Origin of the sequence: Haloferax sp. DFSO52 (assembly GCF_048158745.1) — an archaeon.
Lineage (GTDB): Archaea > Halobacteriota > Halobacteria > Halobacteriales > Haloferacaceae > Haloferax.
Map to the genome: position 1 here is coordinate 1 of NZ_JBLOPB010000003.1, position 57671 is coordinate 57671.

Genomic DNA, 57671 nt, shown 5'->3' on the forward strand with positions numbered 1-57671 from the left:
CCTCCGCCGCGCGGATAGCATGATCGTCACCGGTGGGGAGAACGTCTACCCACGCGGCGTCGAGCGAGTCATCAACAACCACAGTGAGGTCAAAGAGTGTGCCGTCTTCCCGATTCCTGACGACCACTGGGGAGAGCGCGTCTGTGCAGCAGTCGTCCGCAAGAATGGTTCAGACCTCACCGAAGACGAACTCATCGCATTCTGCAAAGCATCGGACGACATCTCTGATTTCGAGGCACCGAAGCAAGTCTTCTTCCGCGACTCGCTTCCGAAGACGCCGACGAAGTCCGTCCGTCGTCCAGATCTCACCAGCGAGTATCTCGATGCACCCTTCCCACAATAAGCGAACCAGCGCCGTGTTAGAGAGCTAAACGAAGGCTCAATCCCCATTTTCAGTGTTGACTATCTCCGTCTTCGGCGAGTTGCTACTGAGTGCCGTCTGCTGAGTTGACGTTCGGAAGACGGAGGCGCTGTTCGCCGTGGAGGCTCGGCTTCGAAAAATGAGCGGTTCGTGTCGCTTCAGCGGCCGGTCTTCGATAGAAGCTCTGTCCACCCGGTCTGTCGGTCTTCGTCAGCGTACGAGAGCTGGTCGTCCGAGAACCAGTCTGCGAGGTCAACGAGGTCGATTGGGTACTCGGGGCGGTCGAACGTCTCGGTCAACTCACCGTACGGCACGGTTGCGTCGATAGCGAGACCACCCTCGAAGTTCGTGTTCGATTGTTTGACCTCACCTCGCGCACCGGCGCGTTCACTCGGCTGGAACGTCTGTCCTGCGCCACCCGGGACTGGATTGAGGAAGTCCGTCTGTGGGTTCGTCCGCGTGGTGATGGCCCACATCACGTCGTCCATCGAGTAGATGTCGATGTCGGTGTCCACGGCGATGGCGATGCGCATCCCACGTGACGTGCCGAGAGCACTCACCATGAAGTTCCGGTGGTAGCCTTCGTCGACGGGGTTCGACTTATCGACCTGGAAGACCGCGCCACCCCAATCGGTCATCGCGTAAGGGATGTGCACGTCGTGGATGATTCCGGGTTCGATTCGGTCGACAGTCTCGTAGAGAGCGCCCTCACGAACCGTCGTCTGAATGTTGTTCTCTTCGGCACTGTGGACGATGATTGGCTGGATGAGCGGTTTGTCTTCGAACTTCCGGTGCGTCACGGCTTCGACGTGGATCGTCGGAGCGCGGTACGCCCGCCCCATGTAGCCGGCCCACTCGGGGTGGAATGGGTGTTTGCCCTGTTCTTCGGTCTCCTCTGACTCGTCGGTCTCCCAACGGCGGTCTTTCGGCTTCAGGTAGCCCTCGATGGCATATTCAGCGTTCGCGATGCTGTATGCACCTTCGACCGTCTCAGCTTCGACGACTTCGATGGGCGCTTGTTGGATTCCGCCGGCAACACCCAGTTCGTCACACCCCTTCGGGAGCACGACGTAGTCGAATCCGGACCCTGCAGCGAGCGTCGCTGCTGGAGGGATACCGAAGTTCATCGTGATGGGTATCTTCGGGTCGTCACTGTCGTCGTAGTGGTCGGACATTACCATCCAGACGTGTCCACCGGGGGCTGCCTGGAACGTCCCCACGTCACCCCATCGGAAGTTCATCCTGTTGTAGCCGATGTGACTCCCGCCGTCGAACCAGTCGCCGTAGAGGATGCTCACGCCGGAGCCGGTCGTGAGTTCATCTTCTTCTTCGGTGTGCCGAATGGGGACGACGATTTCGTCGACCTCGATGTCCTCGGTGACGACGACTTCCTGTACCGGCGCTTCGTCTGCTGAGACTTCTTTTGGTGGAATCGGGTCGTTGATCGCCTCGGCGATGCGTTCGGTCCGGTGACGGCGATTTTCGAATCCAAAGAGGTCGTCGATACGAGATCGGTTTGCGAAGAGATTGACGGCAAACCGGGCGTGGTCCCACCCGTTGAGATTCTCGAACAACATCGTTGGTCCCCCGTCGAGTTTCTTCTGGATACCAGCTATTTCGAGGTCTGGATCAACTGGTGTCTCAGTCCGCATGAGCTCACCTCGCTCGTGAAGATCGTCGAGCGTCGTTCGGAGGCTGTAGACGTTGATTTCTCCAGGCCGAACTTCCTTTTCGGTACCTGTAGATAACGGTTGATAGGCGGCCATGTACCTTGCTTTGGAGAGATACATGATAAAGATGCGTGTCTCTTTCTACCAAACAGACCTCGTGGTGTTTTCTGGTCCACGCAGGCAGGTGAATTCTCCCACGGCCAGCCTCTAAACTTCCACTCCCACCAACCCTCATCGTCCCGTCGAAAACAACCAATCCTTCCACACGAGTACTCTTCTGGCTTGACTGGGACAGAATGTTTATAATAAATGTTACCGAGTGACACTGTGTATGACACACACCGGAGCGACGACAGTCGTCGAGACGCTCGTCCGGGCGGGGGTCGACCGAATGTTCGGGCTCGTCGGAACGACCGTCCTCGAGATCGTAGACGAAGTAGACCAACACGAGGAAATCGAGTACATTACGACGCGACACGAACAGGTCGCGGCTGGGATGGCGACCGGCTACGCACTCGCAACACGGAAACCGACTGTCTCGATTTCACACGTCGGCCCGGGAGCAGCGAATCAGGTAATCGGGGTCGCCGCTGCCTACCGCGACAACGTCCCCGTCGTCTCGATAACGGGAAACGAGGCGAGTACACGGCTGGGTAACGACGTCAATCACGAATGGGACGTCATGGACGTCTTCGACTCGTTCACGAAATATAGCACCCAGGTAGAACCCCACGATGTCTTCCGTCGGACTCGCCACGCAGTACTCCAGTCGATTACTGGGATACCCGGCCCGACCCACATCGACGTTCCCCGAGATATCGCAGAGTCTCACCGAGAACCGCCGCCGAATCGAGAGTACGACCGCCTCGAAGTCGCCAGCGGCCAAGGGGTGGCGTCACGAACGCCTTCCTGTCCACCAGCCGAATCGGTCGCTCGTGCTGTGAAACTCTTGGCCGAGGCAGAGCGGCCCATCATCATCGCTGGCAACGAGTGCCGATGGTTCGAAACCGAGGGACCACTGCAAGCGTTTGCAGAAGCGTTCGACATCCCTGTCGTCACCACCCAAAGCTCACGTGGTGCGCTGTCGGAGGCACACCCGCGGTCACTTGGCTACGTCGCCAACTCGGGACTTGAACCGACGAACGCGGCCGTGAAGGACGCAGATTACGTCCTCGCGGTTGGAACTCGTCTGTCCGACCAGACGACAGCAGACTGGTCGATTATCGACGACGAGGCGACGCTCGTCCACGCGACGATACGCGCCAGCGAACTCGACCGCTTCTACTCTGCAGACGTGTCGATGCTCTCGGACCCCGCGTCGACACTCACTGCGCTCCTCGACCACGCACGCGACGAACTCGACAGAAGGTGGACTGACGTTGCTGACGAACTTCGCGCTGCGTACGAGACTGCTCGGACGCAAAAACTGGAACCCAAAGACCACGCTGGACCGGGCGTCGACCCGCGTGTCGTCGTCCAGTCGGTTGTGAAGCACGCTGACGACGACTTCGCCTTCACGACTGGTGGTGGCACACACAACACCTACCCACGGTTGCTCCCCGTTCGAGATATGAACGGGAAGTTCGTGACCGCAAACTTCACCGGGATGAGTCAGGGTCTACCACTGGCGCTGGGGGCCCAACTCGGAATGCCCGACCGACAGGTCATCACGTTCGAGGGAGACGGCGGGTTTGCCATGGTTCTCCAGGACCTCGAAACAGCTGTGCGCGAGGACATCCCGGTGAAGATTATCATCTTGAACAACGACGCGTTCATGTCACACGCGATTCGTCAGCAAGACCGGTACGGACGGTACACGGGGACGAAGTACGGCAACCCACCATTCGACCACGTCGCAGAAGAGTTCGGGATGCGTGGATTCACTGTGAACGAAGACGAGAACGTCGACGAAGTGGTCCGAGACTTCCTCGCCGTCGACGGGCCGGCACTCCTCGACGTTCACGTCGACCCAACTATCGACGCCTGAACAATCGAGTCCACTGATTTTCGAGTGACAGCGACGGTTCGTTCTCCGTAGTACGTTGTTTGAAGGAGGAGAATCCGAGTCGTAACTCGGACTCCGGTCTACCAAAGAATGTGCTCCGCTCGCTGCGTTGGTCGGTGAAAAAAGAATGCCAATTTGGAGTGGCGCTGTTAGAGTGAACTCATCGCTTCCGTATCGTCACTCCACGGGAACAGCAGTTTTTCAGTCTTCTCGAGTGCGACGCGGAGGCCGTACCCGAGGAAGAGAAGCGTGAGGATGAGTGCGAGGACTGGTGCAGTGTCCGCAGACTGCGTGCTCCACTCGGCGATGAGGCCACCGTACCCGAACTCGATGAAGGTCTGCGCGAGGATGACCCCACGGAGTGCGTGGATGAGGCCCATCCGGAGGCCTGCGAAGATGAACGGAAGCGTCGCGGGGAGAACGATACTCTGGAAGGTCTGGACCTTCCCGGCGTCGAAGGAGTGACCAACGTCCATGAAGTCTGTGTCGACACCTTTGGCACCCGCGTACGTGTTGAGGAGGATAAACCAGATACACGAGATGAAGATAATCGCCAATCGGAAGTTGAAGTCGATGCCGAAGAGGATGACGAACAGTGGCAGCATGGATGCCGTCGCGGTGACGAACAGTGCACTCACCCACGGTGAGAGCGACTCTTCGACGACTTTGTTTCGCCCCATTACGAGGCCAACTGGGATGGCGATGACAACTGCGAGACCAAAGCCGATCAGCATCTCTTTGAGTGTGACCAGTAGTGCAGTAATCATATCCCCTTCTAGCGCGAGTTCGATGTACACCGGAATGACGTCCGAGATGGGAGCGAAGAGGATGTTCCCCAATATTCGCCCAGTTATCTCCCAGAGCAGAACGACGGTGACGAGCGTGACGAGACGGACGACCCACTTTTGCTGCCGCTCAGAGAGTCGGTAGAACACGTTCAGGTTGGATCTTGTCGACATCGATTACCCACTCCTGCTTCCCTGTTCGTAGTACCAGGGAGCGATTTGCTTCGACATTCCGAGTACGATTCGTTGCAGGACGACACCCATCAGCGCGACTGCGATGATGACCGCCAGTTGCTGTGAGGTGCTCAGCTTTGCGCCTGCAGATTGGAGCAGCGACCCGATGTTTACGATCCGGAGGAACAGTTCAGCGACGATAACCCCGCGGACTGCCCGACCGATTCCGAGCCGGTATCCGGAGAAGATGAACGGGAGCGCCGCGGGAAAGATGACCTTTCGTTGGGTCATCAGCCAGGGCGCGTCGAACGACTTGGCGACGCTCATATACTCCTCGCGGGTCGTCTTGACTCCCTCGAACACGCTGATTAGGATCTCGAAGAAGCAGAAGATGAAGACGAAGAACACCCGTGCTTCGAAGTCGAGACCGAACCAGACGACGACCAGTGGGAGGTACGCGATGACTGGTGTCGTGTAGATGGCGTCGATGTACGGATTGACTGCCCAGCGGACGTACTTCGATTGTGCCAGAGCGAACCCCAGCGGCGTGGCTGTGACGATTGCGAGTACGTATCCGACGAGCAGCGCGTACATGCTCCCCATAATCGCGTTGGGTAACGCCATCGACGTCGTCAGTTCGATAAATCTCGAAAGGACGTCTGACGGTGGTGCGAGAATAATCCCACCGAGGGCGTCTGACGCGAACTCCCAGAGGAGTAGCCCGACTAAGAGCGACAAGACGTTGATGAGGCGTCCTTGAGTTAGGTACGAGTTCGCCCTGAGGCGGTCGCTGAAGCGGTTCACCAACTGTCCTGTTGATTCAAGTGACATTCTTGTGTTTTATCATTATGTGATTGATGTGGATAATAATTCAGGGTGGCAACGTCGAAGTTCTACAGCCAGCGTTCCGCGTCGCGGTTTGCAGCTGCTTCGTCCCAGTAGTCGTGTACGAGGATTTCTTCGAAGTCGACCTGGTCGTACTGTTCTTGTGTGAGAACGCCACCGGCGACCAGTGCCTGGGCGTATTTTTCGAAGTCGCTGTTGTCGTAGCCTTCTGGCTCGTACTGCCAGGCGTTGATAGTCTCGGCGTTGAACTGCCACGACTCGCGTGCGTCCTCTTCTTCGAGCGGACTCGCCAGCAACTGTTGGGTGTGGTCGTACAGCCACTCGAAGTTTTTCGTCGCCAACTCGTTGGCTTCCAACAGGACTTGCATGTAGTTCTCGACGTGTGCCTGGCCCTCCTCTGATTCGAGGAATTTCCTGGTTACTGTGATCGATTGCGAGATGAACTTCGGGTAGTACTCCTTGAGGTCGAACAGTACCTTGATTGGTGCGTTCTCGTTTTCCAGCCGCTGGACCTGGTCGATGTGGATAATCGTCGCGTCGATGTTTCCAGAGGCGACCGCAGCGGTCCGGGTGCCAGAGCCACCAATCGTCTGGATACCTGCTTCCTCGACGTCGGTTGCCAGTCCCTCCTGTGCTAAGATACCTGCCACCTGAACGTGTGAAAGACCACCGAGTCCTGCAACACCGATGGTGTAGTCTCCGTTGACGAGTTCTTCGAGAGAGTCTGCCTCGATGTCGTTTCGAATGACGAACTGGTAGTCTGTACCGGTTACCTTCGGACCGAGAGTGACGATGTCGTTACCAGCCAGATGTGCCTGGATAACGTTCCCGAAGCTCAGTGCGTAGTAATCGACTTCACCCCCGATCATTGCTTGCATCGGCAGTGAGGAGTCCCGGAACGTTCGGTAGCTTCCTGTGAGGTTTTCGTCACTCACTTCCGGCAGCATGGTTCGGAGTGCCGTCAGACTCGGAATCTGATTCAGTTCCGTTTCGACGATACCCATCGTGGCATCGTATGTGACAGGTGCTGGTGTGGACGTGTCGTTGTTTCCGCCACTGTCACCACCACTGTCTCCGCCACTGTCACCACCACTGTCTCCGCCGCTTCCGCCACTATCGTTGGATCCTGAACAGCCAGCAAGTGCACCAGCACCTGCTACTCCACCGATACCTTTCAGTACTGTACGCCGGTCATAATGGTTATTGTCAACTCTCCGCATACCTCCCGTTCCTCAACGATAGATTATAAAGTTATTGGTGATTTGTTGGATACCGCACAGATAACGGCCTCAGATGGCCGAAAAATGCTATTCGACCAAGCTTTTTGAGTGGGGAAGGTGTCGGGAGAAGCACCAATTCCTCGAATCTCGGGCGTTTTTGGTGTCTATTTCGGTGACTGGGGTGAGCACCGACTTTGTGCGGCATTTAGTAACAGGAGGATACACGGGCGTGACGTGAACATCACGAGTCCGCGAGAGCGATACTGTTGTTCTCGCCGGTGGGTTTATGCTATCGTCACCTGATTCGTAACCGTATGCGTACGCTGGAACTATCCGAAGAATTCGACAGAGAGTGGCGAATGCTCGTCGACGGGTCGCTGGTCCCTGCGAGTGATGGGGGGACGCTTTCGGTCCGAAATCCCGCGACTGGTGGTGTGTTCACAGACGCACCAGACGGGACGGCAGAGGACGTCGATACTGCGGTTGCCGGGGCAAACCGGGCGGCAGACTCCCTCGCTGAGATGACACCCCGGGAACGCGGTGACCTTCTTCACGGACTCGTGGACGTACTCGAAGCCCACGCCACAGAACTCGCAGAACTCGAAGTCGTCGAGAACGGCAAACCGATTTCTCAGGCTCGAGGCGACGTTAACAGTGCCATCGAACGAGTTCGGTACTATGCCGGTGGTGCCGACAAATTCCTCGGTGATGCGGTGTTGGACTCTTCAAAAGAGATTCAGCGGAAGATATTCGAACCACTCGGTGTCGTCGGTATCATCATTCCATGGAACTGGCCACTCGTCAACAGTATCGACTTCGCTGCCATCGCAATCGCCACGGGCAACGCGGCGGTCATCAAGGCGGCCCCCGAGACGCCGCTGTCCGCACTCCGTGCCGGAGAACTCTTCGCAGAACACCTCCCCGACGGGTCGTTCAACGTCATCAGTGGGCGAGACGAGGCCGGTGTCGCCCTCGTCGAACACCCCGATGTCGACAAGATCGCGTTCGTCGGGAACGACAAGACCGGAGAGATCATCTTGCGCTCGCTCGCCGACAGCCTCACGCCCGCGATGATGGAACTCGGTGGAAAGAATGCTGCAGTGGTGTTCCCCGACGCCGACCTCGACCGCGCCGTCGATGGAGTGGTCTGCAGCTCGTTCAAAAACAACGGAGAGGCCTGCTCTGGGAGTGAACGACTCCTCGTTCACGAAGATATCTACGACGACTTTATCCCGCAGGTCAGTGCGAAAGTCGAGGCTATCAGCGTCGGTGAAGGCACAGACGAAGACACGCAAGTCGGGCCGCTCATCAGCGAGCGCCACCGAGATATGGTCGCATCGAAGATCGACGCGGCACTCGAGGATGGCGCAACGCTCCTTGCGCAAGCCGAGTTGCCGGATGAGGATAGCCTCGAAGGTGGGTACTGGTTCCCACCGACGCTTCTCGGGAACGTCGATGCCGACAGCGACATCATGCAAGAGGAAGTGTTCGGTCCCGTCCTCGGTGTGATGCCGTTCGGTGACGAGTCTGAAGCACTAGAGCTCATCAACGACACTGAATACGGCCTCTCGACGTACATCTGGACGTCAAACTTACAGCGTGCCCACCGACTGGCAGTGGAAGTCGAGGTTGGAAAAGTATCGATCAACAATCCATCTGGTGGCAGACTCGGTGTTCCACACGGTGGCCAGAAGCGAACCGGATTCGGACGGAAGAACGACTTCGCAGAGACGATGCGAGAGTTCACGCAGGCGAAAGGCATCCTCATCGACCTGACCGACAGCGACCTCTCACTCTAGCGCGGTGAGCTGACTGTCTGGGTTTCGTTTCCGGTGGTCACACGCCACATCAGTATTGAACCACCGTGCTGGTGAACATCCGAACACCGTGCTGGTGAACCACGTGGTTTGGTATCAACCATCATTTTATGTGTGAGTATTTCCAAGCGAGTCACCATGCATACGAAGCGACTAGTCTCTCTCGAAGGGGCCGAAGTCGATCTCGACGTAGAAGACCGGATGTACATCGACGGTGATTTCGTCACGAGTGACGAGACGTTTGCTGCCGCCGACCCGGCGACTGGAACACACCTCGCGGACGTCCCAATCGCCACGAGTCACCAAATCGACCGGGCGGTCAAAGCAGCTTCACGCGCGAGTGAGGAGTGGGCGGCGTACTCGCCAGTCGAACGAGGCAAACGGATGGAAACGTTTGCGGACGTGCTCTCGGAGGCGAGCGAGAATCTGACCAAACTCGACGTCGCCGACACTGGGAGTTCCATCAACCGAATGCAGTACGACACCGAAAAAGGGGCAGAACTCATTCGCTATTTCGCCGGTCTCATCACGGAACTCAAAGGAGACACGATTCCGACCGAAGGCGACACGTTCGACTTCACGCAGCGCGAACCGTTCGGTGCCGTCGCTGCCATCTCGCCGTTCAACCATCCGGCGATGTTCGTCGGGAAGAAACTCGCTCCGGCACTCGCGGGGGGAAACGGCATCGTCATGAAGCCCTCGGAGGTGACGTCGCTGTCGGCACTGTACATCGGACACCTCGTCGAAGAGTCGGGCGTCTTCCCAACGGGCCTCATCAACTTCGTGACCGGTGAGGCTGGAGTCGGCCAAGAACTCGTCGAACACCCCGGTATCGACCTCATCAACATGAACGGAAGCGTCCGGGTGGGGAAACTCGTCATGCAGAGCGCAGCGAAGAACATGACCGACATCATCCTCGAACTGGGTGGGAAGAACCCGACAATCCTCTTTCCCGATGTCGATGTCGAGAAAGCCGCACAGGGTGCGGTCAACGCGATGAGTCTCCCGTGGCAGGGGCAATCGTGTGGGAGTGGGTCCCGATTGCTCGTCCACGAGTCCATCCGTGACGAAGTCGTGGAGTACGTCTGTGAGGGGTTCGAGGCGACTGATCCGGGTGATCCGTTCGACGAATCGACTAAGATGGGGTCTATCGTCTCTGAGCAACAGTACGAGAAGGTCCTTCGGTTCATCGAACAGGCGAAACAAGAGGGTGCGACGCTCCTCACCGGCGGGAACGCAATTCAGCCCTACGAGAGCGGGTATTTTGTGGAACCGACCGTCTTCGAAGTCACTCCCGATATGACCATCGCCAACGAGGAAATCTTCGGCCCTGTCCTGTCGGTGTTGACGTGGAGCGACTACGACGAGATGATCGAGATAGCGAACGGCGTGGACTATGGTCTCACTGCAAGCGTGTGGACAGACTCACTGCAGGACGCCCACCGGGCAGTGAACGACATCGAAGCAGGATACGTCTGGGTCAACCAGCACGGCGGCCACTTCACCGGTGCACCGTTCGGTGGGTACAAAGAGAGTGGTATCGGGAAGAAAGACAGCCTAGAAGGACTCCTCAGCCACACGCGTCTGAAGAACGTCAACATAAACTTCGAGCCCACGGGGAAGAACTGGCACAGTCTCGGCTAACTGGTGACCGTGTACTGCGATTGTTCTGGAGTACCGTGGCTGATTGTTATGTAAAAACTGAGACGACTAATTCGACCCTTCGTTACTGTAGGCCGAGGTCGTCGATGAGTGCGTCGAGTTCGTCACGAGCATTTTCGAACACGTCGAGCCCGTGGGTCATCAGTGCGACGTCGAAATCGTAGTCGGCGAGGATGATGACGTTCTCTCGTGCGGCAGCATCGTCCGCGTTGAGACCGGGTTTGATCGGTGCGAACTCACCAGACCACTCACCAGGTGCGGAGGCGAAACTGTTCTTGTGGACGAACGTGTCTCCGACGATGAGCGTGTCACTCTCCTCGACTAAGAACGACATATTACCCGGCGTATGTCCGGGGACGAGAATGCATCGGACCCCCCATCGGACGTCCCCATCTTCGAGTTCGACATCGACTGGGTAGCCTTTTTCTCGAAGGATGTCTGCTTCGACAGCGGGGACTGCCACCTTCGCGTCGAACGCATCGAGGAGTGGTTCGAGTGCGTCGAAGTGGTCAGGGTCGGTGTGTTCGACGACGATGACGTCGAGACCCCCTCGTTCCTGTAGATGTGCGATTAGTGGGTCGACACCTGCTGCGAATCCCGTTGCGAACAGGACTGTGTCGTCCCCTTCGTAGATTTGGACGGACACCGGCTCGTTCGTCCGTGGCCGGGGTGGTTGTGGATTGTTGGGTCGTAGGGTCTCGAACGAGTATACTTTCTCTGAAGTCACGATTCTCCGGTCACTGGGCTTCAGTAAAACTATTTCGGAGGTTGTGTTCTTCCGCTATCAACTTGCGAGGTGGAACTCCCGTTACGATGCGTTCCCAAGCAACGGTTGTCCACGCGCGTCGTCGATACGTCGAATCTGGTCGTCAGTGATGTCGAGTTCGACGGCTTCGGCGTTCTCGCTGAGTTGCTCGCGAGTTCTGGCACCTGATACTGGAAGCATGCCACCGGGGAATGCGTCCTGTTCGAGTACCCACGTTAGCGCAACTTGTGCGGGCGTCGCATCGAGGTCGTCAGCGACCGCCCGAACACTGTCGAGGACATCCCACGACCTGTCAGAGAGGTACTTCCGTTCGAAGTTCGACGGGTCCAGGGCCGCACGGGAATCTTGCGGTGCGTCCGTGTCCCGTTCGTATTTCCCGGTGAGGAACCCCCCTGCCAGCGGCGAGTACGCCACCACACCAAGACCGTGTTTCTCGCAGACTTCGAGGTAGCGGCGGAGGTCGAGTCGGTCGTATCGCTGCCAGTTCTGGAGTGTTGCATCGACCGGTGGTTGAACGATTTCTATCGATTCGAGTCCGTGTGCGTCACACGTCCAGAGGAGTTCGGTCAGTTCCCACGCGGCCATGGTGCTCGCGCCGATGTGGTTGACTTTCCCTTCTTCGACGAGCTGGTCGAGTGTGCGCAAGGTTTCGAGGAGTGGTGTTTGTCCGTCGAGTCGGTGGATGTAGTACAGGTCGAGGTAGTCGGTGCCCAGTCGCTCGAGTGTCTCGTCGATCTGCCAGCGGATGTGTTTGCGTGAGAGTCCATCTCGATTCCGTCCGGACCCGTCGTCGACGGTCATTCCGACTTTCGATGCGAGGACGAAGTCTTCACGCGCTCGCTCTTCGAGCCAGTTTCCGATGTACTGTTCGCTCGTCCCCGGCGGGTCCCCGTACCGATTCGCCGTATCGATGAAGTTGATTCCGAGGGCTTCGGCCTCGTCAAGCAGTGCGTGCGCCTGGGTTTCATCTGTCTCGACGACGCCGTCGGAGACGTGGCCGAATCGCCACGTTCCGAAACAGAGTTTCGATACCTCTGTTCCCGTCGGACCCAGTGTCGTGTACTTCATGGTTCATTGGAGTGAAACAAGGAGTGACGACTTGTAGATTGCGCCGAGTCAACACACGTTTGCCGTCGACTGCACCCTCGTTCACGATTGGTGCGTTTTGCCTTTGCCCGTAGTGCGGAGGTAGGGCCCGAGACCCCCAGTGTGACAGGTACAGAGTTTCTATCGGCCGGTCAGGGCACCCTGTCGCGACCAAAAGAGATAAGGTGATGAACCATGGTTTGTTATACCATGGCTTCACTGCGGGCTAACAACGTTACAAAAATTTACGGAACTGGGAAGGATAGTGTGAAAGCATTAGATAATGTCTCACTCGAAATTGAAGACCAAGAGTTCGTTACGATTGTCGGCCCATCTGGGTGTGGCAAGACGACGTTTCTCCGAATTCTCGACGGTCTCATCGAACCGACCTCAGGGGAGATTCTCATCGGTGACGAACCTGTCGTCGGTTCCGGGCAGAACCGCGGAATGGTCTTCCAATCGTTCAACCTCTTCCCGTGGCGGACGGTCAAATCGAACATCGAGTTCGGCCTCGAGTGTCGCGGGGACAACAAAAATGAACGGCAGGAACTCGCACAGGAGTACCTCGAACTCGTCGGCCTGAAAGGGTTCGGTAACTCGTACCCGCACGAACTCTCCGGTGGGATGCAGCAACGTGTCGGACTGGCACGTGCGCTCGCTATCGACCCAGAAATCCTCCTGATGGACGAACCATTCGGTGCACTCGACGCACAGACACGCGAGGTCATGCAGACTGAACTGTTGAAGATCTGGTCTCGGAACCAGAAGACTGTCCTGTTCATCACTCACGACATCGACGAGGCAATCTATCTCTCGGACCGCATCATCGTCTTCACCGACCGTCCGGGGAAGATCGACATAATCGAAGAGGTTCCGATCGAGCGGCCCCGCTACGATAGAGACGTGCACAGCCTCGATATCTTCAACGAACTGCACGACAGAATCTGGGACACCCTCATGGGTAACGAACAGACCGAAGTCACGGTCTGAACATCGCGACACTCGACGAACGCTGATATCCAGCGTAACGGCATTTTCTTCTGTCCGTTCTAATCTTTCGCTGGAGAACAATCGGTGTGACCTCACAGAGTGTGGGTAGCTGAGCTCCTCGAATGATTAGATGTAGACACGTCGATGTGACTGGCCGGAGCATAGACTAAAGTTTTATACTACCTCCTCGAAGACCCGATTGATATGTCGAGCCATGACACGGACAGTCCACAGTACCCGGACATGAGAGAGCATCTCGACCAACTCCGTGAGAAGGACCTTCTCGTGGAAGTTGACCGAGAGATTAACAAAGATACCGAGATGCACCCCCTCGTACGGTGGCAGTTCCGCGGTGGACTGCCAGAAGAAGAGAGGAAAGCGTTCCTCTTTACCAACGTCACCGATTCGCTCGGGAATTCGTTCGAGACGCCCGTGGCAGTCGGTGCCCTCGCCGCGAATCCAGCAATCTACGGGACTGGTCTCGGTGTCGACCCGTCAGGGGTGAACAAGAAGTGGAACGACGCCCTCGACAATCCGATCGAACCAGTCGAAGTCAGCAGTTCGGACGCACCGGCTCACGAAGTTGTGTACTCCGGTTCCGACTTGGACGAAGAAGGACAGGCCCTCGACGGTATCCCGATTCCAATCTCGACTCCCGGATTCGACAATGCACCGTACACGTCGATGTCCGCGTTCGTCACACACCACCCCGAGACCGGCAACCGAAACATCGGTATCTACCGCGCACAGGTCAAAGGACGAAAGCGAACCGGAATGAATCCTTCCATCGAGTGGGGGAAAGGAGCCTACGAACACTGGAAAGTAGCGAAGGAGCGCGGTGAACCACTCCCAGCGGCACTGGTCGTGAGTGCGCCTCCTGCCGTCGCGTATACGTCGGCACAGTCGCTCAACTTCGGCGTCGACGAACTCGCTGTCTCCGGTGGGTTAGTCGGCGAACCAATGCGCGAAGTAGAAGCAAAGACCGTCCCCGTAATGGTGCCTGCAGACGCCGATATCGTCATCGAAGGCGAAATTAGTACGGACGTCCTCGAACCCGAGGCGCCGTTCGGTGAATCACACGGCTTCATCAACAACAAAGAGTACAACATGGTGATGGACGTGACGGCAGTCACGAAGCGCCGTGATGCGATTCACACCTCGATCATCAGTCAAGTGACGCCGAGTGAGAGTAGCGTCATCAAGAAGGTGGCACTCGAACCCCTGTTCTACAAGCACCTCACCGAACAGTGCAAGCTCAACTGTGTCGCCGACGTGAAACTCCACGAGCCGTTGACGAACCTGCGCAAACTCATCATCGTCCAGATCAAGTCGGGGACCAAACGGTCCGCAGTCTGGCGTGCCCTCACAGCGTGCGCGTCTTTCCGCGCATCGCACGGGAAGTTCGTCGTCGCCGTCGACGAAGACATCGACCCGGATAACCTCGATGCCGTCTTCTGGGCGATGGGATACCGCTCGACTCCACACGAAGATACGCAAATCATCGAAGGTCGGTCAGTGGGACACGCCCCACGTCACGAAGGACAAGACGAGAGCAGTGACTCGGCCATCCTCTGGGACGCGACGCTCAAGCGGAAACTGCCCCCGATTTCACTCCCCAAGAAAGAGTACATGGAACACGCCCGGGAGATCTGGAACGAACTCGAACTCCCCGAACTCTCACCAGAGATGCCGTGGTACGGCTACTCGCTGGGCGAATGGAACGACCAACTCGTCGAGGAAGCCGAGCGGGCAGTCGAGGGCCGATATTACGAGACCGGCGAAGAACTCAAAGATCGGCAGGTCTCGACGGACGACGTCGAACCGAACACACCGGTGTTCTCTGACGAAGACTTCAAGTAAACAGTCGCGTCGGAGACACCGCTGTCAACACGTTCTACCGATTTCCAACCGCCCAACAGCAGGAAGACCCGACTCGGATTCAACACGTCGTCCATCGGTTCTGCTGTCTTTGGCCGTGTCATCTCTCGTCGAACGATGGCGTTATTCTGACTCGGTTTGTGAGAAGCCCATGCCACTACGCACAGTGGATTTAAATAATACGAGTGGGATACTCGGTAAACAATAATGAATGACCCACAGCTACTAACCAGTCTCGTCCAACCGGAGTTGTTCGGTCCGGTTCTCCTTCAGGCCGAGAATGGGGGACTCGTCGAGGTCGCGTTGACCGCCTTCGACACGGTGTTCACACCTATCGGATTGCTGTTGATCGCTCTCGGAGCGATTCTCGGCCTCGTGATGGGTGCGATTCCAGGTCTTGGTGGCCCCGTCGCCATTGCACTACTCATCCCACTGACGTTCCATCTCAAGACCGAACACGCGTTTATGATCATGGCTGCAACGCTCGGAGGTGTTGCGTTCGGCGGGTCGATAACTGCGATTTTACTCAACATCCCGGGCGACGCACCGAACGCTGCGACGTTGCTGGATGGCTATCCACTCACGAAACAGGGTCGCGGCGGCGAAGCGGTCACAGCGAGTGCGATTAGTTCCGCGCTCGGAGCGACGATCGGTATCGTCCTGTTCGTCATCCTCATCCCGTTCGTCAGGCCAATCGTCCTCTCGTTTTGGTCACCTGAACTCTTCTGGCTAGCAATCTTCGGTCTCGCGGTTCTCGCGACTGTGACGAGGGGTTCAGTACTTACCGACCTGATTGCTGGGACCTTCGGACTCGTGTTGGCATTTCACGGCCTCAACGCAGTGACTGGTAGTGCGCGTTTCACGTGGGACACGACGTACTTGCTCGACGGATTCACTCTCATTCCTGTGATTATCGGATTGTTCGCCATCGCTGAGATGATCAAGTTGGTGAGCGAAGGGCGACCAATAACCGAGAAAGGAATTGCAGACGGTGGTATCGTAGACGGATTTCGGTCCGTTGCGAATAGCAAGTGGACCGTCGTACGGGGGTCAATCATCGGGTGGTTCATCGGCGTCGTCCCGGGCGTCGGTGGAACCGTTGCGAACTTCGTCGCGTACTACCAGGAGATGCAATGGTCCAACGACCCTGATTCGTTCGGAAAAGGGAACATCAAGGGTGTAATCGCGAGTGAAGCTGCGAACGATGCCAAAGACGGGGGTACCATGCTTCCGACCCTTGCACTTGGAATTCCTGGGTCCGCCTCGACAGCGGTTCTGCTCGGAGCGTTCTTGGTCCACGGGATTCAGCCGGGTCCAGTGTTGTTCGACCAGCACGTCAACCTGATATTCGTCATCCTGTTCGCACTCCTCATTTCGAACCTGATTACGTCGTCTATCGGGCTCCTCCTCGCGAACAAACTCGTGACGGTCACTCGGACGCCAACCGAAGTTCTCGCCCCAGTCGTCTTGTTCATCTCGTTCGTCGGCGCGTTCATGTTCCGGAACAACTTCGGAGATATCGCCATCGCGGGATTGTTCGGCGTGTTTGGGTACCTCATGATTCGGTTTGGGATGTCGCGCATCATCCTCATCATCGCCCTGATTCTCGGACCGGTCGCAGAGGCAAACTTCCACCGTTCACTCCAATTTTCGAGCGGAGATTACGGCGTCTTCTACTCCCGACCAATCTCGGTCGTACTCATCGCACTAATCGTGGTGATATTACTGCTCCCCGTCGTTCAAGATAAACTTCGCCGGTCGACGTGAAAGCGGGACAGCCGGCGGATTCCATCGGTAACGTGGGTGATTTAACGACAATAATTATTTGTCACGATTTGTGGTTCGGTCCGTCACAACGTGTGACATAATCCCCCGTTGTATGCTAGCTTGAGGTAACTATATGTACTTCCCTATTTATCAGTACTTATGCGGCGACGAAGATACCTACAAGGCTTAGGTGCAGTAGCAACTGCAGCGATAGCTGGCTGTACAGGCGGAGAAGAAGAGTACCCAGCAGGCGACGTGAATCTGGTAGTTCCATTCGACACTGGCGGAGGAATGGACCACATCGCCCGACTGAGTAAACCGTACTGGGAAGAATACCTCCTCGGTGGAGACCACTCGCTGGTTATCGAGAACGTGACAGGCGGAGGCGGTACCGTCGGCACCGAGCAAGCCTACAATGCAAACGCCGACGGGTACACGCTCTTGACGAACGACTCGTTCCAACTCATACCGCACGAGATTGGACGCGACCCCGGATTCTCGGTTCAGGACCTCAGCTACCTTGGGGTCATCTCACAGGACCCGATTGGGTTGACTGCATCGACAGAGACAGACATCGCAGACTTCGACGATTTCGTCGACCAAATCGGCGACCTGACTTTCGCAACCCAAGGGAGAGGGTCCGTCGGTCACCTCCATCCAATCGTGGTCGGTGAACTAACCGGACAGTTCACAGAAGATGATCTGAACTTCATCCACTACGAGGGTGTCGGAGCGGGTCTTACGGGTATGGAACGGGGGGAAGCAGACCTCGCTGCGTTCACCGCAACGTCAGGGCACAACGTTGCACTCGGATACGATACGATTGACCTCTTGTTCGTATGGGGTGATGCCGCGCTGAGTGATCGGATACACAGTGCCCAGCACTTCGCCTCTGACATCGACGCTGATGGAATCGACCGGATTATGGACGTGTCGTTGTTCCCCCGGTTCTACGCCGGACCGCCAGATATGCCGGAGGACATCCTGGAGACGCAGCGCGAAGCGTTCGAACAAGTCATCAGCGACGATGGGTTCATGTCCGATGCCGAAGAGGCAAATCGGGTCATCGTCGATCCTGCGGACCACGAGCGAATCGAACAGATCGTTCAGAACCAGTTCGAACTCATGTCCACAGAACCCTTCAAGAGCCTCATCGAAGGAATGTTCTAGTACGCACCGACTCAACGCGTTACAACGTTACCCTCGACAATCACGATCGTTTTTCCGACCAACTGAGACTAACAGCTGAGACGACGACTCGACCGGTATCACAATCTCTTCTCGCTTTCTGAGTAACTAGTATCGACTCAGTCAGTGTAATTTGATCTTCGTTCCACAGGTGAATTCGCACAGTTGACTGTGGTGAACGCTGCACCGTTTACTGGTAGCAGCGGTTGGCCCCGCGTTTCGAGTACGACTAACTATCGCCAATTCATGACAATCAATATCACAATCATATTCCAGCTAGTGGAATTAACTTGAGACGCAACTGAATCCTAATGATTGTTCACCAATCATGAATAACCATGTTAGTGTTTCAATCAAATCGTCTATGAAGCGGTGTTTAACACACTATTGGATAGGTCGTGGAGTATTTCTGCGGATGGAATATGCATGTCTGGGGCAGCAGAGACGCAATTTTTTCCGCTCAATGGAATCGGGTCATGTACTGTTCGAATCGGAGCGGCCGTTCCATCTGACCATCTGTCTACGGGACACACATTAAGCTTTACAATACTATTATTGTAAGTACCCCACCACCCATTACAATAATACCATTGTAATACTATAGATAGGGTCGGATTGTGAAGGGAGAACTGCTCTAAGAATCACAGCTGTTCGGGGTCGTCGACCTAAGGGAAGTGCTCACGATGCAACTGCCTCAAAGCACGGATTCCTAGCCATGCGTTCTCGTGCTACCAGTTTCGGCGCCAGGAAAACGGAGAGAGTCGTTTCGGCGTGGTCAGTCGTATATCGACCGGAGAGAGGCACTGACTCACGCATGTTCTACCTGCATCTGGTCCCAAATGCGCTGTGTATTCCGCTTGACGGACTTTTCCTTTGGGAGTGTTACGCAATCGCATAGGCATATTCAACAGGCAAGCAACGGTGTTCGTTCGTGGCACCATTTCGTAAGGCCATTCCGCTGTACGGAATCTCCTAGTGCCGGAGCGTTTCTCTACAGAATGGATGACAAGCGTACATTCGTGTGACGGCGTGTGAAAACTGGTTCATGCGTTTTGCCCCTATGTTTAATACTGACCATCAGGTACCCATCTTCACTGAAGATGGACGTAGAAGAGTTTACTGCTGATCTCACAACGAGGAACCGAGAGCGGATGAAAGAGACAGTCGATCAGTACTACAACGAGGAGTACTTCGGTTCGTTGGGTGACCCAGAAGACGTCATCGCCAACGAATTTCCGTATCGAGGGTGGCGCGAGTTCTTCTTTGGGTGTCTGCCTGCGAATCGGCAAATCAGCCTCATCACAGAACAGGGCGACCCATGGCATCGAGACCGCGATTTGGTCGTTGGGCTCTTCAAGCAGATTCGTGACGAAGTGAAACACGCTCGGATCTATACGAATCTCGCTGCACGATTCGGTGCCGAAACAGACCTCGCAACGTGGACGCCAGACACGTACGACGAACTCGTTGCACAGGGAAACGCGTCGATGAACTGGGACGCACCACATCACATTTCTGCCGCATTTCAGTGTGGAACAGAGATTCAAGCTGCCTTCATGACGGAGAACCTCGCCGATTACCTCCAAGATTACTATCCAGATGTTGCGCGGTCGCTTCGAGACATCGTCGCTGACGAAGGAGACCACGTCCACGCTGGCCGGCTTACCATGCATCGGTTTGCGAGTCCAGACGAGTTCGGTCGTCTCGAAGAGATTTCCCAGACGAAGTACGAAGCGGCACTGGCATCACTTGTCGCCCATACGGAGCAGTAGAGATGCATCCGACACTCACCTTCACACCAGAGACGACCATCGACGTAACCGGGTCGACGACGATCGACGGCGTCCACCTGGAAGACCTGTCTTTCGTCCTCGACGTCGAACACGAAGATGGAGAGATTCAGCGGTGCACGATGGATATCAACGAACTGATTCGTGTGACAACCCTCTATGCGTCTATGGAAGAACAACGATACGGATGGCGACGGTGACGAATTCGAATTGGAGAACAGCACGCCCCGTCTCGGTCGGGTTGGCGGCCGGTCACGTGGTATCCACCATGAACAGCGGAGATGCAGCAAAGTGATGGGACACCCATGAGTGCACCACGATACGTTCTCTCATTTTTTGGTCCCGGTTCTATCGATTTATTCAGGTCGCCGAGAGCTGTGACCATCTTCCTGTCCAGCGTTCTGATGATGATGAACGCACAGATGATGTCCCCGCTACTGCCGGTCATCATGGACCAGTACAGTATCTCCGAATCGTCGATCGGACTCGTGATGACAGCCCTCACACTCCCACCAATCTTGTTCATCCCAATCGTTGGGCCACTCACGGACCGATACCCCCGACGGTGGGTACTCGCGGCGTCAGTCTTCCTCGTCGGTGTTGCTGGTCTCGCAATTCCCTACGTAGGATCGTTCAATCAGCTTCTTGGATTGCGCGTCCTCCAAGGGCTTGGATACAGCGGAGTCATGCCGACGACGGTCACCCTCCTCGGAGACCTCTACGGCGGAAGCGTTGAGACGACGGCACAGGGTATTCGCTCGTTCTTGAACAACCTCGCCTCGGCAATTCTCCCAGTCGTCGGTGGTGCCCTCGTAGCGGTGTCGTGGGAAGCGCCGTTCTTCTTGTATCTTCTCAACTTCCCAGTCGCCCTCGTGGTGATGTGGGCCTTGCCCGAGATACAATCTAAGGGGACGCAACCGTCCATCAAGGTGTACGTCCAGCAAATCTTCGAATCCATGCAACGGCGTCGTGTGTACGTCCCGCTGTGGATTGGGTTCGCGATGTTCTTCGTTCAGTACGGGTTCATCACGTATGCACCGTTACTGTTCGTTCGGCAGTTCGACGTTCCTGCGTCACTCACTGGTGCCTATGTCGGTGCTGCATTCGCTGGTGGGGCCATCGGTGCGAGCCAAGCGGGTCGGGTCGTAGATCGGTTTTCGAAACCACGGACGCTCACAGTGGCATTCGTGGTCGTGGGGACGGCGTTGATTGCTCTGCCATTCGTCGGAGCATCCCGACTGGTCACGTTCCCGCTCATCGCAGTCTATGGTATCTTCTGGGGCCTCATCGCACCAACACAACGGAGTATGGTGAACCAGGCGGTCGACGCGTCAATCCGAGCAGGCGTCAACGCCGGCAGTTACACGTTTCAGAACACGGGTAAGGCGCTCGCACCGATTCTGGTCGGGTTACTCGTCGTCATCGATTACAGCCTCGGGTTTGCACTGCTAGGCGTGGTTGCGCTCGTCACCAGTGCAACCATTCTCATCGTCGGATTCGAACGCGCTGGGTGAGCTGCCTCCACCCAGATGATTTAATTCCTCTGCCGATAATTCGGAAGATGAAATGGTAATCGTTGCCGCTGTTGATGGGTCGGACCGGGCCACAGAAATCGTTCAGGAAGCAGACAAACTCGCCCGAAGATTTGAAACTGAATTACACGTCGTTCACGTCCTCAACGAGACGACGTTCCTCGATTTAGAACGCTCGAACGTCTCAAAGAAAGGCCGAGCGCTCGGAATGGACGAGATTCGGACGAAGGCGAAGGATATCGCGAGCGACGCTGCTTCGCACGTCACCAACGACTTCGATGCGGTCGGGTTGGTTGGAAATGTCGTCACGCAGATCAACACGTACGCAGAGACGCACGACGCAGCGTTCATCGTCATCGGCAGCCGTCGCCGCTCACCCGTCGGAAAAGTACTCGCCGGCAGTGTGACCCAGCGGGTTCTTCTGAGCGCTGAAATCCCGGTTGTCGTCGTCTGAATCAGACGACACGACGGTTGAGTCCAACAAGCGTCTACACGTACTGATCGCACAGGCGACGATACAGTTATGCAGGTTCTTGGTCCATCCATCAGTATTCATGACCCGGTTGTTAACGAACGACGATATTTCGTCGCTTCTCACCCCCGACACGGTCATCGACCTCATCGAAAACGCCTTCGAGGAACTCGGGAGACGGAGCGCGAAAACGCTCCCACGACGACGGATCTATCTCCCGCGAGAAGGGACTGATGACGAGTACTACTGGTTCAACGAGATGGCAGGTGTCGTCCCGAGCCAGAACGCGATGGCCATTCGTCTGGACTCGGCGACTGTCGACCTGACTGAAAAACGCGGTAACGTTCGGTTCGCATTCCCGGATGCGTTTGCTGGGCTCGTGTTACTGTTCGACACGGAATCGAACGAACTCCTGGCGATGTTCCAAGACTTTTACGTGAACCCGTTTCGCGTGGCTGCGACGAGCGCAGTCGGGATTCGACACCTCGCACGAGAAGATAGCAAGACGATGGGCCTCTTCGGCTCTGGAACACAAGCAGCACTCCAGATTGAACACGCGTGTGTCGTCCGCGACCTCAACGAGATTCGAGTGTACAGTACAGCCCCCGACCGCCGGGCAGATTTCGCAGCACGACTCGACGACGTCGTCGACCCCGACGTCGTCCCGGTCGAAGACCCGAAAGAGGCAGTGAGTGGCTGTGATATCGTCACGACTGCGACGAACTCGAACGAACCAGTGTTCGACGGTTCGTGGCTCGAACCCGGGACACACGTGAACACGATGATTGGGAGCGACGCGTTCATCCCACGCCGCGAGACCGATGACGAGACCGTCCGCCGCAGCGACATCGTGGTCGTCAACTCTCTCGAATCGGTCTACGTAGACAAGCAACCGGAGCTGTATGGCCCGCTCCGTCGAAACGACCTCACAGACGACGATATCTACGAACTCGCAGACCTCGTCGTCGGGAATGAAATCCACGGCAGGTCGAGTGGGAACCAAATCACGTACCACAACAACAACGTCGGTATGGGAATTCAGTTCGCAGCAGTGTGTAAACACCTCTACGATATCGCTGAGAGCGATGGCCTCGGGACTGAAATCGACTCTGCGTTCTTCACGCAGTACAACCACGACCTCGCTCGCATCCGCGACGAGGTGTTCCTCAGAAAGTGAGCATCACGGTTCGGTGATTTCGAGTACACAGCGTTTGGGTGGCCGCGTCGTCAGTGTGGAATGATTTTGAACAACCGGAAAAACAGCGTTCTCGGTCGGCTTAGCTCGAAGAATTAGACCGGTATCGGATGATGACCGGCGAGAACAGCACGACGACCGAGATGAGAATCAGAAGGATATCGATTGGCCGAGCGAAGAACACGGTGTAGTCGTTGCTCGAAATCAGCAGCGCCCGCTGGAATCCGCGTTCTGCGATAGGGGCGAGGATGAATCCGAGAATGAACGACACCAGAGAGTAGCCACGACGGGCCATGAGGAATCCAAGGAGACCGAAGAACACGGCAACACCGACGTCGAGGATGTTGTTTCGGACCGTGAACGCGCCGAGCAGGGCGAAGACGACGATACTGGTGAGGAGCACGTCGCTGGGCAGCGACGTGACGCGTGCGACGTACTTGGCTCCGAAGAGGCCGAAGATGAGGAACGCGACGTTGCCGATGAGGATGCTCAGGAACACGACGTACGGGAGCGTCTGTTCGAACACGTTCGGGCCGGGCGTGATGCCGTAGGTGAGCATCGTTCCGATGAACACTGCGGCCGCCGCCCCGCCGGGAATGGCGAGTGCCATCGCCGGTATGAGCGCACCCATGGCACTCCCGTTGTTCGCGGATTCGGCTGCGATGACGCCTTTCGGTTCACCGGTTCCGAACCGCTCTGGGTGGTCCGAGGAGTTCACAGCCGTCATGTACGACAGGAAGTTTGCGGCAGCGATACCCAGCCCTGGAATCGAACCGACGACGGTTCCGATGACACTCCCCCTGACGACACCGATTTTGTCGTTGAAGACTTCGCGGATGCCGTCCCAGACGTTTCCGCCGACAGAACCGCTACTTTCCAACTGCGTGTCGGACCCGAGTGCGAGTTCGATCGCCTGTGAGATGGCGAACAGTCCGACGAGCATGACGATGAGGTTGATTCCTCCTTGGAGGTACAGTGTGTCGGCGGTGAACCGCGGCATCGCCCGAATCGGGTCGGTCCCGACCGAGGCGAAGAACACGCCCAGACTCATCGCAGCGACAGATTTGAAGATGGACTGCCCACTCACCGCGGAGACGGTCGAGAACCCGAGGACGGCCAGCAAGAAGAACTCTGCTGGGCCGAACACGAAGATGAGTTGGGCGAGCAGCGGAGCAAACAGCGCGAGCAAGAAGAGTCCGATGACGGCACCGATAAATGACGAGAAGGTGGATATCCCAATCGCCTTTGCACCCTCTCCGTTCAACGTCATCGGGTATCCGTCAAGCAGTGACGCTGCCGAACCGGGTGTCCCCGGGACGTTGACGAGGATGGCGGAGATGGACCCACCGAACGTCGTCGAGCCATAGAGAACCGCCATAATCATCAACCCGATTTCAGGTTCGAGGACGAACGTGAACGGAAAGAACAGCGCCATTGCGAGCGTCGGGCCCACACCGGGGAGCGCGCCGAGGATGACGCCGATGATGCTGATGAGGAAAATCAACGCGATGAGTCGCGGGTCGAGGATGATTCCGAGTGCTTCGACTAACGAACTCGTCGTGACGAGTGGGATGGACGCGACCATCAGAACACCGTCCCGACGAGTTCACCGTCAGCGATGGGCACGTTCATGATCTCACCGAAGAGGAAGTACGTCGCCAACATGAGGAACCCAGAGATAATAAACGCGTTACGGTAGTTCTTGCTTCCGACGAGGTAGAACACCGAGAACACGTACACTGGAATTGCGATGAGGAAGCTAATCAGGTACGACAGAACGATGAACAGTCCCAGTGGGACGAGTGCCTTCGCCAGATTCCAGAGGTCACTTTCGTCCTCGTCGTGTCCCGCTGACTCCGCTTCTGTCTGGGCCGCTTCGTCCTCTTCGTCGAGTGCGTCGTCCGCATCCATATCCGCGGCGAGTCCACTCGTCATCCGTCGAATTTTTTCTGCGTATTGGTCTGGAAGCATATGGACGACGAGTTCTCCTGCGAGCGCGATCGCCCCGATAGCTAAAAATACGAACGGGAACTGTCGAGCACTCAACTCGTAACTCGTTGACATCCATGCGAGGAGAACAAACCCCACGAAGAAAACCAGTAGTTCCCAATTCCGGTAAAACCACGATGGTTCGTCTTGCGTCAAAGAACGCTTGAGACGGTCATAGATAACCATGCTATTCCCACTTACCTTGGTGAAGATAAAGCTATGTGCTGTTTGCTCAGTTGTCGACGAGTTCTTCGTAGCGTTTCGCACTCTCTTGCAAACCAGCGATGCGGTCGGACAGCTCGTCGGACCCTGCTGCGACGATGTTCAGGCCTTGCGTAGCCGCCCATTCTTTGTACCCGTCCATCTGCGCGCCTTCGACGATCGCGTCTGAGAGGACTTTTTGCACGTCACTGTCCACCCCTGCTGGGGCGAAGACACCGAGTTCGAGTGCGATGAGCGGCAGTTCCGAGCCGACTGCTTCGGAGGCATCACTGAGAACCGGTGCGTCCGGGAACAGTTCAGATGGGTTTGGACGTGCGACGTAGAGAATGTCGATTTTATCTTCTTCGACGAGCCCCGTAATTCCGGTTTCACCGGGCGTTCCAATATCAACGTCACCACGGGCGATGGCAGTGCCAATCTCTGGACCAGAGTCGAAGGGCACCCCAACGACCTTATTTTTGACATCGATACCCAACGCGTCGAGCGTCGTAATCGCAAGGAAGTGGTTCGAGCCACCACGGCCGACTGTACCGACTCGAACTTCGTCTGCAGACTCCGCGTACTCGACGAACTCCTCGATGCCGCTCCAGCGGCCATCCTGGCAGACGAATGCGAAGTACGCAGCAGATGGAATCCCGATCTTCGTGAGGTTTTCCATCGAGTATTGTGTATCGTACAGCGTCGCACCGAGGAGGCCGGTCGGAATCGAGATGCATCCCATCGTGTACCCGTCAGGGTCCTGTTGGGACATGTAGTTCATCCCCTGGCGACCAGTTGCGCCGGACCGGTTGTCGACGACAGAGTTCCCCCCGAGCGCTTCCTCGAAGTATGGCTTGATTCCGCGCCACTGGGTGTCTGTACCGCCACCCGCACCGAACGGAACGACCATCGTGACTTCCTTCGTTGGGAAGTCACTTCCGCCGCTGTCGGAACCACTGTCGCTTCCGCCGCTGTCTCCACCGCTGTCACCGCCACTATCTCCACCGCTGTCACCGCCGCTGTCTCCGCCGCTACCGCCATCGTTACCGCTTCCTGTACATCCAGCGAGTCCCACCATTCCGACTCCACCTGCGACTGTCAGTCCGCGTAGGAAGCGGCGTCGGTCGTACCCGTTACTGTCGTTACCCGTTTGCTTTGGCATAACGTGACGTGGTTTACCGCTATACTACATAAATATTTGTTATCCCTGTCGTCAGATTGTCATAGAAATCGACGGTTGGCCGCTGTACGCGGGGTTTTACCCTAATTTGAGTACTGTATCATACGACCGCACGATTTAGGTGGCCCACCAGCGATTGGTGGTTGATGCACCTAGGTAGCCGTACGCCCCCTCCGAGTAGAGTCCAACACAGCAGTCAAATCTCACTACTGCGATGCACCAACCTTCAGACACTCCTCGCACGCAGGTAATCGATGGTCGAGTACAGCATCGCACTGGCCATCGCAGCAGCGTGTCTATTTGGGACGAATGCAGTCATCATACAGACCGGGACGCGAGAAGGGTCATCAGTCGCAGCCGCGGTCATCAGCAGTATCGTCAGCGTCGTTGCGTTCTGGACGCTCGTGTACATCCGTCAGCCGCCACTCGCGGACGTAACGCTCCTCCAGTTGGCACCGTTCTTCGTCGCCGGCATCGCCTACCCAGCTCTGTTCAGACTGTTCTTCTTCGAGGGAATCGCCCGGACCAACGCCAGCCTCTCTGTGGTCATCAAGTCAGTGAATCCAGCGTTGGCTGCGATACTCGCAGTCGTCGTCCTCGCTGAGCGACCAGAAGCGACAGCTGTCGCTGGACTCGTGCTCATCGTCGTCGGCGTCGTTGGGCTTCAGTCTATGCGCACGGGCGATACACTGGCCGATGGAGGGCAGACTGACCTGTTGGTTCGTACGCTCAGGACGGCCTCTGTCTCCGACCTCCTCTACCCAGTGATGGCGATGGTCATCTACGTCGTCGGCTCGATCATCATCAAGTATGGCCTCGACCGCCTCGGAGAACCACTCATCGCCACTGCGGTCACACAGACGACTGGACTCGTCGTCTTCGGTGTCTATCTGGCCACCTCACGCACGGCACGCACGCGACTGACGCAGTGTTCTCCCTGGGCAGTCGGAGTGTTCGCCCTCTCGGGGGTCGTCGTCGCGCTCGCGTGGCTCGCTCAGTTCTTCGCGCTCCAACTCGGGACGATCGTCACCGTCGTTCCGATATTCAACATCTCGCCGCTTGTCGTCATGGGAATCGCATATGTCCAAGCCCGTGAACTTCCTCGGTCACCGACGGTTATCAGTGCAATCTTACTCGTCCTCTTCGGTGGTATTCTCATCCAGATTTAACGGACGCGGGTTCGACAATCGGCCCCCGTGGGTGAATCCGTGGTCGAGAATAGACCCCGAGTGGCGGCCGCATCGAGGTGACCGTGCCTGCCGGCTGTAGAACGTTTATATAGTACCTTCCAAAATAACACATCTGTATGTCCGACATTGACATCCTACTGCACGGCATCCCCGGCCGTTCGAGTCACGGGTACCTCGGCCAGGCGTCGGCGGTCCTCGTAAACAAGACGACAATGGTCGACGTTGGCTCGATTGGTCGGCGTCCAGTGCTGGAGAAATCGTTCGAGAACGTCGACGTCGAACCTGAAGACGTCGAAGACGTGCTGCTCACGCACGTCCACTTCGACCACTGCGACAACATCGACCTGTTCCCCGACGCGACGATTCACGTCTACGAACCGGAGATGCAGCGGCTCGAAGACGGTGAGTACGACTGGGCGACCCCCATTCAGGGACCGTCGCTCTTCGATGGCCACGAGGTGAGCCTCTTCGAAGCTGGTGACGTGATCAACGGCATGGAGGTCGTTCCAACGCCGGGGCACACGGAACACCACGTCGCGTTCGTTCTCGAAGACGACGACCTCACCTATGGGTTCACTGGCGACGCCGTCAAAAACACACGCGAACTGTCGACGATGAACCCGATGGTCCTCTACAGTAAAGAGGCAGCCATCGATACCCTCGAACGGATGGCCGAACGACTCGACTTCGTCGTTCCGGGACACGACACCCCATTCTACATCGAAGACGGAGAGCCGATTGCCACTATCGACGTCGACTGGGGTGTGAATCTCCAGTTCTCACCCGCGTCCGCGACGACGACCGAGATATCGAGCAACCGGTCTGAACTCCGCGAACTCCCACCGAACGTCACCGACGCCACCGCACGACAAGCGTTCCACTGAGCTTCCGCTCGGGGTGGCTGACCGAGCAATTTATGTATCATTCTTTGGTACTCGTCATCATGCACCTCGAAGGTGAGCAAGCATTTGACGCACCAGTGGCAACCGTCTGGGATGTCTCGTTCCAGGCGGAGGTCCTCGAAACATGTATCCCTGGCGCACAGTCTGTCGAACGTCTCTCCGAAACCGAATTCAGCGCGGAAGTACGGCGTGGCATGGCAAGTATCTCTGTGACGATGGATTTGCTGTTCGAAGTCGTCGAAGACGACCGTCCGAGCGGGGTCGTTGTCACGATGGAAGGATCTGACAACCGGACGAATAGTACTGCAGCGGGCGACATCTCCATCGAAAGTGGCGTCGTCGATGACGGTGAGAGCTCGGTGCTCAACTACGCTGCCGACATCGAGTTTACCGGTCGACTCGCCTCGCTCGGCAGTCGCCTCATCAAACGCCAGATCGACAAAGATCTCTCGACCTTCTTCGACGGACTGCAAGAAGAAATCGAGTCGGAAGCTGTCGTCTCAGAGTAAGAGGTTCTAAAAAATAGCGCCAGACCTGCGGACCGACTAGAAGTTGAATACCTCTTTCGCAGTGTCTCCCATTATCGACGTTTTCGCCTCGTCCGAGAGGTCCAGCGCTTCGACGTCGTCCGCGTTCTTGCTGATGTCCGGAATCATCGGTGCCGGCCAGTCGGAGCCAAACATCGTCTTGTGGGCGATATCTTCCAGGCGTGGGAATGCGTCCATAAGTTTCGTCGGCGGGATAGACGAGATATCGAAGTAGATGTTGTCGTGTCGGCGGTAGAGATAGAACGCTTCGTCGTAGTACAGCGGCCGGCCACCGTGGCACATCACGACGTCGAGGTCGAAGTCCATGCAGACGTCGTCGACGTAGAGAGGGTTGGTGTGAATGTTCCGGGCACCGGGGAAGAAACTCGTCCCAGTGTGGATGACGACTGGGATGTCTGCATCGGCACATCGCTGATAGACCGCTTCGAGCCCTTCGTCGTTGTTGCCAACCGGCGGGTCACGGTACGCGTTCGGGCGAACGTCCTGATGCGGGGGGTGAATCTTGACACCGTCGAGGTCGAGGTCGTCGATGATTCGGTCCATCCGCTCGTGGACATCATCTGCACTCCCACGAAGGTCGATACCAGCCACGGAACGGAGACGGTCGGGCGCAGCGTCGCGGAACTCGGCGGCGTACTCGTTTACTTCCGATGGATATCCGACGATGTCAGGCGAGACGTAGTTGATTGCGACGGCACCGTCCATGTTCTGGTCGTCGAGGTACTCGAGGAATAATTCTGGATTCTCGGCCATCTCCCACGCCTCGTCGAAACGACGTTGGAGGTTGCGGAACTTATCGATAGCCCGCTGCTTGGCGAGCCAGAATGGATTCATGTGTACGTGGCAGTCGATTCGCATCGAGTTCTCTTCTCTATCGGATTATAAATAAGGTTCGGATTGGTAAGTCCTGACACACCCGTTCTCGTCTGTAGATTGTACACCACACGAGGGCAGTGACCCCCTGAGAGGGATGCGGTGGGAGACCGAACGATGTGAAGACAGTAACCCGACAGAACGTGCGAGGGCTGTGAGTCGAAACACACTCCGAGGTGAACACCGCTGGGGAAGAATTATTATCGTTGGCTGGAATCCAGTAGTACGATGTATCCCTCGGAGTTCGAGTATTTTTCTGCCGAGTCGGTAGAAGATGCTCTTTCGCTGAAAGCGAAGTACGAATTTGCGGAGATTCTCGCAGGGGGACAGAGCCTCATTCCACTGCAGAAAGAACGACTCGCCATCCCAGACCAACTCATCGACATCTCTGAAATCGACGAATTAGACTACATCGAAGAGACTGCCGACGAGATTCGAATCGGTGCGGTCACGACACACGCGGACGTCCAGAAGTCAGCAGTCGTCCAAGAACACGTCTCTCTCTTCAGTGAATGTATCTCTAAAATCGCCGATCAACTCGTTCGGAACCGCGGAACGGTTGGCGGCACAGTCGTCGAAGCTGACCCCGACGGCGATTACATGCCTGTGATGAAGTTGCTGAATCCGGACGTCGTCGTCACCGGACCCGACGGCGACCGTGTCATCCCGTTCGACGAGTTCTACTTCGGGATGTTCACCGTCGACATCGAAGAGGACGAACTGCTCACCGAAGTCCGGATGCCGAAATTACCGCTCGTCGCGGATGCCGCCGGTGTCGGAAGTACCTACAAGAAACACACGAACCGCTCGGGTGACTACGCAATCGTGGGTGTTGCGGCAGTCGTTCACGTCGACGAAGACGAGACGATAACTGACGCCCGTGTCGTCGTCGGAAGCGTTGGTCCACTCTTCTCTTCGGACGACGCTGCAGCTGCCGTCGTCGGAACGTCGCTCGACGAGACTGCGCTCGACGAAGCCGCAGCAGCAGTCGAAGACGATGCCATGCCAGACCAAGAAGACAGAGAGGGGGCGTACAAGCGTGCAATGGCGGGTGAGTTTACTCGCAAAGCGCTTCAGACGGCGTACGACCGTTCGGTCGAAGACCTGTAAGCCCAGTACGGTTCAACTGGAAGCTCAGTACGGTTCAACTTCGCCGCTCATTTTCGGTGAGGATAGAACGGCCTCGAAACGACGTTCAGATACCTAGCACTCGATGTGGCGTTTCGACGACCATCTGCTGAAGCGCTTCGTCCGAGATGCCCTGTTCTGCGATGCCCGCGATGTTCTGCGAGATAGCGGGTGTACTCGGATAGTCGGTCCCGAAGAGAACTTTGTGTGCGATCTTCGCTAACTTGGGGAAGTACTGGTCGACGAGACTGTGCGGTGGGATACCCGAGATATCCATGTAGAGGTTGTCGTGTAACTGCGTGAGCGTGACCGCTTCGTCGCACCAGGCAGGACGTCCGCCGTGTGCCATGATTAGTGTGAGGTCGGGGAAGTGGCAGGCAACGTCGTCCATCCACATCGGTCGTGAGAAATCTGTCCGTGAGCCTTCGAACACCGACGTTCCGGTATGGAACATGACTGGAATTTCGAGTCGCTGTGCCGTGGCGTAGAGCGGGTAAACGGCACTATCGTTGGGGTAGAAGTATTGATACGAGGGGTACAGTTTCAATCCGCGAGCACCCCGTTCGACGAGGCGTTCGAGATAGGTTGTCGGCTGAAAGTGACCGTTCGGATTCACGGAGACGAACGGGATGAACCGGTCGTTCCCCTCGGCGTAGTCGAGGACGTATTCGTTCGGTATCTCGATATCGACGCATGGAGTTTCGTGGGCCAAGAGAACTGCGTACTCGAGGTTCGCTTCGTCGAGCGCGGATTCGACGACTGCAGGAGGGATTTCACCGTCACGCTCGACGACGGCTGCGATGTCGGGGTTGAACCGTTCGATGAGTGAATAGAGGCGGTCACTGAAATGTTCTCTCCTACCGACGTGGATGTGCGCGTCGACGCCGCCATCGAACGTCGGAATCGTCATCGCTCGTCCCTCTCGGTGTGAATACAGCTACTGGGGGTGCGTATGCGACTGCTGTTCATTACGTACCACCACCTCGGTTTCGGGGTATATGGACTTTCGGCTCAACCGACGTATGGACTTTCGGCTCAGTCGTCGATTTGGGCTACGTGAGAGACGAGACGCAGGTAAATTTAATAGACGAGCCAGAAAGCGACTTTGTATGGACGAAATTAGCGACATGAAGCGTCGCGAAGTCGAGGCATTCCTCTCGTTCGTTGCAGGTGCAGAGACGGACCGAGCCGTCAAAGCACGCTCGTATCACATCCTCGCGACGTACGACGAGTCGGACTTCGGGCGCGTTTCCGACCTGTTTACTGACGTCGGGGCGACCGCAAGTATCGCATTCCTCGGCCGCGACGTCGATGACCAAGGGGCGTATATCGAGATGGTCCACGACGCAGGACACGAGGTCACACTTCACGGACACCGCCACGTCAAGTTCGGCGGTCTCTCGTACGACACCGCGTACGACGACCTCTCGAACGGGATGGCCGCTATCGAAGACGCGACATCCATCACGCCGACGGGTTTCTTCGCCCCATTCAAGGCCGTCAGTGAAGGAACTCTCGAAGCGGCGTCCGAACTCGGTCTCGGGTGGGTTCTCGGAAAGCCAGACGAGGGTGCGTCGGTTCCCGACGACATCGAACTCGTCGACTCCGTGTACCCACACGATTCTCGATTGCTGGAAGGCGGAACGCCTGCTGACGAGACGTTCGACCAACTCGAAGCGGCGGTCGGAGATGGCGAGACGTTCCTCTTCCACCCGAATCTGCTCGACTACTACGATGCGATGGACGAGTTCGGCGACTGGATCGAGGCGGCGAACCCCAGTTCCGTTCGCACCCAACTCGACGAGGGTGGCGTCGGCGTGGTTCTCGATTGCCTCCGACCGCTCCGCATCGAGTAACGTCAATCGACAGAGACGGGTTACTCACACCCCGTTCAAACATAGAGATGAGGGGGTAATTCAGCAGTTCAGCCGATTGGATACTCACTCACCCCTCGGTAATGCTTAATAAGAATGGTTCAAAACAATCAGTAACTCAATGACCACTAATAATTATTCGAGTACCGTCACGACGACGATTAACGGGGACGAGGTCGTCCAGGAAGTTCCAGACAGGAAACTCCTCGTCCACTTCCTCCGTGAGGACGCCGGGTGCACTGGAGTCCATCAGGGATGTGTCGTCGGAAAGTGCGGTGCCTGTACCGTCGTCGTAGACGGGACACCGATGAAATCCTGTATGATGTACAGCATGCAAGTCGATGGAAAAGACGTCATGACAGCGCGTGGGCTGGCGGCGAAGGCTGAAGAAGAGGGCATCGCCGTCGAAGACAACGGTGAACTGCTTCACCCGATTCAAAAAGGGTTCAAGGAGAAACACGGGTTACAGTGTGGGTACTGTACACCGGGGTTCGTGCTCTCGACGTATGGTCTCCTCTCCGAGAACGACTCCCCGACAGAAGAAGACATCGAGAACGCCGTCTCAGGGAACATCTGCCGCTGTACGGGCTACAACAGCATCGTCGAGAGTATCGAATGGGCAGCGGACGAACTCCGTTCGAGGCAGGCCAAGACGGAGCCAGCCGATGACTGAAGAGCAACCACGACCGGATGGTGGGACCGCAGCTGTTCAATCTGGGTCGACCGAGCAAGGAACAAACGAGCCAGAGTCCAAAGGAAAGTACGTCGGTCGGGGTGAAAAGCGAAAAGAGGACAACCGCCTGACGACCGGCCGCGGGCGATACATCGACGACCTCGAGCCGGTCCCGAATCTCAAATATATCTCAGTTCTCCGCTCCCCACACGCGCATGCACGTATCGAAGATATCGATGCGAGCGCTGCACTCGACATGGACGGGGTTCACGCCGTCGTCACGGGTGAACAGGTCGCAGAACTCGTCGACCCTTTCCCCGCCTCCGTGCAGAACCCGTCGAATGCCTACTACCCGATTGCTGTCGATAAGGTCCGCTACAACGGAGAGCCCGTGGCCGTCGTCGTCGCCGACGACCGATATCGAGCACACGACGCCCTGGAGTTCATCAACGTCTCGTACGAACGACTCGACCCCATTCTCGACCCGGAAGAAGCGGTCGAAGACGACGCCCCGCAAGTGCACGAGGGTGGCAACGTCGCAAACTATCGTGAACTCGAATACGGCGACGTCGACGCGGAGTTCGCTGCCGCCGACCACATCGTCAAAGAACGGTTCGAGTACCCACGAACCGCATATCCGCCGCTCGAAACGTACGGTGTCATCGCAGACTACGACGACGGACAGGATACACTGGACATCTGGGCGAACTTCCAGGGGCCGTTCTCACTCCACGCTGTCTCGACAAGTGTGCTTCCGCTCCCAGAGAACCGTATCAGCCTGAAAGTCCCGTCGGATCAGGGTGGTGGCTTCGGAGTGAAGTGCTCGCTCTACCCGTACATCGTCCTCTTGTCGGCAGTCTCGATGGAGACCGGTGTCCCGGTGAAGTGGATCGAGTCTCGACAGGAACACTTGCTCGCGAGTTCGATGCACGCAAACCGCGTCCAGTACCTCGAAGGAGCAGTCGACGACGACGGCGACATCCGTGCGATTCGCTTCCGTCAGTTCGACGACTTCGGCGGCTACGTCCGCCCACCAGAACCAGGCGCGACGTACCGACCAATCGGGAACTGGCAAGGGCCGTACGACATGAACGCGCTCGGTGCCGAACTGTACACCGTGCGGACGAACAAGTGTCCGACCGGCCCCCACCGTGGATACGGCTGTCACCTGCACTACTTCGCGTTAGAGGGTCTCGTCGACCGGATGGCAGAGACGATCGACATGGACCCTGCCGAACTTCGGCTTCGTAACTTCATCACGGACGATGCGTTCCCATTCGAGTCGCTCACTGGCGGACTGTACGACAGCGGTCAGTACGAGCGTGCGATGCAGATGGGACTCGATGCCATCGATTACGACGGTTTCTCGACCGAGAGCGACGATCCCGACACACTCATCGGCATCGGGATGTCGGCGGTCGTCGACCCGCAAGCATCGAACATGGGCTACCTCGACGTCGCCCTTCCGAAAGAGATGCGTCGGTACTCGAAATCCGGTGCCGTCGAGGCTGCAACCGTCATTATCGGCCCCGACGGAACCGTAAAGGTCGAACTCACGGACTCACCCGAAGGACAGGGTCACGAGACGACGGCGAGTCAAATCGTCGCCGACGAACTGAGAGTCGACTTCGACGACGTGCAAGTCAACACCGGTATCGACACCGGGTTAGATTCGTGGGTCATCTCCTCGGGGACGTACTCGTCGCGCTTCGGGACCATTGGCCACTCTGCAATCGCGAAAGCAGCGCGCAAGGTTCGAAACCAAGCTGAGACCATCGGCGCACACTTACTCGGCGTGGACGTCGAGACGGTCGAACTTCGAGATGGTGCCGTAATCAGTGAGAGCGGTGAATCCATCTCGCTCCGCCGCATCGCCGGGACGACGTACTGGAACCCACAGGACCTCCCGGAAGACGTCGAGCCAAAATTGGCTTCGCTCACCGTCACGGGGATGGACCAAGCGACAGCCGTCACCGACGACGACAAAGTCAACTCGTCGATGACGTACGCGTTCGGTGCACACTTCGCCGTCGTCGAGGTGAACATCAAGACGGGCGTCGTCGAAATCAAAGACTACGTCACCGTCCACGACGCGGGAACAGTCGTCAACCCACTCATCGTTCGCGGACAGATCGAAGGCGGTACCTTCCACGGATACGCGAGCACGCTCTACGAGTTCCACGAGTACGACAAGACGGGGACGCTCCAGACGGATTCCCTCATGGACTACTCGATGCCGACGATCAAAGAGCGGTTGAAGATGCGTCACGAGCACATCGAAACGCCATCCCCATTCACTGAGCTGGGTTCGAAAGGGACTGGGGAAGCCGGAACGCAAGCTGTCGTCCCAGCGCTCTCGAACGCAGTGCGAAATGCACTGCAACAGGTCGATGTCGATATCGACACACTCCCCATTACGCCCGACCGCGTGTGGGAACTCGTCCAAGACGTCGAAGCCGACGACACCTGAGCCACCCACCGGGCTCACTTTTTGGGGACCGTCCGACGTTCGAAGCCTGTCGGTAGTCACAAATCAACTGCGTGAGAGAGGCGTGTATGGACGAGAACGAGCACACCGATGGCAGCACTCACGGACACTCACACGACCACTCACACGACCACGACAATGGCCATTCTCACGACCACCATCACGAACACTCTCACGACCACGACCACGATTTCACCGACCGCGCTGACCGCTTGAACGACCCCGTTCAGTATCGATATCTCTCTGCCGAAGAACTCCGCGAGTGGCTCAATCCCGAACCGGACTGGGTCGTCGCCGACCTGGGAAGCGGGACAGGATTCTACACCGACGAAATCGCACCAATCGTCGATGTCGTGTACGCCGTGGATGTCTACGAGGGGATGCACGAACACTATCGAGACAGAGGTGTCCCAGAGAACGTCGAACTGGTGACCGCAGATGTGCATTCGACGCCATTGAATGACGACCAATTAGACGGTGCAGTCTCCCTCCGAACGTTCCACCATGGCGTTTCTGATTCGCTCGACGAAATCGCCCGTATCATTCGTCCGGGTGGTCGTCTCGTCGTCGTCGATTGGTCTGCGACAGGTGTTGGCGACCGTGAACGCGGCCCCGCTCCCGAGGAATGTTTCGACCTCGCAACTGTCCAAACGCTGTTGCTCGACCACGGCTTCAAGATTCAGGCCGCCCAGGAACGGCGTGAGACGTTCGTCGTGGTTGCGACGCTCCGAAACGACTGACCGCGTCGTATTTCCTCACAGGTTTTGGTGGCGTTGGTAATCTTGTCGCCAGCAGTGGACCGGTCGTCGTGTGATTCATGACAATAGTGCAGTGAAACGGTACAGTCACCCACCGGCAGTATTGTTATATATTAACAATATCAAAGCGGCATTGCATTCGCTAACAATCACAATTAGCGAATAGTACACGTAAGATGCGGTGACTAATGGAGATTCGGACATTATTTAAAAAAGTTCAGATGAATTTACTAAAAAGAAAATTGACGGAGTTGGTCCTGCCCATCAGTATTGCATAGATTATGAAATTCTATCTCCAGAATTTACCGTTTCGAAACCCGGCCTACCTGTCTCATCGATTCACCAACGGAGGGGCAGAGGTCACCATACGTACCCCAACAACTCTCCGGCCCCACGAAGATTCATGTGTGAGTCTCACCCAGCCAACATATGCCCAATCCGTCTCCGTTTTCACGGCCTATCGGGAGCCATCGCGTCGATGGAATGCGCGAGTCCGTCATTCGAGAGATGACGCGCGAGGCACACAAACACGGTGCAATCAATCTCTCACAGGGAATCCCCGACGAAGACGAAACGCCAGCGACCGTTAAACAGGCCGCCAAGGACGCGATCGACACGTCGAGTCAGTACACAATTACGTGGGGACTCCCGGAACTCCGCGACGCAGTCGCCGGCCGGTACGAGGAGTGGAAAGGAGTTCGCTACGACCCAGAAACCGAAGTTACCGTCACCACCGGAACGAGCGAAGCGGTGGTCGCAACACTTCTCGCGCTCTGTGACCCCGGCGACGGCGTCATCTACTTCGAACCGACCTACGAGAGTTACATCCCTGCTGCCCAGTTCGCAGGCGGCCGATTGATGCCGCTCGACATCACGGATGGCCTCGAAATCGACCCAGACGCGCTTCGTGAGGCCGCCACAGACGCGTCGATTCTCATTCTCAACCATCCACACAACCCGACGGGGAACGTCTTCACGCGCGACGAACTCGAACTCGTCGCAGCTGTCGCAGCGGCGGAAGACCTCATCGTCGTCACCGACGAAATCTACGAACACATCGTCTATACAGACGACTACGTCAGTCCCGTCGAAATCGACGGCCTCGCCGACCGAACCGTCGTCTGTACGGGACTCTCGAAAACCTATTCGGTGACTGGGTGGCGAGTCGGGTTCGCCCTCGCGCCCGAACCACTCTCAGCCGAACTCCGAAAAGTCCACGACTACACGAGCATCTGTGCGCCCACGCCGTTCCAGAAAGCCGGTGTCGAGGCGCTGTCGCTCCCCGAAGATTACTATTCAGCGCTCTCTGCATCGTACGAACGCCGCCGTGACTTGCTCTACGACGGACTCCAGAACGTCGGTCTAGACCCCGTAAAACCGGATGGTGCGTACTACATGCTCACCCGCTATCCCGGAGCCGAAGACGACACCGAGTTCGCCCTCCGCCTCATTCGCGAGGCAGGTGTCGCAGTGGTCCCGGGGAGCAGTTTCTACACAGAAGGCTCTGCAGAGTGGGTTCGGTTCACCTTCTCTCGCAACGAGGCCACAATCGAGGAAGCTCTCGGCCGGTTGAACACGAATCGATTCTGGTAGTCACACGTCGCTGTCGACGTTGGTTCGGACCGGCATACCACCTGACCACTGGATTACGGACTACCGAACCATCTGACCGCCTGATTACCGGCCCGCCACAGTGCAATCGACAGTCCCAGCCAAATCAGGGCTCGACTCAGTACGTCGAGGTGAGGATATCGTCGTCGAGTTCGCTGAACTGCGACAGGTACGCCTGCCGCTCCTGGCGCAGTTCGCTGTGCATCTCATCGAAGTTTTCGACGTGGTCAGCGACGACGAACTGGCCGATGTCGATACCGGGGACGTTCGTCGGGACCGTCAGTCCGAGCGTCTCGTCGTAGGCCCAGTCGATACTGCCGCGGGCAACGCCTTCGAGGATTGCGACGGTCTCTTCGACACCGACGTCTACCGGGTCGGTGGTGCCGACTGCACCGGTGTTGATGACGAAACAATCGACGTTCAGGTCGGCGATGAGTTCGCGGAATCGGTTCCCCTCTTCGCCTTTCGAGCCAACGATGAAGGGGTTCGTTCCGACGACTCGAATCGGTTCGCCGATGCGTGACGGGTCACCAGCGCTCGTCTCGACAGATTCGCCGAGCATGAACGCGACAGCGGCCTGCGCCTCGTTGAGTTTCGCAATCGGCGGCATCAGCGGGTTGCGCGTGATGAAGAACACCTGGTCGACTCGGTCGAGGTCGATGTCTGCAGCAGAACTTTCGAGGCAGTCGCGCTGAATCACCGCACGTGCATTCCGCCCGTACGCTGGTTCGTCGAAGTCGACGACTCCGTCGGCGTCGACAGAGACGTTCTCGAGCACGGCGCTCTCGTTGGTCGCGGCCCTGTGGAGTTCGGGTTGTTGGTCAGCGTCCAGGCCGAGCGTTTTGATGTAGAGGCCGCCGCCTTCGCTCCCGGCGACAGTCCCTGACGGGAGCAGTGCGCAAACATCGTCCTGAAGCATCTCTGCACCTTCTGGCTCCTCGAGCCAGAGCCCGTGGCTCGTCAGCGTCGACTTCCCCGTACCCGACAGTCCCAAGTAGAGTTGACCAACGTCACGGTGGCCGTCTTCGTCGTCGAGCGTGACGCGTTTGCTGCCGGCGTGAAGCCCGAGTCCGCCTGCCTGTTTCGCTCGGAACATAAACAGTCGAAGGAACGATTTCTTCGCCTCACCGGTGTAGTCGCTGCCGAGAACTGTCGTGAGTCCCGCTTCGGGGAGAATTCGAATACACGGTTCGTCCGTCGCGTCGGGAAGCTGAACCGTGATGAAATCAGGTTCGGCACCGTCACTCGGTTCGAGAAGCTTCGCCCACGCGAGGGCAATCCGACCGTACTCTTTGGGAAGGAACAGTCTGCAGACGGCCGACACGTCCTCGTTTCGGCCGACAACTCGGTCGACACACAGCACGTCGTTCGACGGGTCGCTTACCCACTCGATGCCACGCTGGATGACGTCGAAGTCGTCGTCATCGAACGAATCGTCGATGGAAGTCGACGTTTGGGCCGCGCTTCGTGAACGGTAGTCACTGACGTACGACGGGGCACCGTACTCGGTGGTCGTTTCGAGGTGTGCAGAGTACTCACGGAGTTCAGTGAGTGAGGGGTTGTACGTGACGTGGTCGGCTGTGACCGGGTTTGGAAAATCAGCTGTGGTTGGCCAGAGGACGGATTCTTCCATTCTACCTGATTCACTACGACTCGCCACGATAAGGTTATTGAATCCGTAAATATCCGTGAAAATAATTACTTGTGTGAGGGTAAATACTCACCTGTCAAGAGATTCAATTGTCGGTTCGAATGGCGCTGTTTGGTCCTCGATTTACTGGCGAGTCACCGGGAGAACCGAGAATCTGGCATCGGTCGATGAAATCGAACAGACGAGTTATGCAGTGTTCAATCAGGCAGTCCGGGAGCTTAATCGTCCAGTGAACACTGGCCACGAACATATTCGGGGCAACGCCCTCGATACGATAGCATCGAGTGAGACTCGTATGTCCGAAACGACACTCGACGTTCGTACGATTCCACCAGCCGAGCGCCACCCCAAGATTCACGCTGCATTCGACGACCTCGAAAGCGGAGAAGCGCTCACCATCGTCAACGACCACGAACCGAAGCCACTGTTCTACGAGATGCAAGCCGAAAAGGAGGACTTCGACGCCGAGAACTACGCCGTCGAACGTCGAACACCAGCTGAGTTCGTCGCGACGTTCCCGAAGAAGTAACAGAAACTGCGTAATCATCCCGGCTTCCAGGTGGGGTTGTCGGTCCGCTGATGGGCGCGAGGAGACAACTCCTGCGACGCCACGCTGTGACGAAGGGGCCAAAAAGATGTCAAACTCGGTCGAAACGGAACCGAAACACGTCAAGCGGGCCATCCGTACCCACGGAGAGCGAGTCAAACGACGGGAACTCCAGCAAGCACTCTCCAGCTTCGAAACGAACGGAACGCTCACCGACGCACAACGTGCAACACTCGTGAAGATGGCGACAGAAATCGTCGACGGCGTCCTCTCTCCGACGCTCACTGCTTTGGATGATTCGACAGTCTGTGAGGAGACAGTTCACACTGCGATAGAACTGTACGAGATAGACGACATCGACGAACCGCACGAACTCCGATAGACGCCGAATATGTTCGGCAGTAGGTGTACGATTGCATCCCTCTAGTGTTCGACTATGAGCGTCGTTCCAGGGGAAATTGATACATCTCGGCAACCACCGATGACCGTGCCGCTTCGGCACTTCGTCGTCGCGCTCGGATTGCTCCTGCTTGGCCTGAGTCTCGCACTCGGTATCGCGTTCGATGTCGTTCCGAGCACCGCGATTCTCGCTCACATCCACCTCTTGCTCGCCGGCTGGGTCTGTGTCACGATTATGGGGGCGATGACGCAGTTCGTCCCCGTGTGGTCTGGCGTCGAACTCCACTCACGACGGCTCGCGACGATGCAGTTGTGGTTGGTCGCCGGTGGGCTGGTCGGATTCGCCAGTAGTTTTCTCATGGCACGCTTCGTCTTCCTTCCAGTGTTCGGGAGCGCGATGCTCCTCGGGTTTTGGCTGTTCGTATACAACATCAGCCGGACACTTTGGGAGGTTTCAGACTACGACGTGACAGAGCGACACTTCTGGGTGGCGCTTGGGTTCGTTTTTCTCCTGACGAGCTTCGGGTTCCTGCTCGCCCTCGACCTGGTCTATCCAATCTTCGCACCACTGTCTGTGTCACGTGGGTCAGTGCTCTCTGCACACGCGACTCTCGCCGTCTTCGGGGCAGTCGTCACGACGATTCTCGGTGCACTCTACCAGCTTGGGACGATGTTTACCCAGACGAAGCTCCATGGAATCGACCTCTGGTTACAACGGGCCGAAGAAGTCGGCTACCCCGTGGGAGTCGTCCTTCTCGCGACGGGGCGTCTCCTCGACAGTCTCCTCGTCGCACAAATTGGCGGCCTGCTCGTCGCACTGACGCTCCTCGGGTTCAGCATCATCCTCGGGCGGCGATTGTACGAAACGTCTGTCCAGTGGAATCCGATGCTCACCCGGTACGCCGTCGTCGCGCCCGCACTCGCGCTCTGGAGCCTCCTCGCACTGCCTGTCTGGCTCACGAACCCGCTCTCGCATGACACGCTCTTTGGCGCACCATCGTCCTACTACCTCCTCATCGTCGGATTCATCGGATTCGTCGTCTTCGGGACCCTGTATCACGTCGTCCCCTTCATCGTCTGGGTCAACCGCTACAGCGACTTGCTCGGGTTCGAACCCGTTCCGATGATAGACGACCTCTACAGCGACCGAATCGCGACCCTCGATTTCATCTTACTGCTTTCTGGGACCGGTCTACTCGTCGCCGCAGACGTGTTCTCGCTTCCATCGATGGTCACTGGTATCGGGAGTACGCTGCTATTCGCTGGAGTCGTATGCTTCGTCGCCAACGTCGTCCAGGTCATCAGAACGCACAGCCACCACTCCCTTCTCGGTGTCTTGTCACCCTCGCTGGAGGCAGACACGAACCCCGGGAGTGAGTCGAACGAGTCGCTCAGTGGGAAGTAGTCAACATCCGCTTTCCTGCCCACTCAAAATCCGGGGTAGCGGCACCAACGGACGTCGTCGCTCGTCTATTCGCAAAGACACTCGTGACGCTTCGAGGACTGATTGACGACGTACTCGTGGATTTCGAGCGCAAGTTCGTACAGGTTCGATGCGCGCTCTCTCGCTGCGAGTCCGTCCTGATAATACGTCTTCGCTCGATGATTCCGCCAGAGGTCCTGGAGGTTGGTCGCGACGTACTCAGAGAGGATGCCGCGTCGTGCCGCTTCTGTGTACACGCCCGGATGGGTTCCGGGGAGGTCACGAGGTTCGACACCACCTTCGAGTAGTTTGAATTCGACGACCCGTTCGATGGCGACGAACGACGTCTCGATGACGATGGTGTAGAATCCCCGGTCGAGGAGTGTGTCCGCTCCCGCGAGCAACCGACACGACTTCCGAAGTTGGAGAACGTCCGCTTCGTTCGTCTCCAATCCGTCTTCGATTTCCTCAGGGCGGCGGTCGAACGCTGCCTGTACGTCCTCGACCAGCGTTTCGATTCGGTTACCGCTCATCTGTCAGCACCTCGGTCCGAAGTTCTTGAAACCGTTTCCCACCGAATACCGTGATTCCCTCGTCGAACACGGTTCGCAGTTTCTCGCCTGCTCTCAGCGCACTCTCAGGTGATTCGACGAACGTCTCGAACGTATATCGGTCACCATCGAACCGCGCTTCGCCCAGTTCGGAGGCAACGTCGGCGACGAGACGACGTGCAACCGTTCGGTCACCATCGACGAGAACGAACACGTCGATGTCGCTCTTCCGGTCTGCGTCTCCCCGAGCGACGCTGCCGAACACGAGGACTCCGAGCAGTTGTTCGATGTCGTCGCTCGCTTCGACAGCAGAGTCGACACGCTGGACGAATTCACGAACTGGGGCGTGATATTCGACCTGTTCGATAGCGAGTATCGGGTCATCTTTTTCGAGGTGTTCTGGGTCGATGCTGACGTACTTTCGCTGGGCCGTCTCCCGTATGTTCACGACACCAAGGTCGTCAAGCAAGCCGACTGCCCGCCAGATGGTCGACCGACTGTGGTCGGTTTGCGTGGCGAGTTCCGTCATCGTGAACGCAGATTCGTGCGCGTCGACGAGGAGTCGCAACACGTCGTCGGCCGCCCGAAGCCTGAATATCTTCGTGTCGCCTCCGGGAGAGACACGAAGGCAAACCCGCGTGTTATGTTTCGTTTCGTCGAACACTGTTTGAGCATACGCAACAAGGTATAATAAACGTGGGGGCAGAATGAACACGGGTAGCGGACAGACACCCATAATCGCGTGAGGACGACGGGCACTCGGTCGTACTCAGTCCCCAGAGAGACGTGCGGTCGCTAGAGCGGCGACTGATCCGCTCCGAAAGCGTCGTCGGGGCGGTTCGATGTGTCCGCTGATGGCGGTGCAACGGCACCCGTATCCAGAAATTCTTCTTCAAGTTCCTCGAGTCGTTCGTTGATAGTGCTGCTCTGGTGATGCATCTCTGAGAGGCGCACACGAACGAGGTCGTAGTCGTGTCGGTCAGTGAGGCCATTCCACGCTCTGAACGAACCGATGTTGAGCGTGTGTGACTGCGGGCAAAACGCCGTCGTCGGGGTGAACTCCGCCCAGAGGACAGCAGGGTCATCTGCATCTTCGGCATATCGGAATCCTGCGGATTCGTGGCGAGTATCGAGATTGAGCCGCGCGAGGTTGTAGTTGAACGTCATGTCGTAGACGGTTCGCTCTTCGAACAGTTCACGGGTGAGTTCGTGAAAGGTGACGTGCTCGTCGTTGGTCAACACACGGTGGCCGTCGAGAAACGCGCCTGGCTCCGGAATGTGTTCCGGGACGAACTCGTCGTATCCATCGAAGAGGTCCGTGTCGGAACCGCCGAACGGCGAGGATAATCCAACCATACGAGAACGTACAAGGCGTCTCCTTCTGTGGGTTCCCCCGGACATGTTCGGGGGAGTGAACAACCGTCCATGGGCCAGTAGTTCAGATGAAGAATCATGTCCAGCGAACGTCCGAACGAGCCCGAAGCCGACCAACACGAGAACTCGTGGTCGGCTAATCTCGAACAGCCAGCCCACGCAGAGAGCCGGGAGAAAATCGTCAGCGACGCACTCGATGCTATCGAGCGAACTGTCTCGGGTCGACACGTCAACCTTGTCACGCACGAAGCACACGGCCATCCATCGTCGTATCTCTATCCTGTTCTCGAAGACGAGTACGAGTCGCTCGAATTGGAGTTCGTCGACAGATGTGGCTGTGGGGGATACGTCACACGAGTGTACGTCTAACCGGCAGAACAGTCACGCGAGTAGGTACGCTCCAGCACCGACGACCAGACGGTCAGTCGTCGCCGACGAACCGGTCACGCCGGTAGCGACACTGCTCACAGAAGAACTGTGCGTAGCCGGTTGGTATCGTCCCAGTAAACAACATCTCAGTACCACAATCGGGGCACCACTCTGAGAAACCGCCTTCTGTGTGGTCTGTGCTCATACCACGTCCATATCGAGAGAGGGTTATTACATTATCGATTGTCACAAATTCAGGGAGTCTGCCAGTTTACTGGCTTCAGCGAAGCGAGAGCACGTTTCACATTCTCCGAGTCACGTACCCGAATACTGGGGACTACGGCTTCCAAATCGCGGTCAGAACGCCCTCGTCAGTCGCCACGGAGCTGTAGACGAATCCCCGATCGGCCAGTTTTGGAAAGAGAAACTGTGGTCGTCGGTCGTTGAGTTGGACGAACACCGTCTCGTCGTCGAGTTGAGCAAGTCGGTTCAGCGTCTCCGTCAGCGGTTCCGGTGGGGGAAGGTCACGAGCATCGAGAAACGAAACCGCTCTCGTGGTCGGTGCGTCTACCTCGGCCAGATATGGCTCGACGTCCATAGTTTTCCAATCGTCTGGGACCGGTAGATAGTTCATGCCGAACACGTTCGCTCGAGGGGGAATTTAAACGACGAATATATTCGGGGCATGTCTCTCCTACGCTGGAGAGAACATATCTACCTACGAGAAACGATGAATCGACACCCACACACGTCCGGCCCACCAGACCCATCGTCTATCGATACGAGCGACCGTCCGTTCGTGCTCATCTGGGAGGTCACACAGGCGTGTGACCTCGCGTGTACGCACTGTCGAGCGAACGCACAGCCAAAGCGACACCCCGACGAGTTGACCACAGAAGAGGGAAAGCGCCTGCTCGACCAGGCCCGTGCGTTCGGGCCGGAGCAACTCGTCGTTCTCTCTGGCGGAGACCCACTGACACGACCCGACCTCGTCGAACTCGTCGAGTACGGAACGGAGCTCGGGTTACGGATGACGCTGACGCCCAGTGGAACGTCGTCGCTAACACCAGAGAGTATCAGCGAACTCAAAGAGGCAGGAATCCAGCGACTCGCGCTGAGTATCGACGGTGCGTCTCCCGACTCGCACGACAGATTCCGAGGCGAGGCGGGCACCTTCGAACAGACGGTCGAAGCGGCGAAGGCAGCGCGTGAGGCCGGACTCCCGCTTCAGATCAACACGACCGTCTGTGCGCAGACGGTGGACGAACTCCCCAAACTCCGAACCCTCGTCTCTGAACTCGGAGCGGTCCTCTGGTCCGTCTTCTTCCTCGTTCCGGTCGGTCGTGGCCGAATCCTCGAACCCATCACTCCAGACCGTGCCGAGGGAGTGATGGAATGGCTCTCCGACGTGAGCGACGAGGAACGATTCGGCGTCAAGACGACCGAAGCACCGTTCTACCGCCGCGTGTCAGCACAACAACGACGTGACGCGAGCGACGCACCGGCCACCGACAGTATCGGTCGGCGTAACGGCATCATCGCCGGCGACGGATTCGCGTTCGTCAGCCACACCGGCGAGTTGTATCCGTCTGGGTTCCTCCCCAAATCCGCCGGGTCGGTTCGAGACGGTGGCCTCGTGGAGGGCTACAGAAATAGCGAGTTGTTCCAATCGCTCCGTGACCGCTACGCGCTTCGTGGAAAGTGCGGTGCCTGTGAGTTCCGTCACATATGCGGAGGGAGCAGGTCACGAGCGTTCGCCCACACAGGCGACCCACTGGCGAGTGACCCACTGTGTCCGTACGTCCCAACAGGGTACGACGGACCGATGCCGAATGGGCGGGCGAGTAGCGACTGAGACGAGTTCCGTTCTGAGAATCGTTCGTCGGTGTTGAAATCGTTCGTCGGTGGTAGTCTATCGTGGTAGATATGACCGAATGGGTGGCATACTACGCCCGCAAAAAATCTGACCGCAAATGCCCCCTCAGTCGTCGCTCAAGATACCTTCCGCGACGGCCATGTCCTCGACACTGGGGTCCTCCGCAGACTCACGGAGGACGAACCGTTTTCTGACGAGGTCCGCAGCGTAGATGACCGTGCCGAGGATGACGAGCGAGTCACCGGGGAGGCGTGCCCAGAAGAGCGTCTGGACGAGCGGTTGATTGTAGAAGGCGAGGCTTCGAGCGGCGGCGTAGCCACCGGTGAAGGCCGTCTCCAACTGGAGGAACCCAACCGGAAGGACGGAGACGAACACCATCAACACGAGGCCGACGTTCCAGCACCAGAACGCGGCACGAAGCCACGACCCGTCCCATCGTGCGGGTTCGATAGCGACCTGCAGCATGTACGTGACCATCCCCAGTGCGAGGAAGCCAAAGGCACCGAACATCGCGGCGTGGGCATGGCCAACGGTGAGGTACGTCCCGTGTTCGTAGTAGTTGATGAGCGGGAGGTTGATGAAGAAGCCAAGGACGCCCGCACCGACGAAGTTCCAGACACCGCTGGCGATGATGAACATGAACGGCAGTCGGTACGGGAACGACCCATCGGCGGACATCACTCGGTACTGACCAAGCGCCTCGTAGAGGATGAACACCAGCGGGATGAGTTCGAGCGTCGAGAAGGCGCTCCCGATGGGAACCCACATGTCCGGCATTCCGACCCACCAGTAGTGATGCGAGACGCCGATAATACCGGTCCCCATCACGAGAAGCGCCTGCAACATGACGGCCTTCTCGGCGGTCCGGCGAGTGAGGAGGTTCATCGACACCAACGTCAGACCGACGATGGCGATGATGAAGAACTCGAAGGCACCTTCGACCCACATGTGGACGACCCACCAGCGCCAAAACTCCGTCACGGCGATGTTCGTCTCCGGGGTGAAGAGGAATCCAGCGACGAACAAGAGTGCAATCGAACTGCCGGCGTACAGAATCATGTGCGCCAGTCCGAAGACCGGTTCTCTGTCCAGGAGCGGTTTGAGCCCCCGGATAGCAAGCACTGCCCAGATACCGAATCCGGCGAGGATGCCGAACTGCCAGAGTTTACCGACTTCGAGATACTCCAGTCCTTCGTTGCCGAGAATCCACCAGAGTTGGCCGTCGATGTAGCCGTTGGCCCCCAACCAGATACCGCTGAGGCCACCGACGGTGACGACGACGATTGCACCGAGTAACACGTCGATGTAGGTGGACTGCTTTGGCGGTTCGTATCCGGTCAACAGCGGTGGGAGGAAGAGCCCCGCACCCAGCCACGTCGCGGCAATCCAAAGGATTCCAAGGTCGATGTGCCACGCTTTCGCCAATGAGAACGGCAGGAGTTGGAGGATGTGGACTCCGAATAGCTTCTCGATGCCGAAGAATCCGGCCCGTTCGATGTAGAAGTGCGCGAGTAACCCACCGAGTAACACCTGAGCGAGGAACAACCCTGCCGCAACCGGGATAAACCGGAGCGCCGCCCGCTGACTCGGGAAGATGCTCACGTCACCCGGCTCGGGAACGGAGATTCCCTCCGTCGATGGTTCGGGGAGTTGGACCGACTTGTAGAGCCAGATGCCGATGCCCGCACCCGCGACGAGCAGCACCATGGCGATGACACTCCACGTCATCGAGGCGGCAGTCGCGTCGTTGCCTGCACTTGGGTTGTACGGCCAGTCGTTGGTGTACGAGTGACTGCTTCCGGGGCGATCAGTGTGCGAGAACCACGCCGTCCACATAGCGAAGTCGGCAAACTGCTCGGCGTCTGCCTCGGAGTCAATCATCCCGGCAGGGACGCCGCGTTCGTGGTCGCCTTCGTGATACCGTTCGACGTACTCTTCTCGGACCTGTTCGTGGGCGTACGCCTCAGCAGCGGAGTACTGGATTGCTCCACCATCGTACGAGCCATCGAGGTCTTTCTCGACGACATCAGCGACCGCGGCTTGTTCTGCAGAGTCGAGCGCGTCGTACGACTCGCCGTAGCGCTCTCCAGCGTAGTACTCTCGCATAAACTGGACTTTTAGCTCCAGCGCGTCGGCGGTGAAGTCTGAGCCGTAATACGCGCCGTTACCCAGTATCGACCCATGGTTCATCAGGCCGTTCTTCTGGAACACCGTCTTTCCGTGTCGAATCTCTTCACCACTGACGACGACGTCACCATCGGGTCCAACGACTTCGTCGGGGATGGGCGGTGCTTCCTGATAGGCGAACCACGCACCGGCACCCATCACGACGAGGTTGAAGATGAACACAACGGCGATGGCCTTCGCGATGGTCTTGCGTTTGAGTTCCATACATGCTACGGTCCTATTTGCAGGGTTTAGGACGGATACAACGGTTCTCGGTTCGCCTCACGGTCGGCGAATATGTTCGTACCCACACAGATGCCGGACGAGAAATCGAGAACGGCTTCGTCGAAGACGACAGAACCTGACGAACCCCTGTCTTCGTTTTAGCGAGGCAGTCGATCGGAGAACTACCTCTGGCGAATCGCATCGGTATCAACCAACAATTATCAAATTATTAACTATAGTTAAATAACATTATCGCCATACCTCTAGAATGGTCAGTGGAGAGACCGAGAGAAGTGGTGGAGTGACACGCAGAACCGTCCTCGAGAGAGGTGCGATAGCGGGAATCGTCGCAAGTCTGGGGCTCGCAAGTGCCAGCGGGACGGTGGCTGCGAAGAAGAACAACGCGGTTCCAATCACCGGGCCCACGACGATTACGGCACCCGGTTATTACGTCCTCACGAGAGACATCGTCGGCGAGGGAAGTATCACCGTCGAACCCGGTGTGAACGACGTCACTATCGACGGACAACGGCACACGCTCAGTGGCGATGGAACGGAGACGACCGGTATCTACGCCGGTCAGGACCCTGATGGACCCGTCACCGAGAACGTCGTCGTCAAGAATATCCACGTCACCGACTTCACGAGGAGTGGCATCGACTTCCAACAGGTGGACGGTGGGCAGATTAAGAACGCCACGTTCACGAACTGCGGGTTCTGGGCACTGGAGTGGATAAACGTCGTCGGAGTGACTGTCGAAAACTGCCGGTTCTCGGAGAATGGCGGCGTCGCCTTCGCGTTCGATGCCTGTGACGACGCCACGTTCGCCCGTAACAGAATCACCGACAATGGAACTGGACTCATCTTCTCAGAAGGGTCGTTCAATCTCACAGTCGAGAACAACCAGTTCGAACACAACGGTGGGTGTATCCAACTCGACGAGGTGAGCAACTACCCGGAGATAGTCAACAACAGATTCTACAGGAACCTCTTTGGCGTGGACATGCGGTATATCTACGACGGACACGTCCACAGAAACCAGTTCGTCGAAAACGAGAATACGGCGATTTCGACGGAAGAAGTGAGTGGAATCGTTATCGAGAAGAACTCGATTCGCGGAAATGGTGGAGACGGGATCTTCCTCGGAGACTTCTCGAACGAAAACGAGGTGCTGAAGAACAGAATTCTCGACAACGGCGGGGACGGTACCGAACTGGTGAACGCCGACGACAACGTCCTCAGTAAGAACACCATCAAGCGCAACGGTGGCGTGCCGATAAACGTGAGTGCCGATTCGACGGGCAACGTCGTCGAAGACAACAGAACCTGAGTCCGACTTTACTCCGATTTTTCGTTCGCCCGCAGTTCGCCAGATTCATCGTCACCCTTCAACCGGAGGAACACCCCAAACAGCGCAGGCGATGCCAACGCAACACCGAACGTCCCAGCGAGAGCGAAGCCACCGAGCGTCTCCATCTCCGGGTCGTCGAACGGTTCGGCAATCTCCGCATTGGGCCCGCCTTCGTCCGCTGTGACGACGACGGCACCCTTCATTCCGAGTGTCTTGTGCGGCGTGCAGGCGTACGTGACCGTTCCAGTCTCGTCGAAGGTGCGTTCGAACGTGAGTCCACCCTCGCTCACCAGTTCGGATTCGAAACCACCGTCTTCGGCGACAACGTTGTGTGAACCACCGTTGCCAGTCCACTTCCAGACGACTGTCGTTCCTTTCGAGACGCGAATCGCTGCCGGACCGAACCCGAACGCTCCGTTGTTCGCCGCTGTCCCGACTTCGACAGTCACTCGTTTGCGACCGGTCTGGTTGGTCACCCCGTCGTAGTTCGACGTGTTCTCGAACCACGACTCCAAGTTCACGTCGCTTTCTTTGGAATCACCCGACGATTTAGTCGTCGAGTTAGACTGATTGCCTCCGCCAACCACGATTGCACCCTTCATTCCCAATCCAGCGTGGGGTGAACAGGCGTACTTGACGACGCCTTCGCCGTCGAACGTCTGTTCGAAAGTGTGGCCTGCTTCACCGATCAAGTCGCTCTTGAACGACCCGTCGTCTGCCGTCACGTCGTGAACGCCGCCATCTCCGGTCCACTCCCAGACGATGGTGGTTCCGGGGTCGACGCGGACAGCGGCGGGACCGAATCCGAACGCACCGCCGTTTGCGTCGGTGCCAACCTCAACTGTCACGTTCGAGGAACCGGTCTTATCGACGATACCGTCGTAGTTCGATGTGTCTTCGAGCCATGAATCGATGGCAGTCCCATCTGACTGCGCACTGGCAGTCGTCGTGAGATGTCCAAGGGCGGTTCCAGAGACGGCAGCACCACCGAGTAATCGAAGTGCGGTTCGTCGTCCGACCGTCGGGGATGTCGGTTCGTTTGTCGTCATAGATGTGGAATGGCGAGGGTGGAAGCCACCTCGCTCGACAGCTACCGTAACGAAGATGAGGATGAAAACGCAGGTCGCTCGTTCTCGGATGGGTCGCAGGTGGCCGAACATGTTCGCAATTGCTTTTGTCAATCGAGCCCGATACAGAGATAACACAGATGCCACGGGCCACACTCTCCATCAACCTCCCCAAAGAGATCTGGATCGCAGACCTCTCGAGTCAGTACCCAGCTGCCAGGTTCACTGTCCTGGCGGCGATGCCTTCAGAAGAGACAGGTGTCGGACTCGTCGAGATACAGTCCCCCGCCATCGAAGACATCGTCTCGTCGTTCGACGAGTACGACTCGATCGTCTCGGTCACAGTTCTGGAAGTTCGGTCCGAACAGGCGTTAGTCCAGTTTGAGACGACCGAGCCCCTGTTGATACTCTCGCTCAGCAAAGTCGGAATCCCACTCGAACTCCCGATCACGATCGTCGACAGTGAGGTGGTAGTCGAAGTGACCGCCCCACGAGAGAGTCTCTCGGAGTTAGGTGAGAAACTCACGCAGTTCGGACTGTCTTTCGACCTCGTCTCGATTCACCAGTCCGTCAACACGAAGTCGCTTCTCACCGATGAGCAGTACGACCTCATCGAGACGGCCATCGAAGCCGGGTATTACGACACTCCACGGACGTGTACCCTCACCGAGTTGGCAGCGACGATGGGGCTGGCGAAGTCGACGACGAGTGAAAAACTCCACCGAGCAGAAGGGAAGGTGATGAAAGAGTTCCTCGCCCGCGACAGCGTCTCAATCGAGTGAATATCTGCCAGACCTCTCGTGTCGAACCAGTTGGGCCCTACCGGTTCGTCGCTTCCGTTCGCACGTCTGACCACAACTTTGAGAGCTGATCCGACGCAGATGTAGCCTCCGAGGTGACAGCCACCTCCAACTCACCGCCCGTGGTCGTGACGACGACTTCGTCGAACCCGAGATAGTACCGAGTGGCACCGTGTTGCGTATCGAACTTTTCGAGGAGACCAGCACCGACCATCTGCTGAAGTTTCCGATACACAGTCGAGCGAGGAAGCCCACATTCGTCGGCAATCTCGGTCGCAGACATCGGACTGTCGAGTGACTGAAGAACGCGTCGGCACTGCTCACTGGTGAGTACGTCGAACACTGTCTGAATATCTGGTTCGACTGCATCGGAAAGTGGGTTCGAAGACATGTCGTTGGTTGGTGACATCGCCCCCCGGCGATTCAACGATAGGTCAGTTCTGTTGTGGGCGTTCATCGCGTATTGTGAAATGTTGGGAGTACCGTCAGCACGGGAGATGAATCGATGGCCGTCGATTCACTCGGGTACGCCCAGGTATTCTGTTTCGAGGGCAGGCATGTAGCATCAGTCCCGAACATGTTCATTCGGTTAGTGTCACACGGGAATCACCGACCCCCACTACAAATACCAACATACAACGGTTAGATGCAATGCAAAACTACGTTGGTGCCCCCGGTTCGACGATGTCTCGCCGAGAATTTCTCGCTGCGACTGGCGGTGCAGGACTCATTGGCCTCGCAGGTTGTACTGCCCCAACGAACGGTGACGCGTCGGCCGCAATCGGCGCTGAAGACTCGACAGTCGCCTCGGCCGATAGTTCGAAATTGCCGTTTACGAGTCCCCCAGAAGTCGTTCAGGTAGACGAACAAGGTGGGGCGGTAACCATCAAGAGCAGGCCCGCACGGCACGCCGTCCATCCAACCGAGGTGATGGGTGGACCGGTCGAATTCCCACAGGTCTGGGCGTTCCAGGCCGACGATGGCGCACCGAGCGTCCCGGGACCAATTCTCCGAACCACCGAGGGCAACGACATGGAAGTGACCCTCGACAACAGCGACGGGATGCGGCCACACACGCTCCACTTCCATGGCGCACGAAAAGCGTGGAAAGACGACGGTGTGCCGACGACGACCGGGATTCGAGTCGACCCAGGTGAGAAACACACCTACACGATTCCAGCGAACGTCCCGGGAACACACCTCTACCACTGCCACTATCAGACCCATCGCCACATCGACATGGGGATGTACGGAATCTTCCGGGTCGACCCGAAAGGGTACGAACCGGCAGACAAGGAGTACTTCATGACGCTCAAGGATTGGGACTCACGCCTCCCGCGACAGATGGCAGGCGAAGACGTGAGCTACGATGCACGTGACCGCAGACCCGACGTGTTCACCGTCAACGGAAAAAGTGCGCCACGGACACTCCACCCCGAAGATGGATCACCCATCATCGTCAAACATGGCGACACAGTCCGCGTCCACCTCGTCAACGCCGGGTACATGAGTCATCCGATGCACATCCACAACCACCGCTTCGAACTCGTCGAAAAAGACGGGGGTGTCGTCCCCGATGCAGCGCGGTACGACATGGACGTGACGAACATCGCTCCGGCAGAGCGTCACACCGTCGAGTTCACCGCCGACGCTGACCCGGGAATCTACCTCATGCACTGCCACAAAGTCAACCACGTCATGAACGGAAACGCCTACCCCGGTGGGATGCTCGGTGGTGTCGTCTACAAAGAGGCGATGAACACAGACATCTTCGCAGGTCTGATGGAGTACGCTGGCTACGAGATGTAAGTTTCCGCTTCCGTTTGCCACCAGTGACTCTGCAGTGCGGGAGAAGAGAGCCATCACAGTCGTGGTGAGACAGCCACAACAGCTCAAATTATTTAAATGAGTTGGATTATCTGAATAATTTGAATTGTGGAGAACGTGTAGATTCTCGGGCTTTTGCGTCGTTTCGTCACAGAATAGACACGATTCAGCCGTTCAATTGACGGTTCTGAGGAGTATCGTACAATCTGACGGATGTCGAACGGGCGGTCTGTTCGTCAGTCGTCAGAAGAATCATGTCAAGCGAACCACAGAGACTGTCACTCTATTCCGACAGCAACAACCGATCGTACAGCCAGTTCTTCTCGCCCGTGTTCACGCGGGTCGAGCGAACGAAAGACGTGTTGATTCACACCTCGACGTATCTCGTCTTCATCGCGATGGTTCAGGTTGCCACCGTGATGTACGCCCTCTCCATCGAACCGAATCCCGCACCGGTTATCGTCGGATTGGTCACCTTCGCCGTCTACATGGGAGACCGAATCTCCGACGTGGATACCGACGAAGTCTCGAACCCGACCCAGTCGTCGTTCGTCCGTCGGCACAAGAGTATTCTCTCTGTGTTGACGGCGGCGGCGTACGGATTGGCAATCGCAATCTCAGTTCTCGGCGGCCCGATTGCGCTCGTCGTCACCCTCATCCCCGGCATCTTCTGGGTCCTGTACGCGTCAGACTGGCTGCCCACCCTCGGGTCGTATTTCAAGCGCCTGAAAGAGATACTCATCGTCAACTCGGCCATCGTTGCGCTCGCGTGGGCAATCTCTCTGGTCTTCCTCCCACTCGCCTTCGCCGACGCAGCGTTCACCCCTGTCGCCGCCGTCGTCTTCTTCTACTACTTCCTCGACACGTTCGTCAACACCGAGATACCGAACGTAAACGACGTCGAAGCAGACGAAGCGATCGGCGTCTCGACGCTCCCCGTCGTCTTCGGTGTCCACCGGACCCGACAGATTGCCTACGGCCTCGACCTGGTGCTCATCGGATTCGTCGTCGTCGCATACCTTCGCGGCCTTCTCACTGAAATCCTCACAGTCGCAATCCTCCTCGGCCTCGGCTACGCACTGGTCTTAGCCGCGTTCGTTGGTCGAACTGAGCACGAAGGCCGACTCGGGATTGCGGGAGAAGCCAAGCACCTCTTCGTGATGGCGATTATTCTTGGCCTCTCTTCCGGCGGAATCTAACACGTTGCTGTAGACTTTGTTCATCGGTTTTCTGGATGGTAGTTCAGTCAAAAGCTACCGGATAGACAGCACGGATTCAGCGTCATGTCGATTGAGCACACCGTTTTGCCTGACTAACCAACCAACATTTCATATATGGTGACTGGATTGTATGTGTATCTGTGGCCACTGGGGTAACGCTGGTTCCATTGTTGTTCATCTCTATCGCCATCGGGTCGGCGGCGACGATACTCGCCTGGCGAGCACGGCCTGAACCCGGGGCAAAGCCACTCGTTGCCCTCCTCCTCGCACAGAGTTGGTGGTCGACGTGTATCATCTTCAGACTCCGTGCACCTGCACTCGAAACGAAGTTGCTCTGGGCGAACCTCGCGTGGATTGGCGTCGTCACCATCCCCGTCGCGTGGTTCTTTTTCGCGCTCGAGTACACCGGTCGGGACGAGTATCTCCGGCCACGGTACGTTGCAGCGCTGTCTATCGTTCCAGTCCTGACGGTCATCTTCTCGCTCACGGGACAGTACCACGACCTGCTCTACATCGAGCCGATGGGTATCTCGACGACTGGCATCGTGTTGTTCCACCAGGGCGGGCCATGGTTCTGGATAATCGCGGCGTACACGTACGTCCTCGGCATCTTCGGCATGATTCCGATTCTCGGTCTACTCACGAGCGACGCGATGGCCTTCCGCGGGCAGAGTGCCGCACTGGTCGTGGGGCTGTTAGCGCCGTGGGTGACCAATATCATCTATCTCGCGGGCGTCCTTCCGACGGCCGGCGTCGACCCCACGCCAATCGCCTTCTCCGTCTCGGGTATCGTCTACCTCGCCGCACTCACGCGGTTTCGGCTCCTCGGGACGAGTCCAGCTCCGAACAAACGCGCTCGGCAGTTCCTCTTCGACCGGATGCAGGGTGGAGCCATCGTGGTCGACGCGAACGACTACATCGTCGACCTGAACGACAGTTGTGTCGAGATTCTCGGCGTCGATGCGCGGTCTGTTCTCGGCTCTCCAGCACAGGATATCATTCCAGAGTACGACCGACTTCCTGCCGACGGGCCGCATCCCGGGCACTTGACTATCGGAGACGAACACGGTGGACATCCATACGACGTGACGTCGACCCAGATTACCAACGTCAAAGGAACCGTCATCGGACGCGTGATTACGTTCCACGACATCGGCGAGCACCTTCGTCAACAACAGCGCCTCGAAGTGCTCAACAGAGTGCTTCGTCACAACATCCGCACCGAGACGAACGTCATCTACGGATACATCAGCCGATTCGAAGACAGCGAGAACGCACAGACGGTCAAAGAACGAACGTTACGCATCGAAGAAATCGGCAAGAAGGGACGAGAGGCCATCGAGCTCTTCGACAAGACACGAAATCAGGCAGAACCGGTCGACCTCACGTCGCTCATCAAACAGAGCGTGAAATCTGCGTGTGGAACCGAGCCGACTGCTTCGATTCACTACGACCTCCCTGACGAAGCGGTCACCGTGGCAGGATTGCTCTTTCCGGTCATCTCGAACATCATCGAGAACGCAGTGGTTCACAATCCGGCCGACGAACCCAACGTGTGGATTTCGGCGACTGTGGAAGACCACACTGTTTCCGTCGAGATTGTCGACGATGGCCCCGGCATCGCCGACTACGAACTGTCTGTCCTCGAAGATGGCACCGAAACACCACTGAAACACGGCAGCGGTCTCGGCCTCTGGATCGTCAAATGGGGGACTGACATCGCAGGCGGCGACGTACGATTCTCCCAGAACGAACCAACGGGGTCTATCGTCACTATCGAAGTTCCTGTTCTCTGCGAGAAGCAGACAGGCAACGACGGGCACCAACTGACGCCACAACAGACCCGGCCACAGGAGTGAAGGACACGAGTTCGATGGGGAGGCAACTACCCAACACTTTTCCTCCGAATTACCGTACTGTAAGACGATTATGAGTACTCTCGAAGATATCGAACTCGAGTTCGTCCCGCTTGGGAAGACAGGGTTACAGACCAGCGAACTCCAGTTCGGCACGTGGCGGTTCGGGAAGACGACCGAAGAAGGGAACGTCGAAATCGGAGAGGAGCGAGCCCACGAACTGTTAGATGCATACGAGGCCGCAGGGGGCCGATTCATCGACACCGCAGACGTCTACGGCGGTGGAAAGAGCGAAGAATGGATCGGAGAGTGGCTTTCCGAACGCGACCGAGAACGCTACACGATTGCCT

Annotated in this window: 53 protein-coding genes (1 of these 53 running past the window's edge); 33 read left to right on the top strand and 20 right to left on the bottom strand. The window is 57.3% G+C overall.

Features of this window, described 5'->3' with window-relative positions:
* The coding region (locus ACK3SC_RS16090; RefSeq protein WP_416841248.1) for an AMP-binding enzyme at window positions 1-343 on the top strand (343 nt) is incomplete at its 5' end.
* Between the two features lie 176 nt (window positions 344-519).
* Here the strand turns inward: ACK3SC_RS16090 and ACK3SC_RS16095 are convergent.
* Entirely contained in the window at window positions 520-2127 is a 1608-nt protein-coding gene (locus ACK3SC_RS16095; protein WP_416841249.1) for a UbiD family decarboxylase, read from the bottom strand.
* A gap of 235 nt (window positions 2128-2362) precedes the next feature.
* Here ACK3SC_RS16095 and ACK3SC_RS16100 point away from each other — a divergent pair, with 235 nt between their 5' ends.
* Window positions 2363-4018 (top strand): thiamine pyrophosphate-binding protein, encoded by a 1656-nt coding sequence (locus tag ACK3SC_RS16100; RefSeq protein ID WP_416841250.1) that lies wholly within the window; start codon window positions 2363-2365, stop codon window positions 4016-4018.
* 167 nt (window positions 4019-4185) lie between these two features.
* Here the strand turns inward: ACK3SC_RS16100 and ACK3SC_RS16105 are convergent, their stop codons facing one another.
* The 3 genes from ACK3SC_RS16105 to ACK3SC_RS16115 form a co-directional block, all read right to left on the bottom strand.
* A complete protein-coding gene (locus ACK3SC_RS16105; RefSeq protein WP_416841251.1) occupies window positions 4186-4995 on the bottom strand; it encodes an ABC transporter permease in 810 nt (269 codons plus the stop codon).
* Between the two features lie 3 nt (window positions 4996-4998).
* Entirely contained in the window at window positions 4999-5826 is an 828-nt protein-coding gene (locus tag ACK3SC_RS16110) for an ABC transporter permease (RefSeq protein ID WP_416841252.1), read from the bottom strand.
* A gap of 62 nt (window positions 5827-5888) precedes the next feature.
* Window positions 5889-7061, bottom strand: a complete 1173-nt coding sequence (locus tag ACK3SC_RS16115) for an ABC transporter substrate-binding protein (RefSeq protein WP_416841253.1) — start codon at window positions 7059-7061, stop codon at window positions 5889-5891.
* Window positions 7062-7375: 314 nt separating this feature from the next.
* Here ACK3SC_RS16115 and ACK3SC_RS16120 point away from each other — a divergent pair, with 314 nt between their 5' ends.
* Both ACK3SC_RS16120 and ACK3SC_RS16125 read left to right on the top strand, forming a co-directional pair.
* A complete protein-coding gene (locus ACK3SC_RS16120) occupies window positions 7376-8860 on the top strand; it encodes an aldehyde dehydrogenase family protein (protein ID WP_416841254.1) in 1485 nt (494 codons plus the stop codon).
* Window positions 8861-9016: 156 nt separating this feature from the next.
* Window positions 9017-10522, top strand: a complete 1506-nt coding sequence (locus ACK3SC_RS16125) for an aldehyde dehydrogenase family protein (RefSeq protein WP_416841255.1) — start codon at window positions 9017-9019, stop codon at window positions 10520-10522.
* An 82-nt stretch (window positions 10523-10604) separates the two neighbouring features.
* On the opposite strand, the gene ACK3SC_RS16130 is transcribed toward ACK3SC_RS16125, so the two are convergent.
* Complete coding sequence (locus ACK3SC_RS16130; RefSeq protein ID WP_416841256.1) at window positions 10605-11186, bottom strand: MBL fold metallo-hydrolase; 582 nt, start codon at window positions 11184-11186, stop codon at window positions 10605-10607.
* A gap of 162 nt (window positions 11187-11348) precedes the next feature.
* Window positions 11349-12374: an aldo/keto reductase gene (locus ACK3SC_RS16135; protein ID WP_416841257.1), complete on the bottom strand. Its 1026-nt coding sequence runs from the start codon at window positions 12372-12374 to the stop codon at window positions 11349-11351.
* Window positions 12375-12659: 285 nt separating this feature from the next.
* Here ACK3SC_RS16135 and ACK3SC_RS16140 point away from each other — a divergent pair, with 285 nt between their 5' ends.
* From ACK3SC_RS16140 to ACK3SC_RS16180, 9 genes are all read left to right on the top strand, one after another.
* On the top strand, window positions 12660-13382 hold the full coding sequence (locus tag ACK3SC_RS16140; protein ID WP_416841258.1) for an ABC transporter ATP-binding protein: 723 nt from the start codon (window positions 12660-12662) through the stop codon (window positions 13380-13382).
* Between the two features lie 204 nt (window positions 13383-13586).
* Complete coding sequence (locus tag ACK3SC_RS16145; RefSeq protein ID WP_416841259.1) at window positions 13587-15242, top strand: UbiD family decarboxylase; 1656 nt, start codon at window positions 13587-13589, stop codon at window positions 15240-15242.
* Between the two features lie 225 nt (window positions 15243-15467).
* Window positions 15468-17027 carry a tripartite tricarboxylate transporter permease gene (locus ACK3SC_RS16150; RefSeq protein ID WP_416841260.1) on the top strand — a complete coding sequence of 520 codons (1560 nt, stop codon included), beginning with the start codon at window positions 15468-15470 and terminating at the stop codon, window positions 17025-17027.
* A gap of 159 nt (window positions 17028-17186) precedes the next feature.
* A complete protein-coding gene (locus ACK3SC_RS16155; RefSeq protein WP_416841261.1) occupies window positions 17187-18197 on the top strand; it encodes a Bug family tripartite tricarboxylate transporter substrate binding protein in 1011 nt (336 codons plus the stop codon).
* Window positions 18198-19315: 1118 nt separating this feature from the next.
* Entirely contained in the window at window positions 19316-19987 is a 672-nt protein-coding gene (locus ACK3SC_RS16160) for a hypothetical protein (RefSeq protein ID WP_416841262.1), read from the top strand.
* A gap of 2 nt (window positions 19988-19989) precedes the next feature.
* Entirely contained in the window at window positions 19990-20205 is a 216-nt protein-coding gene (locus ACK3SC_RS16165; RefSeq protein ID WP_416841263.1) for a hypothetical protein, read from the top strand.
* A 177-nt stretch (window positions 20206-20382) separates the two neighbouring features.
* Window positions 20383-21519, top strand: a complete 1137-nt coding sequence (locus ACK3SC_RS16170; RefSeq protein WP_416841264.1) for an MFS transporter — start codon at window positions 20383-20385, stop codon at window positions 21517-21519.
* Between the two features lie 52 nt (window positions 21520-21571).
* Complete coding sequence (locus ACK3SC_RS16175) at window positions 21572-21991, top strand: universal stress protein (protein WP_416841265.1); 420 nt, start codon at window positions 21572-21574, stop codon at window positions 21989-21991.
* Between the two features lie 100 nt (window positions 21992-22091).
* On the top strand, window positions 22092-23186 hold the full coding sequence (locus tag ACK3SC_RS16180) for an ornithine cyclodeaminase family protein (protein ID WP_416841266.1): 1095 nt from the start codon (window positions 22092-22094) through the stop codon (window positions 23184-23186).
* Between the two features lie 100 nt (window positions 23187-23286).
* Here ACK3SC_RS16180 and ACK3SC_RS16185 read toward each other — a convergent pair whose 3' ends face one another.
* The 3 genes from ACK3SC_RS16185 to ACK3SC_RS16195 are packed head-to-tail and all read right to left on the bottom strand — an operon-like array spanning window position 23287 to window position 26556.
* A complete protein-coding gene (locus tag ACK3SC_RS16185) occupies window positions 23287-24789 on the bottom strand; it encodes a tripartite tricarboxylate transporter permease (protein ID WP_416841267.1) in 1503 nt (500 codons plus the stop codon).
* Window positions 24789-25379 (bottom strand): tripartite tricarboxylate transporter TctB family protein, encoded by a 591-nt coding sequence (locus tag ACK3SC_RS16190; protein WP_416841268.1) that lies wholly within the window; start codon window positions 25377-25379, stop codon window positions 24789-24791. The genes ACK3SC_RS16185 and ACK3SC_RS16190 overlap by 1 nt, the downstream gene beginning before the upstream one ends.
* Before the next feature lie 46 nt (window positions 25380-25425).
* Window positions 25426-26556 carry a Bug family tripartite tricarboxylate transporter substrate binding protein gene (locus tag ACK3SC_RS16195; protein WP_416841269.1) on the bottom strand — a complete coding sequence of 377 codons (1131 nt, stop codon included), beginning with the start codon at window positions 26554-26556 and terminating at the stop codon, window positions 25426-25428.
* Between the two features lie 272 nt (window positions 26557-26828).
* Between ACK3SC_RS16195 and ACK3SC_RS16200 the strand changes: the two genes are divergently transcribed.
* The 3 genes from ACK3SC_RS16200 (at window position 26829) to ACK3SC_RS16210 (ending at window position 29175) form a co-directional block, all read left to right on the top strand.
* Complete coding sequence (locus tag ACK3SC_RS16200; protein ID WP_416841270.1) at window positions 26829-27743, top strand: EamA family transporter; 915 nt, start codon at window positions 26829-26831, stop codon at window positions 27741-27743.
* 137 nt (window positions 27744-27880) lie between these two features.
* Window positions 27881-28648: an MBL fold metallo-hydrolase gene (locus ACK3SC_RS16205; RefSeq protein ID WP_416841271.1), complete on the top strand. Its 768-nt coding sequence runs from the start codon at window positions 27881-27883 to the stop codon at window positions 28646-28648.
* A gap of 59 nt (window positions 28649-28707) precedes the next feature.
* Window positions 28708-29175 (top strand): CoxG family protein, encoded by a 468-nt coding sequence (locus ACK3SC_RS16210; protein WP_416841272.1) that lies wholly within the window; start codon window positions 28708-28710, stop codon window positions 29173-29175.
* A 36-nt stretch (window positions 29176-29211) separates the two neighbouring features.
* On the opposite strand, the gene ACK3SC_RS16215 is transcribed toward ACK3SC_RS16210, so the two are convergent.
* On the bottom strand, window positions 29212-30072 hold the full coding sequence (locus ACK3SC_RS16215; RefSeq protein ID WP_416841273.1) for an amidohydrolase family protein: 861 nt from the start codon (window positions 30070-30072) through the stop codon (window positions 29212-29214).
* A 243-nt stretch (window positions 30073-30315) separates the two neighbouring features.
* On the opposite strand from ACK3SC_RS16215, the gene ACK3SC_RS16220 reads away from it, so the two are divergent.
* Entirely contained in the window at window positions 30316-31197 is an 882-nt protein-coding gene (locus ACK3SC_RS16220; protein WP_416841274.1) for an FAD binding domain-containing protein, read from the top strand.
* A gap of 85 nt (window positions 31198-31282) precedes the next feature.
* Here ACK3SC_RS16220 and ACK3SC_RS16225 read toward each other — a convergent pair whose 3' ends face one another.
* Window positions 31283-32125, bottom strand: coding sequence for an amidohydrolase family protein (locus tag ACK3SC_RS16225; RefSeq protein WP_416841275.1), 843 nt, complete (start codon window positions 32123-32125; stop codon window positions 31283-31285).
* A gap of 199 nt (window positions 32126-32324) precedes the next feature.
* Between ACK3SC_RS16225 and ACK3SC_RS16230 the strand changes: the two genes are divergently transcribed.
* The 5 genes from ACK3SC_RS16230 (at window position 32325) to ACK3SC_RS16250 (ending at window position 38601) form a co-directional block, all read left to right on the top strand.
* Window positions 32325-33071 carry a polysaccharide deacetylase family protein gene (locus ACK3SC_RS16230; protein WP_416841276.1) on the top strand — a complete coding sequence of 249 codons (747 nt, stop codon included), beginning with the start codon at window positions 32325-32327 and terminating at the stop codon, window positions 33069-33071.
* A gap of 139 nt (window positions 33072-33210) precedes the next feature.
* Window positions 33211-33762, top strand: a complete 552-nt coding sequence (locus tag ACK3SC_RS16235) for a (2Fe-2S)-binding protein (RefSeq protein ID WP_416841277.1) — start codon at window positions 33211-33213, stop codon at window positions 33760-33762.
* A complete protein-coding gene (locus tag ACK3SC_RS16240) occupies window positions 33755-36232 on the top strand; it encodes a xanthine dehydrogenase family protein molybdopterin-binding subunit (protein ID WP_416841278.1) in 2478 nt (825 codons plus the stop codon). Before ACK3SC_RS16235 ends, ACK3SC_RS16240 begins: the two co-directional genes overlap by 8 nt.
* A gap of 86 nt (window positions 36233-36318) precedes the next feature.
* A complete protein-coding gene (locus tag ACK3SC_RS16245; protein ID WP_416841279.1) occupies window positions 36319-36990 on the top strand; it encodes a class I SAM-dependent methyltransferase in 672 nt (223 codons plus the stop codon).
* A 447-nt stretch (window positions 36991-37437) separates the two neighbouring features.
* Complete coding sequence (locus ACK3SC_RS16250) at window positions 37438-38601, top strand: pyridoxal phosphate-dependent aminotransferase (protein WP_416841280.1); 1164 nt, start codon at window positions 37438-37440, stop codon at window positions 38599-38601.
* 136 nt (window positions 38602-38737) lie between these two features.
* Here the strand turns inward: ACK3SC_RS16250 and ACK3SC_RS16255 are convergent, their stop codons facing one another.
* Window positions 38738-40252 (bottom strand): phosphoenolpyruvate carboxykinase (ATP), encoded by a 1515-nt coding sequence (locus ACK3SC_RS16255; RefSeq protein WP_416841281.1) that lies wholly within the window; start codon window positions 40250-40252, stop codon window positions 38738-38740.
* A gap of 313 nt (window positions 40253-40565) precedes the next feature.
* On the opposite strand from ACK3SC_RS16255, the gene ACK3SC_RS16260 reads away from it, so the two are divergent.
* The 3 genes from ACK3SC_RS16260 to ACK3SC_RS16270 all read left to right on the top strand — a co-directional run bounded on the left by ACK3SC_RS16260 (window position 40566) and on the right by ACK3SC_RS16270 (window position 42621).
* Window positions 40566-40799: a DUF2249 domain-containing protein gene (locus ACK3SC_RS16260; protein WP_416841282.1), complete on the top strand. Its 234-nt coding sequence runs from the start codon at window positions 40566-40568 to the stop codon at window positions 40797-40799.
* 106 nt (window positions 40800-40905) lie between these two features.
* A complete protein-coding gene (locus ACK3SC_RS16265) occupies window positions 40906-41199 on the top strand; it encodes a hypothetical protein (RefSeq protein WP_416841283.1) in 294 nt (97 codons plus the stop codon).
* Window positions 41200-41253: 54 nt separating this feature from the next.
* Window positions 41254-42621 carry a hypothetical protein gene (locus ACK3SC_RS16270; RefSeq protein ID WP_416841284.1) on the top strand — a complete coding sequence of 456 codons (1368 nt, stop codon included), beginning with the start codon at window positions 41254-41256 and terminating at the stop codon, window positions 42619-42621.
* A 65-nt stretch (window positions 42622-42686) separates the two neighbouring features.
* Here the strand turns inward: ACK3SC_RS16270 and ACK3SC_RS16275 are convergent, their stop codons facing one another.
* The 3 genes from ACK3SC_RS16275 to ACK3SC_RS16285 form a co-directional block, all read right to left on the bottom strand.
* Window positions 42687-43172: a hypothetical protein gene (locus ACK3SC_RS16275; RefSeq protein ID WP_416841285.1), complete on the bottom strand. Its 486-nt coding sequence runs from the start codon at window positions 43170-43172 to the stop codon at window positions 42687-42689.
* On the bottom strand, window positions 43162-43854 hold the full coding sequence (locus ACK3SC_RS16280; protein ID WP_416841286.1) for a nucleotidyltransferase domain-containing protein: 693 nt from the start codon (window positions 43852-43854) through the stop codon (window positions 43162-43164). The genes ACK3SC_RS16275 and ACK3SC_RS16280 overlap by 11 nt, the downstream gene beginning before the upstream one ends.
* Before the next feature lie 131 nt (window positions 43855-43985).
* Entirely contained in the window at window positions 43986-44546 is a 561-nt protein-coding gene (locus ACK3SC_RS16285; RefSeq protein WP_416841287.1) for a hypothetical protein, read from the bottom strand.
* Between the two features lie 96 nt (window positions 44547-44642).
* On the opposite strand from ACK3SC_RS16285, the gene ACK3SC_RS16290 reads away from it, so the two are divergent.
* Complete coding sequence (locus ACK3SC_RS16290) at window positions 44643-44933, top strand: CGCGG family rSAM-modified RiPP protein (protein WP_416841288.1); 291 nt, start codon at window positions 44643-44645, stop codon at window positions 44931-44933.
* A 52-nt stretch (window positions 44934-44985) separates the two neighbouring features.
* On the opposite strand, the gene ACK3SC_RS16295 is transcribed toward ACK3SC_RS16290, so the two are convergent.
* Window positions 44986-45138 carry an HVO_2142 family zinc finger protein gene (locus ACK3SC_RS16295; protein ID WP_416841289.1) on the bottom strand — a complete coding sequence of 51 codons (153 nt, stop codon included), beginning with the start codon at window positions 45136-45138 and terminating at the stop codon, window positions 44986-44988.
* Window positions 45139-45270: 132 nt separating this feature from the next.
* On the bottom strand, window positions 45271-45531 hold the full coding sequence (locus tag ACK3SC_RS16300; RefSeq protein WP_416841290.1) for a DUF2249 domain-containing protein: 261 nt from the start codon (window positions 45529-45531) through the stop codon (window positions 45271-45273).
* A gap of 132 nt (window positions 45532-45663) precedes the next feature.
* Between ACK3SC_RS16300 and ACK3SC_RS16305 the strand changes: the two genes are divergently transcribed.
* Window positions 45664-46788, top strand: a complete 1125-nt coding sequence (locus ACK3SC_RS16305; RefSeq protein WP_416841291.1) for a TIGR04053 family radical SAM/SPASM domain-containing protein — start codon at window positions 45664-45666, stop codon at window positions 46786-46788.
* Between the two features lie 126 nt (window positions 46789-46914).
* Here the strand turns inward: ACK3SC_RS16305 and ACK3SC_RS16310 are convergent, their stop codons facing one another.
* Complete coding sequence (locus ACK3SC_RS16310) at window positions 46915-49200, bottom strand: nitric-oxide reductase large subunit (protein ID WP_416841292.1); 2286 nt, start codon at window positions 49198-49200, stop codon at window positions 46915-46917.
* Between the two features lie 301 nt (window positions 49201-49501).
* On the opposite strand from ACK3SC_RS16310, the gene ACK3SC_RS16315 reads away from it, so the two are divergent.
* On the top strand, window positions 49502-50530 hold the full coding sequence (locus tag ACK3SC_RS16315; protein ID WP_416841293.1) for a right-handed parallel beta-helix repeat-containing protein: 1029 nt from the start codon (window positions 49502-49504) through the stop codon (window positions 50528-50530).
* 8 nt (window positions 50531-50538) lie between these two features.
* On the opposite strand, the gene ACK3SC_RS16320 is transcribed toward ACK3SC_RS16315, so the two are convergent.
* Window positions 50539-51600, bottom strand: a complete 1062-nt coding sequence (locus ACK3SC_RS16320; RefSeq protein WP_416841294.1) for a halocyanin domain-containing protein — start codon at window positions 51598-51600, stop codon at window positions 50539-50541.
* Window positions 51601-51758: 158 nt separating this feature from the next.
* Between ACK3SC_RS16320 and ACK3SC_RS16325 the strand changes: the two genes are divergently transcribed.
* Window positions 51759-52400, top strand: coding sequence for a helix-turn-helix domain-containing protein (locus tag ACK3SC_RS16325; RefSeq protein ID WP_416841295.1), 642 nt, complete (start codon window positions 51759-51761; stop codon window positions 52398-52400).
* A gap of 37 nt (window positions 52401-52437) precedes the next feature.
* Here the strand turns inward: ACK3SC_RS16325 and ACK3SC_RS16330 are convergent, their stop codons facing one another.
* Window positions 52438-52827: a helix-turn-helix domain-containing protein gene (locus tag ACK3SC_RS16330; RefSeq protein WP_416841296.1), complete on the bottom strand. Its 390-nt coding sequence runs from the start codon at window positions 52825-52827 to the stop codon at window positions 52438-52440.
* A gap of 242 nt (window positions 52828-53069) precedes the next feature.
* On the opposite strand from ACK3SC_RS16330, the gene ACK3SC_RS16335 reads away from it, so the two are divergent.
* From ACK3SC_RS16335 to ACK3SC_RS16350, 4 genes are all read left to right on the top strand, one after another.
* The gene (locus tag ACK3SC_RS16335; RefSeq protein WP_416841297.1) at window positions 53070-54227 is read left to right on the top strand and encodes a multicopper oxidase domain-containing protein; all 1158 of its coding nucleotides are present in this window, start codon (window positions 53070-53072) and stop codon (window positions 54225-54227) included.
* 272 nt (window positions 54228-54499) lie between these two features.
* The gene (locus tag ACK3SC_RS16340; RefSeq protein ID WP_416841298.1) at window positions 54500-55444 is read left to right on the top strand and encodes a UbiA family prenyltransferase; all 945 of its coding nucleotides are present in this window, start codon (window positions 54500-54502) and stop codon (window positions 55442-55444) included.
* A gap of 161 nt (window positions 55445-55605) precedes the next feature.
* Window positions 55606-57324, top strand: coding sequence for a histidine kinase N-terminal 7TM domain-containing protein (locus tag ACK3SC_RS16345; RefSeq protein ID WP_416841299.1), 1719 nt, complete (start codon window positions 55606-55608; stop codon window positions 57322-57324).
* Between the two features lie 70 nt (window positions 57325-57394).
* Window positions 57395-57671 carry the 5' portion of an aldo/keto reductase gene (locus ACK3SC_RS16350; RefSeq protein ID WP_416841300.1) on the top strand. Its footprint extends 734 nt past the window's final position, so the window shows 277 of its 1011 coding nt (coding positions 1-277); it begins with the start codon at window positions 57395-57397; the stop codon falls past the right edge of the window.

Excerpts from the sequence above, each read along its gene's own strand:
- ACK3SC_RS16100 (WP_416841250.1), top strand. The coding sequence starts at position 2,363 with ATGACACACACCGGAGCGACGACAGTCGTCGAGACGCTCGTCCGGGCG.
- ACK3SC_RS16300 (WP_416841290.1), bottom strand. The coding sequence starts at position 45,531 with ATGGACGTCGAGCCATATCTGGCCGAGGTAGACGCACCGACCACGAGA.
- ACK3SC_RS16305 (WP_416841291.1), top strand. The coding sequence starts at position 45,664 with ATGAATCGACACCCACACACGTCCGGCCCACCAGACCCATCGTCTATC.
- ACK3SC_RS16185 (WP_416841267.1), bottom strand. The coding sequence starts at position 24,789 with ATGGTCGCGTCCATCCCACTCGTCACGACGAGTTCGTTAGTCGAAGCA.
- ACK3SC_RS16310 (WP_416841292.1), bottom strand. The coding sequence starts at position 49,200 with ATGGAACTCAAACGCAAGACCATCGCGAAGGCCATCGCCGTTGTGTTC.
- ACK3SC_RS16180 (WP_416841266.1), top strand. The coding sequence starts at position 22,092 with ATGACCCGGTTGTTAACGAACGACGATATTTCGTCGCTTCTCACCCCC.
- ACK3SC_RS16270 (WP_416841284.1), top strand. The coding sequence starts at position 41,254 with ATGAGCGTCGTTCCAGGGGAAATTGATACATCTCGGCAACCACCGATG.
- ACK3SC_RS16150 (WP_416841260.1), top strand. The coding sequence starts at position 15,468 with ATGAATGACCCACAGCTACTAACCAGTCTCGTCCAACCGGAGTTGTTC.
- ACK3SC_RS16330 (WP_416841296.1), bottom strand. The coding sequence starts at position 52,827 with ATGTCACCAACCAACGACATGTCTTCGAACCCACTTTCCGATGCAGTC.
- ACK3SC_RS16175 (WP_416841265.1), top strand. The coding sequence starts at position 21,572 with ATGGTAATCGTTGCCGCTGTTGATGGGTCGGACCGGGCCACAGAAATC.
- ACK3SC_RS16205 (WP_416841271.1), top strand. The coding sequence starts at position 27,881 with ATGTCCGACATTGACATCCTACTGCACGGCATCCCCGGCCGTTCGAGT.
- ACK3SC_RS16255 (WP_416841281.1), bottom strand. The coding sequence starts at position 40,252 with ATGGAAGAATCCGTCCTCTGGCCAACCACAGCTGATTTTCCAAACCCG.
- ACK3SC_RS16125 (WP_416841255.1), top strand. The coding sequence starts at position 9,017 with ATGCATACGAAGCGACTAGTCTCTCTCGAAGGGGCCGAAGTCGATCTC.
- ACK3SC_RS16250 (WP_416841280.1), top strand. The coding sequence starts at position 37,438 with ATGCCCAATCCGTCTCCGTTTTCACGGCCTATCGGGAGCCATCGCGTC.
- ACK3SC_RS16225 (WP_416841275.1), bottom strand. The coding sequence starts at position 32,125 with ATGACGATTCCGACGTTCGATGGCGGCGTCGACGCGCACATCCACGTC.
- ACK3SC_RS16265 (WP_416841283.1), top strand. The coding sequence starts at position 40,906 with ATGTCAAACTCGGTCGAAACGGAACCGAAACACGTCAAGCGGGCCATC.
- ACK3SC_RS16290 (WP_416841288.1), top strand. The coding sequence starts at position 44,643 with ATGTCCAGCGAACGTCCGAACGAGCCCGAAGCCGACCAACACGAGAAC.
- ACK3SC_RS16195 (WP_416841269.1), bottom strand. The coding sequence starts at position 26,556 with ATGCCAAAGCAAACGGGTAACGACAGTAACGGGTACGACCGACGCCGC.
- ACK3SC_RS16275 (WP_416841285.1), bottom strand. The coding sequence starts at position 43,172 with ATGAGCGGTAACCGAATCGAAACGCTGGTCGAGGACGTACAGGCAGCG.
- ACK3SC_RS16190 (WP_416841268.1), bottom strand. The coding sequence starts at position 25,379 with ATGGTTATCTATGACCGTCTCAAGCGTTCTTTGACGCAAGACGAACCA.
- ACK3SC_RS16295 (WP_416841289.1), bottom strand. The coding sequence starts at position 45,138 with ATGAGCACAGACCACACAGAAGGCGGTTTCTCAGAGTGGTGCCCCGAT.
- ACK3SC_RS16215 (WP_416841273.1), bottom strand. The coding sequence starts at position 30,072 with ATGCGAATCGACTGCCACGTACACATGAATCCATTCTGGCTCGCCAAG.
- ACK3SC_RS16320 (WP_416841294.1), bottom strand. The coding sequence starts at position 51,600 with ATGACGACAAACGAACCGACATCCCCGACGGTCGGACGACGAACCGCA.
- ACK3SC_RS16340 (WP_416841298.1), top strand. The coding sequence starts at position 54,500 with ATGTCAAGCGAACCACAGAGACTGTCACTCTATTCCGACAGCAACAAC.
- ACK3SC_RS16240 (WP_416841278.1), top strand. The coding sequence starts at position 33,755 with ATGACTGAAGAGCAACCACGACCGGATGGTGGGACCGCAGCTGTTCAA.
- ACK3SC_RS16160 (WP_416841262.1), top strand. The coding sequence starts at position 19,316 with ATGGACGTAGAAGAGTTTACTGCTGATCTCACAACGAGGAACCGAGAG.
- ACK3SC_RS16235 (WP_416841277.1), top strand. The coding sequence starts at position 33,211 with ATGACCACTAATAATTATTCGAGTACCGTCACGACGACGATTAACGGG.
- ACK3SC_RS16110 (WP_416841252.1), bottom strand. The coding sequence starts at position 5,826 with ATGTCACTTGAATCAACAGGACAGTTGGTGAACCGCTTCAGCGACCGC.
- ACK3SC_RS16155 (WP_416841261.1), top strand. The coding sequence starts at position 17,187 with ATGCGGCGACGAAGATACCTACAAGGCTTAGGTGCAGTAGCAACTGCA.
- ACK3SC_RS16095 (WP_416841249.1), bottom strand. The coding sequence starts at position 2,127 with ATGGCCGCCTATCAACCGTTATCTACAGGTACCGAAAAGGAAGTTCGG.
- ACK3SC_RS16220 (WP_416841274.1), top strand. The coding sequence starts at position 30,316 with ATGTATCCCTCGGAGTTCGAGTATTTTTCTGCCGAGTCGGTAGAAGAT.
- ACK3SC_RS16245 (WP_416841279.1), top strand. The coding sequence starts at position 36,319 with ATGGACGAGAACGAGCACACCGATGGCAGCACTCACGGACACTCACAC.
- ACK3SC_RS16230 (WP_416841276.1), top strand. The coding sequence starts at position 32,325 with ATGGACGAAATTAGCGACATGAAGCGTCGCGAAGTCGAGGCATTCCTC.
- ACK3SC_RS16105 (WP_416841251.1), bottom strand. The coding sequence starts at position 4,995 with ATGTCGACAAGATCCAACCTGAACGTGTTCTACCGACTCTCTGAGCGG.
- ACK3SC_RS16210 (WP_416841272.1), top strand. The coding sequence starts at position 28,708 with ATGCACCTCGAAGGTGAGCAAGCATTTGACGCACCAGTGGCAACCGTC.
- ACK3SC_RS16165 (WP_416841263.1), top strand. The coding sequence starts at position 19,990 with ATGCATCCGACACTCACCTTCACACCAGAGACGACCATCGACGTAACC.
- ACK3SC_RS16325 (WP_416841295.1), top strand. The coding sequence starts at position 51,759 with ATGCCACGGGCCACACTCTCCATCAACCTCCCCAAAGAGATCTGGATC.
- ACK3SC_RS16335 (WP_416841297.1), top strand. The coding sequence starts at position 53,070 with ATGCAAAACTACGTTGGTGCCCCCGGTTCGACGATGTCTCGCCGAGAA.
- ACK3SC_RS16285 (WP_416841287.1), bottom strand. The coding sequence starts at position 44,546 with ATGGTTGGATTATCCTCGCCGTTCGGCGGTTCCGACACGGACCTCTTC.
- ACK3SC_RS16260 (WP_416841282.1), top strand. The coding sequence starts at position 40,566 with ATGTCCGAAACGACACTCGACGTTCGTACGATTCCACCAGCCGAGCGC.
- ACK3SC_RS16145 (WP_416841259.1), top strand. The coding sequence starts at position 13,587 with ATGTCGAGCCATGACACGGACAGTCCACAGTACCCGGACATGAGAGAG.
- ACK3SC_RS16120 (WP_416841254.1), top strand. The coding sequence starts at position 7,376 with ATGCGTACGCTGGAACTATCCGAAGAATTCGACAGAGAGTGGCGAATG.
- ACK3SC_RS16200 (WP_416841270.1), top strand. The coding sequence starts at position 26,829 with ATGGTCGAGTACAGCATCGCACTGGCCATCGCAGCAGCGTGTCTATTT.
- ACK3SC_RS16115 (WP_416841253.1), bottom strand. The coding sequence starts at position 7,061 with ATGCGGAGAGTTGACAATAACCATTATGACCGGCGTACAGTACTGAAA.
- ACK3SC_RS16135 (WP_416841257.1), bottom strand. The coding sequence starts at position 12,374 with ATGAAGTACACGACACTGGGTCCGACGGGAACAGAGGTATCGAAACTC.